The following is a 57671-nucleotide window of genomic DNA, read 5'->3' as shown; positions in this document are numbered from 1 at the left end:
GGAGGTTCTTGCCGACGTAGTCGGCGCGGATGGGCAGTTCGCGGTGGCCGCGGTCGACCAGGACCGCGAGCTGCACCGCGCGCGGGCGCCCGATGTCGTTCAGGGCGTCGAGGGCGGCGCGGATCGTCCGCCCCGAGAAGAGCACGTCGTCGACGAGGACGACCAGCCGGCCGTCGATGCCGTCACCGGGGATCTCGGTGCGGGCCAGCGCGCGCGGCGGGTGCATGCGCAGGTCGTCGCGGTACATGGTGATGTCGAGGGAGCCGACCGGGACCGCGCGGTCGGTGATCTGCTCCAGCTTGGCGGCGAGCCGCTGGGCGAGGAAGACACCCCGCGTCGGAATGCCGAGGAGCACCACGTCGTCGGCGCCCTTGGCGCGCTCGACGATCTCGTGGGCGATGCGGGTCAGTACCCGCGCGATGTCGGGGCCTTCGAGAACGGGCCGCGCATCGGACGCCTGCGGATGCGCAGACGTGGCGTTCTTGTCCATACGAAACGGACCTCCTTCTCCGCCTCACGGGACGGACCTTAAAGGACGTCGGAATTGCGCCATCCACCCTAGCAGCTCACCCGACCGGCCTCGACCACCCCCCTGTCACCCGCTTGGCCTAATCGACCGTCACTACCACGGAAGAGTCGGTGTGGACCATTCGGCTTGACGCACCAGAGTCACGCTGCGTAACCTCACAGTGAGTTACCAGCCGCGCGGCGGGAAAGCCTCCGGCCGCGTCGACACAGTGTCCGGGGAGCTATATGTCCAGCGAATACGCCAAACAGCTCGGGGCCAAGCTCCGGGCCATCCGCACCCAGCAGGGCCTTTCCCTCCACGGTGTCGAGGAGAAGTCCCAGGGTCGCTGGAAGGCCGTGGTCGTCGGTTCGTACGAGCGCGGCGACCGCGCCGTGACCGTACAGCGCCTGGCCGAGCTGGCCGATTTCTATGGCGTTCCGGTGCAGGAGCTCCTGCCGGGCACCACGCCGGGCGGCGCCGCCGAGCCGCCGCCGAAGCTGGTCCTGGACCTGGAGCGACTGGCCACCGTGCCGGCCGAGAAGGCGGGCCCCCTGCAGCGCTACGCGGCGACGATCCAGTCCCAGCGCGGTGACTACAACGGCAAGGTGCTCTCCATCCGCCAGGACGACCTGCGCACACTCGCCGTCATCTACGACCAGTCCCCCTCGGTCCTCACCGAGCAGCTGATCAGCTGGGGCGTTCTCGACGCGGACGCGCGCCGCGCGGTCGCCACGCACGAAGAGGCGTAGCCGCCCTCACACGCCTCAGCAGAAACGTGCCGCCGGGGTGGCCGGAACTCTATGGTTCCGGCCACCCCGGCGGCTTTTCGGCGACGGTGGGCACACGCCGGAGGGCCCGCAGCACAGACGTGCTGCGGGCCCTCCGGCGATGGCTGTCGGGCGTTACGCCTCGTCCCGGCGCAGGGACGGCTTGAGTTCCTTCAGGCGGCCCAGCAGGCCGTTGACGAACGACGGCGACTCGTCGGTCGAGAACTCCTTCGCCAGCTGCACCATCTCGTCCAGGACGACGGCGTCCGGGGTCTCGTCGACCCAGATCAGCTCGTACGCGCCCAGCCGCAGGATGTTGCGGTCCACGACCGGCATGCGGTCGAGCGTCCACCCCACCGCGTACTGGGCGATCAGCTCGTCGATCCGCTTCGCGTGCTCCGCGTAGCCCTCGACCAGCTGCATCGTGTACTCGCTGACCGGCGGCTGCCGGGTGTCGGCCCGGGAGAGCCGGATCCAGTCCGCGAGGACCGTCAGGACGTCGGCGCCGCGCTGGTCGCCCTCGAAGAGGATCTGGAAGGCGCGCTTGCGGGCCGTGTTGCGGGCAGCCACGGTTAGCTGTTCACCCGGCCGAGGTAGTCGCTGGTGCGGGTGTCGACCTTGATCTTCTCACCGGTGGTGATGAAGAGCGGGACCTGGATCTGGTGGCCGGTCTCCAGGGTGGCGGGCTTGGTGCCACCGGTGGAGCGGTCGCCCTGGACGCCCGGCTCGGTCTCCTGGATGGTGAGCTCGACGGCGGCGGGCAGCTCGACGAAGAGAACCTCGCCCTCGTGCTGCGCGACGGTGGCGGTGAAGCCCTCGACCAGGAAGTTCGCGGCGTCGCCGACGGCCTTCCGGTCGATGTGCAGCTGGTCGTAGGTCTCCATGTCCATGAAGACGAAGTACTCGCCGTCCATGTACGAGAACTGCATGTCGCGCTTGTCGACAGTGGCCGTCTCGACCTTGACACCGGCGTTGAAGGTCTTGTCGACGACCTTGCCGGAGAGCACGTTCTTGAGCTTGGTGCGCACGAAGGCCGGGCCCTTGCCGGGCTTGACGTGCTGGAACTCGACGACGGACCAGAGCTGGCCGCCTTCGAGCTTGAGCACCATGCCGTTCTTGAGGTCGTTCGTGGAAGCCACGGTTGCGGAATCTCCTGGACTGACGTACGACCCCGGGTCACGCGCTACAGCGCGAGCAGCTCCTTGGTCGTGATGGTGAGTAGCTCGGGTCCGCCGTCCGCCTCGGGGCGTACGACGAGCGTGTCATCGATCCGGACACCGCCCCGGCCCGGGAGGTGGACCCCCGGTTCGACGGTGACCGGCACGCAAGCGTCCAGTTTACCCATGGCCGAGGGAGCCAACTGCGGGTCCTCGTCGATTTCGAGTCCGACACCGTGTCCGGTCAGCGGTGGCAGGGCCTCCGCATAGCCCGCGGAGTCCAGTACCTGACGTGCGGCGCGGTCCACGTCGCGGTAGGCGGCACCGGGTGCCAGGAACTCACGTCCGGCCCGCTGGGCGGCGAAGACCAGGTCGTACAGCTCGATCTGCCAGTCCGCGGGCGAGGTGCCGATGACGAAGGTGCGGCCGATCTCGCACCGGTAGCCGCGGTAGGTGGCGCCGAGGCAGACGGAGAGGAAGTCACCCTCCTCCACCCGCCGGTCGGTGGGACGGTGGCCGCGGCGGCCGGCGTGCGGCCCGGTGGCCACGGAGGTGGGGAAGGCCGGGCCGTCGGCACCGTGATCGACCAGGCGCCGCTCCAGCTCCAGCGCGAGGTGCCGTTCGGTGCGGCCGACCAGGATCGACTCCAGCAGCTCGCCGAGGGCCTGGTCGGCGATCTCGGCGCCGATGCGGAGACAGGAGATCTCCTCCTCGTCCTTGACGACCCTGAGCTGTTCCACGGCCCCGCCCAGGTCGGTGAGGCGGAGCCTCGGGGCGACGGAGGCGATGGCCCGGTGCCGGGTGACGGTGAGGTGGTGTTCCTCGACCGCCACGGAGTCGGCACCCTGGTCGGCGGCGAGGCCGGCCGCCGTGACGGCGGCGTCGCCGTGGTGCGCCGGAAGGACGTGCAGGCGCAGGTTCTCGTCCGGCTGGCCTTCGTGGGGGCGGTCGTCCGGCGGGCCGGCGCACACCAGGACGTCCTCGCCTCTGCCGATCAGCAGCGCGGCGCCCTGCGGGGCCGCGGCGGCGAGGTAGCGGACGTTGGCCGGGCGGGTGACGAGCGCTGCCGCGGTGCCGGCCGCGTTGAAGTGTTCCCTCAGCCGGGATCGGCGGTTCGCGTACACCTCTGACATGAGATGAGCGTAGGAGGTTTGTCCGGATTATGCCGATCGGCGGGGGCCGAGTGGGGTTGCGGGGCAGGTGGGGGGTGGTGCGAGTGGGACCAGCCCTCCGCTCACCAGCTCGGTGGGCTCGCTATCGCTCTCGCCAGGACCTCGTCCAGGACCCTCGCCGTCCCGGGGACGTCCAGCGTGGAGTTGTCGATGATCGGGAGGCCCGAGCCGTACCAGCCGGCCATGCGGCCGTGGATGCGGGCCACCTCCTCGTCCGTGAGGCGGCGGTTGCCGGTGCGTTCGGCGTTGCGCTCCAGGACGACGTCGAGGCCCGGGAGCAGGACCACCGGGAGCAGGCCGGGGCCCACGTGCCGCTTCCAGCCGCCGAGGCCGACGACCGGGCGGTCCGGGAAGACGGCGTCGTCCAGGATGCAGGAGATGCCGTTGGCGAGGAAGTTGCGCGCGGCGAAACCGCAGGTCCGGCGCGCCAGGCGGTACTGGGCCTCCGAGTTGTCGTTCCAGCCGGACTGCGGATCGGCGAAGCCCGAGCGGACCCATTCGCGGACGTCGTCCAGGCTGATGTGGGCCGTGGGGACGCGGCGGTGGTCCGCCCAGTACTTGGCGACGCTGGTCTTGCCGGCGCCGGCCGGGCCGATGAGGAGGACGGCGAGGGTGGTCGCCGCCGGGTCCGGTGCCGTGGCCGCGGCGGACGGGGCCGCGAGGGCGCCGACCGGGCCGCCGGGTGGCAGCGGGACGTGTCCGGTGCTATCGGGGGCCTGCGGGCCGGCGGTGTGCTGCGGGGGCGGGGGCGGCGGCACCGGGCCGGAGCCGACCGGGGGCCGCTGCGGGGCCGGCGGCACCGGTCCGGGCGCAACCGGGAAGCCCGGCGGCGGAACGGGGGCGGGCCCCTGGGAGACTCCCGGGTGCGGGCCCGGGTGGTGTGCGGCCGACGCCCAGCCGGCGTGCGGGCCCTGCCCCGGCTGCTGGGGCGGCGGCAGCGGAGACCCCACTGCGTGCTGCATCCGTTGCCACTCCGTCTCGTACACACATCTGGCGCTGGCAGCAGGGGCGTGCCCCGCTTGCTACCGAACGGTACCGTCCCCGGCCGTCGTCTGGTGAAACGGCCGGGGGCGGTTCGAAGTGCCCGGCGGGCGAAGGAAATCGGACGCGGGGAGCGGTCCGGGGCCTACTGGCCGACCTCGCCGTAGGCGGCGAGGAGGACGGCCGGGTCCGGGCCTTCCAGGACGGTCGGCTTGGCCAGCCCGTCCAGGACGATGAAGCGCAGCAGGTCGCCGCGCGACTTCTTGTCGACCTTCATCGCCTCCAGCAGCTTGGGCCACTGGTCGTAGCGGTAGTGCAGCGGCAGGCCGACCGACTCCAGGACGCTGCGGTGGCGGTCGGCCGTCGCGTCGTCCAAGCGGCCCGCCAGGCGGCCCAGTTCGGCGGCGAAGTGCATGCCCACCGCGACCGCGGCCCCGTGCCGCCACTTGTACCGCTCGTTCTTCTCGATGGCGTGGCCGAGCGTGTGGCCGTAGTTGAGGATCTCCCGGCGGCCCGATTCCTTCAGGTCCGAGGAGACCACGTCGGCCTTGACCCGGATCGACCGCTCGATCAGCTCGGCCGTGTGCGGGCCCGCCGGGGTGCGGGCGGCCTCCGGGTCGGCCTCGATCAGGTCCAGGATCACCGGGTCGGCGATGAACCCCGCCTTGATGATCTCGGCCAGTCCGGAGACGTAGTCGTGCACCGGGAGGGAGTCCAGCGCGGCCAGGTCGCACAGGACACCGGCCGGCGGGTGGAAGGAGCCGACCAGGTTCTTGCCCTCGGCGGTGTTGATGCCGGTCTTCCCGCCGACCGCCGCGTCGACCATGGCCAGCACGGTCGTGGGGACGGCGATCCAGCGCACCCCGCGCAGCCAGGTCGCGGCGACGAACCCGGCCAGGTCGGTGGTGGCGCCGCCGCCGACACCGACGATCACATCGGTGCGGGTGAAGCCGCACTGGCCCAGCGCCTTCCAGCAGTAGGCGGCGACCTCGGCGGTCTTGGCCTCCTCCGCGTTGGGCACCTGGATCGCCACGGCCTCGTAGCCCTGCCCGGCCAGGTCGGCGCGCAGCGCCTCCCCGGTCTCGTCCAGCGCCTCCGGGTGGATCACGGCGACCCGCTTGGCCTTTGCCCCGATCAGCCCGGCCAGCTCGCCCAGCAGTTGCCGGCCCACCAGCACCTCGTAGGGGTCCGTGCCCGCGGTGCCGGCGACCGGGATCCGGGTGACTGCCTCGCTCATACCTGCTTCAACTCCAGTGCGTCCAGCGCCGCCTGCGCGACCTCTTCCGGAGTGCGGCCGTCCGTCGCGACGACGGCGGTGGCGACCTCCTCGTACAGGTGCCGGCGCGCCTCCATCAGCTCCCGCCACTGCTTGCGCGGGTTGACCGCGAGCAGCGGGCGGGCCACGTTCAGACCGGTGCGCTTGACCGCCTCCTCGACCTCCATCGAGAGGTAGAGGACCCGCTGTCCGGCCAACAGCGCGCGCGTGTCCGGGTCCAGGACCGCCCCGCCGCCCAGCGCGACGACGCCCCGGTGCTCGGTGAGCGCGGCCCGCACCGCGGATTTCTCCAGGGCGCGGAAGGCGGCCTCGCCCTCGTCCACGAAGATCTCGGCGATGGTGCGGCCCTCGGCCGCCTCGATGTCCTCGTCGGTGTCCCGGTAGCCGACGCCGAGGCGCTCGGCGAGCAGCCGGCCGACGGTGGACTTGCCCACGCCCATCGGCCCGACCAGGACGACCGCCGGTACGCCGCTCACCGGATCGCCAGGTTGTCGAGGTACGACCGGACGTTGCGCCGGGTCTCCGGGACGGAGTCGCCGCCGAACTTCTCGGCGACCGCGTCCGCGAGGACGAGCGCCACCATGGCCTCGGCGACGATGCCGGCCGCCGGGACGGCGGAGACGTCGGAGCGCTGGTGGTGGGCCTGGGCGGGCTCGCCGGTGGTGACGTCCACCGTCCTGAGCGCGCGCGGCACGGTGGCGATCGGCTTCATCGCGGCGCGCACCCGCAGCAGCTCACCCGTGCTGAGGCCGCCCTCGGTGCCGCCGGAGCGGCCGGAGACGCGCCGGATGCCCTCCGGCGTGCCCACGATCTCGTCGTGGGCCTGGGAGCCGGGCACGCGGGCCAGCTCGAAGCCGTCGCCGATCTCGACACCCTTGATCGCCTGGATGCCCATGAGCGCTCCGGCGAGGCGGGCGTCCAGCTTGCGGTCCCAGTGCACGTGCGAGCCGAGGCCGACCGGGACGTCGTAGGCCAGCACCTCGACGACGCCGCCCAGGGTGTCGCCGTCCTTGTGGGCCTGGTCGACCTCCGCGACCATCGCCTTGGAGGTGTCCGCGTCCAGGCAGCGCAGCGGGTCGGCGTCCAGCTTCTCGACGTCGGCCGGAGTGGGGTAGACGCCCCGCGGGGCCTTCACGGAGCACAGCTCGACCACGTGGGAGACGATCTCGATGCCGGTCGTCTCCTTCAGGTACGACCGGGCGACCGCGCCCAGCGCCACCCGGGCCGCCGTCTCACGGGCCGAGGCGCGCTCCAGGATCGGACGGGCCTCGTCGAAGCCGTACTTCTGCATGCCCGCCAGGTCGGCGTGGCCGGGGCGGGGGCGGGTCAGCGGCGCGTTGCGGGCCAGGCCCGCCAGCACCTCGGGGTCGACCGGGTCGGCCGCCATGACCTGCTCCCACTTCGGCCACTCGGTGTTGCCCACCATGACGGCCACCGGGGAGCCCAGGGTCAGCCCGTGCCGGACGCCGCCGAGGAACGTGACCTCGTCCCGCTCGAACTTCATCCGCGCACCACGGCCATAGCCGAGCCGCCGCCGCGCCAGGTGGTCCGCCACCATCTCGGTGGTGATCGGCACGCCGGCGGGAAGACCCTCCAGCGTCGCGACAAGTGCGGGACCGTGGGACTCCCCCGCGGTCAGCCAACGCAGCCTGCTCAACGGTGCTCCTCAGTGCTCGCGCCCGGTACTGCCCGGCGTACGCGCGTCCTCGCGTACGGCGACGGCGCTGCCGGGTGCGCGACCCCGGTACGCCACCTCCGATCCTCCCACGTCCGGGGGTGCGAACCGGCCGCCGGTCCAGCAGGCGGACGCGCGTGGGGCGTCAGCGGGCCGCGAGCGCCAGCTCGCCGGCGTGCCGCATGGCCTCCAGGGGGCCCGGGGTGCGCCCGGTCATCTGCTCGAACTGGAGCACGGCCTGGTGGACCAGCAGGTCGAGGCCGCTGACCACGGCACCGCCGAACATGGACCAGCGGGCCGCCAGCTCGGTGGGCCAGGGGTCGTAGAGCACGTCGAAGAGGGTGGCGGGGCGTTCGGGTACGGCGGCGGCGAGGGCGTCGGTCGTGCCGGCGGGGGTGGTGGCGATGACCAGCGGTGCGCGCAGGGCCTCGGCCGCGTCGGCCCAGTCCGCCGTGCGGACGTCCACGTCGAGCCGTTCGCCCCACTGCCGCATCTCGGCGGCGCGGGCCTCGCTGCGGACGTAGGCGACGACCTCCCCGGTGCAGATCCGGGCCAGGGCGGCGAGCGCGGAGGAGGCGGTGGCGCCGGCGCCGAGGACGGCGGCGGAGTCGACCTGTTCGATGCCGTGCTCGCGCAGGGCGGCCACCATGCCCGGGATGTCCGTGTTGTCACCGAGCCGGCGGCCGTCCTCGGTGAAGACGAGCGTGTTGACCGCGTCGACCGAGGCGGCCGTGTCGCTGATCTCGTCCAGCAGCGGTATGACCGCCCGCTTGAGCGGCATGGTCAGCGACAGCCCCGCCCACTCCGGCCCGAGCTTGTCCAGGAAGCCGGGCAGGGCGGCCTCGTCGACGTCGAAGCTGTCGTACGACCAGCCGGTGAGTCCGGCCGCGTCGTACGCGGCCCGGTGCAGCACCGGGGAGAGGGAGTGGGCGATCGGTGAACCCAGCACGGCGGCGCGGCGGCCGTCAGTTGCCCGCGTTGGCATTGAACTTGTCCCGGAGTTCCTGGAATTCGGTGAAGGTCTTGGCGAACTCGGTGTTGCTCCTCCCGTCGGTCGCCACGAAGTAGATCCACCCGTCGTGCGTCGGATTCAGGGTGGCCTTCAGCGCGTCCTCGCCGGGGTTGCCGATCGGGCCGGGAGTGAGCCCCTTGTGGGTGTACGTGTTGTACGGGTCCTGGTTGCTGGTGATCTCCCGCTCGGAGATGTGGATGTTGCTCGTGCCCTTGAGGTAGTTGTAGGTCGAGTCGAACTGCAGCAGCCGGTTCGTCTCGGTGTTGGTGGGCTTGAGGCGGTTGTAGACCACCTCGGCCATCTTGCGGAAGTCGTCGTGGGTCTTGCCCTCGGCCTGCACCAGGCTCGCCACCGTGACGAGTTCGAAGGCGTTGTCCAGGCCGAGCGCCTTGGCCTTCTCGGTCAGCCCGTAGGCGGCGTACTTCAGCTTGGCCTGGGTGACCATCTGCTTCAGGACGGCGTCGGGCTTCATGCCCTTGGCGGCCGGATAGGTGCCCGGGAAGAGGAAGCCCTCCAGCGGGTCCTTGATGTCGGCGTTGTTCTGGTTGAGCGCCCAGGCCGGCAGGCCGAGGCTCTTGTAACTCTTCCTGGCGACCTTCCTGGTGGTGCCCGCGGACAGTTCGAGTTTCTTGTCGATGGCCGCGTAGACACCGGCATTGCGCTCGCCCGGGGTGACGATCACATTGTTCTGGCTGCGCGGGTCCATCATCAGCCGGACGGCACTGGCGGCGGACATCTCCTTCTTCAGGAGATAGGCGCCCGCCTGGATTCCGTCGCCGCCCGGAGTCGTGGTCTGGGCGTGGACGAACGCCTCGGCGCTCTTGACGACCCCGGCCTCTTTCAGGCGGCGGCCGATCTCCCAGCCGCCCGCGCCCTTCGGGATCTCGACGGTCACCGTCTCGCTGGTGCCGTCGCCCGCGTAGTCCGGAGCCGTGCCGAAACGATTTTGGTAGAACTGGTAGCCGAAATACCCGACTCCGCCGAGGCCGCCGCCGAACACCAGGACGACCACCATGCAGGCGCAGCCGGTGCGCCGCTTCTTGCTCTTGACGGGCTTCTTGCCGCGCCGCTCACGCCGGCTCTGGAGCTCGTGCTCCTCCTCGTCGTCCTCGCCGCCGCCTCCCGCGAAGAAGGCGTGCTCCTCCTCGCCCGGCGCCTGCGGCTCGGGTTCGGGCTGCCGGCGGCCGGGCGGCTCCGGCGGCGGGTAGGCGTCCTCGGTGGGATAGAAGTCGGGCTGCTCCGCGCCGTAGGCCACGGGCTGCTGGCCGTACGGGTCGCCGGGGTCGGCGGCGTAGGGCACGTGGCCGTGGGTGCCGGTCGCGTCCCAGCCGCCCTGGTGGAACTGCTGCTGGGTCTGGTGGGCGAACCGCTGGTCGTACTCGTGCCGGGTCGATCCGTCGTAGTACTGGTGCTGCTGCTCGCCGTACCCGGGCTGCTGCGCCTGGCTCCAGTCGCCGTGCTGCGGCGCCTGCGGATAGTGCTGCGGCTGGCCGCCGTAGGGGGACTGCGGGCCCGCCTGGCCCTGCTGTCCTCCCCATCCGCCGTCCCCGTACAACGGGTCCTCCGGATGCCACGGTTCGGAGCCTTGGCCCCGGCCATACTCAGTCATCGATCCCCTAGAGCCGCGAGGCCGACGGTCACGCGGCCGGGGGCCGGCTTCCGCTCCGCCTCTTGCTGTGCCCCGGCTGTTCGAACACCGGCGCATCGCGCGGAACGTTACCGTATCGCGATCAGATGACCACTTCGACGCCTTCGCCGGGTGGTCTGCCTGACACCCGTTCGGATTCCAGGGCCTGCTGCAAAATGATGACGGCGGCGGCCTGGTCGATGACCGCGCGCCCCTTCTTCGACTTCACGCCCGAGGCACGCAGTCCCTGACTGGCCGTCACCGTCGTCATCCGCTCGTCCACCAGCCGCACCGGCACCGGCTTGATGCCCCCGGCCAGCTCCTGGGCGAAGGCGCGGACCTTGACCGCGGCCGGGCCCTCGCCCCCCTTGAGGGAGCGAGGGAGGCCGACGACGACCTCGATCGGTTCGTACTCCTCCACCAGCTGACGCAACCGGCGGTGGGCGGCGGGGATGTCCCGGCCGGGGACGGTCTCCACCGGGGTGGCGAGGATCCCGTCGGGGTCGCACGAGGCGACCCCGATCCGGGCGTCCCCGACGTCGATCGCGAGCCGACGTCCTCTGCGCATCTCTCGACCGCTTCTTACTTGGCGGTCTCGGCGACCAGGCGCTCGACGGCCTCGACCGCCTCGCCGACGGCGGCCGGGTTCTGGCCGCCGCCCTGGGCGACGTCCGGCTTGCCGCCACCGCCGCCGCCGAGCGTCTTGGCGGCCGTACGAACCAGGTCACCGGCCTTGAGGCCGCGCTCGCGGGCGGCCTCGTTGGTGGCGATGACCGTGAGCGGCTTGCCGTTGTTGACGGTGAACAGGGCCACGACCGCGGCCCGGCCGCCCTGGATCCGGCCGCGCACGTCCAGGACCAGCTTGCGCAGGTCGTCCGGCGTGGTGCCGTCCGGCACCTGACCGGTGACCAGGGCGACGCCCCGGACGTCCTTGGCGGACTCGGCGAGACCGGCGGCGGCCTGGAGCACCTTCTCGGCGCGGAACTTCTCGATCTCCTTCTCGGCGTCCTTCAGCTTGCCGAGCATGGCGGAGACCTTCTCCGGCAGCTCCTCCGGGCGGCCCTTGAGCAGCTCGGTCAGCTGGTTGACGACCGTGTGCTCGCGGGCGAGGAAGTTGTACGCGTCGACGCCGACCAGGGCCTCGATACGGCGCACGCCGGAGCCGATGGAGGACTCGCCGAGCAGCTTCACCAGGCCGAGCTGGGCGGTGTTGTGCACGTGCGTGCCGCCGCACAGCTCCTTGGAGAAGTCGCCGATGGTCACGACGCGGACCCGGTCGCCGTACTTCTCGCCGAACTCGGCGATGGCGCCCTGCTTCTTGGCCTCGTCGATGCCCATGATCTCGGCGCGCACGTCGAGGTCGCGGGCGAGCACCTCGTTGATCTTCTGCTCGACGTCGGTCATCACGGCCGTCGGCACGGCGGACGGGGAGCCGAAGTCGAAGCGGAAGCGGCCGGGCTGGTTCTCGGAACCGGCCTGGGCGGCCGTCGGGCCGAGGGCGTCGCGCAGCGCCTGGTGGGTGAGGTGGGTGGCCGAGTGGGCGCGGGCGATGGCCGTACGGCGGCGGGCGTCGATGGCGGCGTGGGCCTTGGCGCCGACGGTCACCTCGCCGACCTGGACGACGCCCTTGTGGACGTACACGCCCGGGACCGGCTTCTGGCAGTCGCGGACCTCGACGACGGCACCGGAGTCGACCTTGATCCGGCCGGTGTCGCCGATCTGGCCGCCGCCCTCGGCGTAGAACGGGGTGCGGTCCAGGACGATCTCGACCTCGTCGCCCTCGGTGGCGGCCGGGGAGGAGACGCCGTTCACGAGGATGCCCACGATCGTGGACTCGCCCTCGGTGTCGCTGTAGCCGATGAAGTCGGTCTCGCCGGCGGCGTCGGCGATCTCGCGGTAGGCACCGAGGTCGGCGTGGCCGGTCTTCTTGGCCTGGGCGTCGGCCTTGGCGCGCTCCCGCTGCTCCTTCATCAGGCGGCGGAAGCCCTCCTCGTCCACCGAGAGGCCCTGTTCGGCGGCCATCTCCAGGGTGAGGTCGATCGGGAAGCCCCAGGTGTCGTGGAGCAGGAAGGCTTTGTCGCCGGGCAGGACGCTGGAGCCCTGGGCCTTGGTCTCGGTCACGGCGGTGTCGAGGATGTTGGTGCCGGCCTTCAGCGTCTTGAGGAAGGCGTTCTCCTCGGCGACGGCGACCTTCTCGATGCGCTCGCGGTCGGTGATCAGCTCCGGGTACTGCTGGCCCATCATGCCGATGACGACGTCGATGAGGTCCTTGACGACCGGGCCGGTGGCGCCGAGCAGGCGCATGTTGCGGATGGCGCGGCGCATGATGCGGCGCAGCACGTAGCCACGGCCCTCGTTGCCGGGGGTGACGCCGTCGCCGATGAGCATGGTGGCGGTGCGCATGTGGTCGGTGACCACGCGGAGGGACACGTCCGAGGTGTGGGCGTCGCCGTAGCGGACGCCGGTCAGCTCGGTGGCCCGCTCGATGACGGCCATGGAGGTGTCGATCTCGTACATGTTCTGCACGCCCTGCAGAATCATGGCGAGCCGCTCCAGGCCGAGGCCCGTGTCGATGTTCTTGCTCGGCAGGTCCCCGAGGATCTCGAAGTTGTCCTTGCCGGTGCCCTCGCCGCGCTCGTACTGCATGAAGACGAGGTTCCAGATCTCCACGTACCGCTCGTCGTTGACGGCGGGGCCGCCCTCGACGCCGAACTCGGGGCCGCGGTCGTAGTTGATCTCGGAGCAGGGGCCGCAGGGGCCGGGGACGCCCATGGACCAGAAGTTGTCCTTCATGCCCAGGCGCTGGATGCGCTCCATCGGCACGCCGACGACCTCGTGCCAGATGCGCTCGGCCTCGTCGTCGTCCTTGTAGACGGTGATCCAGAGCTTCTCCGGCTCCAGGCCGTAACCACCCTTGTCCTGGGGGCTGGTGAGCAGCTCCCAGGCGAGCTTGATGGCGCCTTCCTTGAAGTAGTCGCCGAAGGAGAAGTTGCCGCACATCTGGAAGAAGGTGCCGTGGCGCGTGGTCTTGCCGACCTCTTCGATGTCGGGCGTGCGCACGCACTTCTGCACGCTGGTGGCGCGCGGGAACGGCGGCTTGACCTCACCCAGGAAGTAGGGCTTGAAGGGCACCATGCCGGCGGGGACGAGGAGCAGAGTCGGGTCGTCCGCGATGAGCGACGCCGAAGGGACGACGGTGTGCCCGCGCTCCTCGAAGAAGCTCAGCCAGCGGCGGCGAATCTCTGCCGACTCCATCAGTGGTCCTCATTCCGGTTGTACGAGTACGTCGTGTTCTCGATGTACTTCGGGTTGTTGCGGTGGTTCTCGATGGCGGCGTACCGCCCGGACGCCGTGAGTCCTGGGCTCTCCTGGATGCCGAGCGCCTCCTCCAGCTCGGCCTCCCGCTGGGCCATGTTGTCGCGGACGTCGAGCGCGAAGCCGACCGCGCGGTCCTTCAGCCGCTGACCGGTCTCCAGCGCCTTGTTCGCCGCGGTGGCGGCCAGGCTCTCCGGGGTCAGCTGCTTCAGCTTGCGGTTGACCTTGGTGGTGGCCCACACACCGGCGGCGACACCTGTGGTGAACCAGAACGTACGGCGGAACATCGCTCGGTCTCAGTCCTTACTTCCGCTTGCGTCGTGCGGCAGGGACCGTGCGGCCCACGATCACGGTACGCCGGGGCGACTTCCCAGGCACGTCCTCCTCCTTGCGGCCGCCGAGCGCCCGGCGGACGCCGTAGCCGAAGGCCGCGACCTTCACCAGCGGGCCGCCGAAGGTGGAGGCGACGGTGGAGGACAGCGCGGAGGCGTTCGACGTGACCTCCTGGACGTCGGAGGCGATCGCGTCGACCCGGTCGATCTGCGTCTGCGCGGAGCGAACCGCCTGGGAGGCGTCGGCGAGCAGGGGGACCGCCTGGTCGGTCACGTCCGCCACGAGCTTGGTGGTCGCCTTGAGCGTCTGGGCCAGCCTCGCCAGTGCGACCGCGAGGAAGGAGACCAGGATCGCCCAGAAGACGGCCACCAGGATCCCGGCCACCTCTCCACCGGACACTGTGCGCACCCGCTCCCTGAAACGTGCTCTGAACATCGGAACCATGAAAAAGCAGTGACCCGAGCCTATCGCGCCGGGGCGGAGGCTCCGTACCGGTTTACCGGGCGGAGCGGGCGGAGTTACGGGAAGCGATTGTACGGAGTGAACACGGTTCAGTACGCTCCGTGTCCCATGCGAGGTCCTCACAGCCCCGGCTCCTGGGCGGACGGCGATCCGCCCCTCGAACTCACCGCTTTCGTCGGGCGCTCGGCCGAGCTGGCCGAGCTGACGACGGCGCTCGGTCGGACACGGCTGGTGACCGTGACCGGGGTGGGCGGGGTCGGCAAGTCCCGGCTGGCCGCGCGGGTGGCGGCGCGCTGGGCGTCCGGTGCGCCGGCGGGCGCCCCGGGCTGGGGACGGGTGGAGCTGGCGGCGGTGCGGGATCCGCAGTTCGTGGAGTACGCGGTCGTGGAGGCGCTGGGACTGACCGACCACACCACGCGGCTGCCCCGGGAGACGCTGCTGGAGCATCTGGCGGGGCGGCGGGCGCTGTTGGTGCTGGACGGGTTCGAGCACCTGGTGGCTGCCTGTGCCGATCTGACGGCGGAGCTGCTGCGGAAGCTGCCGGAGCTGCGGGTGCTGGCGGTGGGCCGGCGTCCGCTGGGTCTCGCGGGCGAGCGGCTGTTCCCGCTGGCGCCGCTCGGCGAGGACGAGGCGGTGGAGCTGTTCACGGACCGGGCCCGCGCGCAGGGCGTGCCGGTGGCCGACGGCGCCGAGGTGCGGGAGCTGTGCCAGCGGCTGGAGGGGATCCCGCTGGCACTGGAGCTGGCGGCCGGGCGGCTGCGGGCGCTGTCCCCGGCGCAGTTGCTGCAGCGCCTCGACGACCGGTTCCGGCTGCTGACCGGTGGCGGCCGGGACGTCCTGCCCCGGCACCAGACGCTGCGCACGGCGATCGGCTGGAGCCACGAGCTGTGCTCACCGGCCGAACGGCTGCTGTGGGCACGGCTGTCGGTGTTCGCGCACTCCTTCGACCTGGAGGCGGCCGAGTACGTGTGCAGCGGGGAGGGACTGGCCGCCGAGGACGTGCTGGACGTGCTGTCGGAGCTGCTCGCCCAGTCGGTCGTCTCCCGCGAGGAGACCCCGGCGGGCCCGCGCTACCGGATGCTGGACACGGTCCGGGCCTACGGCGCCGAGTGGCTGGAGGCGACCGGGGACGCGGGCCGGCTGCGCAGACGGCACCGGGACTGGTACCTGGGCCTCGCCACCATGTGCGAGCTGGACTGGTTCTCGCCCCGGCAGCGGGAGGTGGCCGCGCGGGTCGAGGCGGAGCTGCCGAATCTGCGGACCGCGCTGGAGTTCTGCCTGACCGAGCCGGAGGAGGCGCATCTCGGCCAGCACCTGGCGGGTTCGCTGTGGTTCTGCTGGGTGGGGTGCGGCCGGCTCGCGGAGGGGCGGCGGTGGCTGGAGCGCGGCCTGGAGCTGGACTCGGAGTACGAGCGGTCCCGGCTCAAGGCGCTGTGGGTGCTCGGCTATGTGGCGATCCTGCAGGGCGACACCGTGCCGGCGCTCCAGGCGCTGCGGATGTGCCGGGAGCAGGCGGAGCGGTCGGCCGATCCGACGGCGATGGCGTACGCCGAGCACCGCACCGGCTGTCTGGCCCTGGTCACGGATGACATGGCCCGCGCAGAAACGCTGCTGCGGTCGGCACTGGACCGCTACCGGGAGATCGGCGAGCTCAACAGCAACGTCCTGATGGGCCAGGTGGAGCTGGCGATGACGCGGGCGTTCCAGGGGGATCTGCCGGACGCGGTGCGGCTGTGCGAGGACGTGCGCCGGGTGTGCGAGGACCACGGGGAGCGGTGGGCGCGGTCGTACGCCCTGTACGTGCTGGCGTACGCGACCTGGCAGGGCGGTGACGCGGCCCGTGCGCGGGAGCTGCTGGCGGACTGCCTGGACAACGCGCACGGCTTCCACGACCTGCTGGGCACGGTGCTGTCGATCGAGCTGCTGGCCCTGGTGACGGTGACGCAGGGCGATCCGGTGGAGGCGGCGGTGCTCCAGGGCGCCGCCGGGCGGATGTGGCCCTCGGTCGGGCTGCCGCTGTTCGGCTCGGCCCACTACAACGCCCCGCACGAGCAGTGCGAGGCCATGGCCCGGGAGGCGCTGGGCGACGAGCGGTACGAGGAGTGGGTGCGCCGGGGGGCGCGGCTGGACCGGGAGACGGCGGTGGCCCGGGCGCTGCGGAAGGACGGGCGGCCGCTGCCGGCGCTGCCCGCACCCCGGGGGCCGGTCCCGCGCACCCGCCCCGGACAGCGCGAACCCGCCGCCTCGCCCACCCGGAAGGGCGGGGAGACGGCGGGCTGAGGACTTACGCCGTGACGGGGGTCAGCGGGCGTAGTACTCGACGACGAGCTGCTCGTCGCAGATGACCGGAACTTCCTTGCGGTTCGGCTCGCGGTCCAGGCGGAACGCCAGGGCCTTGAGGTTCACCTGCAGGTAGCGCGGGGTCTCGCCGTCGGGGGCGAAGCCACCCTCACGGGCGATCTGGAAGAGCGTCTTGTCCTTGGAGCGGTCGCGGACCTGCACGACGTCGTCCGGGCGGACGCGGAAGGACGGCTTGTCGACCTTCTGGCCGTTGACCTGGATGTGGCCGTGGACGACCATCTGGCGGGCCTGGTAGATCGTGCGGGCGATGCCCGAACGCAGGACCAGCGCGTCGAGGCGGCGCTCCAGCTCCACGATCAGGGCCTCACCGGTCTTGCCCTGGACCTTGGACGCACGCTCGTAGGCGCGGACCAGCTGGCGCTCGGAGATGTCGTACTGAGCGCGCAGGCGCTGCTTCTCCAGCAGACGGACCTTGTAGTCCGAGTTCTGCTTGCGGCCGCGGCCGTGCTCACCCGGCGGGTAGGGGCGGGCCTCGAAGTACTTGACGGCCTTCGGGGTCAGCGCGATGCCGAGGGCACGCGACTTCTTGACCTTGGGGCGGGACTGGTTCGCCACTGTCTTTCGTCTCTTTCGTAGTGTTCGGCTCGTCAGTGTTGAGGGAGGTCGCATCCGCAGCCGGGAAAACCCGCCGGGTCCGCAGGGGACCTGCCGGGCAGCCGCTTCCCTGGTCTGGGCACATACGTGCAGCACGCGAGTGGCCCACCGACCGTCCCGGGAATCCGGGTGGTGGTGGGCTGCCCGCGACACCGTTCGACGGTGCGCGACGCTCCTGGAGCCGGTCCGCGCGGGACCGGTTCTCCGGCTGGTTGTCCCGCTCTGACGGCACGGGACTCAGCACTTCGGAGCAGTCTACAGGGTGCTCAGGACCGCTTGCGACCGAGGCGCTTGCGGGTCCATTCCACGGCGTCCGCGTATCTGGCCTCGGCGCCGTGCCGGCTCGGCGTGTAGTACTCGCGGTCCTTCAGGGCGTCCGGGGCGTACTGCTGCTCGGCGATGCCCTCGGGCAGGTCGTGCGGGTACACGTACCCCTGGGCGTGGCCGAGCTTGGCCGCGCCCTTGTAGTGCCCGTCGCGCAGGTGGGGCGGCACCGGGCCGGCCAGGCCCTTGCGTACGTCCTCCAGGGCGGCGCCGATCGCGGTGGTCGCGGCGTTGGACTTGGGGGCGAGGGCCAGGGCGATCGTGGCGTGGCTCAGGGTGAGCGCGGCCTCCGGGAAGCCGATCATGGCGACGGCCTGGGCGGCGGCCACGGCGATGGGCAGCGCGTTCGGGTCGGCGAGGCCGATGTCCTCGCTGGCGGAGATCATCAGGCGGCGGGCGATGAAGCGCGGGTCCTCGCCGGCCTCGATCATGCGGGCCAGGTAGTGCAGGGCCGCGTCGACGTCGGAGCCGCGGATGGACTTGATGAGGGCGCTGGCGACGTCGTAGTGCTGGTCGCCGTCGCGGTCGTACTTCACCGCGGCCCGGTCGACCGTCTGCTCCAGGGTCCGCAGCCCGATCTCGCTCTCGCCCTGGTCCAGGGCGGCCCCGGCGGCGGCCTCCAGGGCGGTCAGGGCGCGGCGGGCGTCGCCGCCGGCGATGCGGAGCAGGTGCTCCTCGGTGTCCTCGGGGAGGGCGACGGCGTCCTTGAGGCCGCGTTCGTCGCTCAGCGCGCGGCGGAGCAGTGCGCGGATGTCGTCGTCGGTGAGCGGTTCGAGGGTGAGCAGGAGGGAGCGGGAGAGCAGCGGGGAGATCACCGAGAAGTACGGGTTCTCCGTGGTGGCCGCGATCAGGGTCACCCAGCGGTTCTCCACGGCCGGGAGCAGGGAGTCCTGCTGGGCCTTGCTGAAGCGGTGGATCTCGTCCAGGAAGAGGACGGTCTCCTTGCCGAAGGCGCCGGTGGCGCGGCGGGCGCCGTCGATGACCGCGCGGACCTCCTTGACGCCCGCGGTGATCGCGGACAGCTCCACGAACCGCTTGTTCGTCGCCTTCGAGACGACGTAGGCCAGGGTGGTCTTGCCGGTGCCGGGCGGGCCCCACAGGATCACCGAGGACGGGCCGGCCGGGCCGCCGTTGCCCTCCCCGACCAATCGGCGCAGCGGGGAACCGGGCCCGAGCAGGTGCTGCTGGCCCACGACCTCGTCGAGCGTGCGCGGGCGCATGCGTACCGCCAGGGGGCTGGCCGCCGGATCCTTCTCCTGGCGTTCTTCTGCTGCTGCGGTGAAGAGGTCGGGTTCCACGCTGAAACCCTAGAACACCGCACTGACAATCCGGCCGGGACCGTCAGCTGGTCCAGAAGTCCCACCAGCGGGTGAGGACCAGCATGCCGATGATGCCGATGTGCAGGACCGGCAGCACCCAGGTGAACTCGCCGAAGAAGGACTTCAGCCAGCGCGGGGACGGCAGGAAGTCGTTGCGGATGTTGAACGAGGTCACGTACCAGAACATCGTGATCGTGGCGACCCAGGCCAGCGAGCACCACAGGCACAGCGCGTTGATCCGGTACAGGGACTGGAACTGCAGCCACGTGCAGAAGGCCACGCCGAAGAGCGTGCCGAAGTTGAAGGTCAGCCAGTACCAGCGCGGGAACCGGGCGCGGGCCAGCAGGCTCATGCCGACGCAGACGACGATGCCGTAGGCGACCAGGCCGAGCATCGGGTTGGGGAAACCGAAGGCGGCGGCCTGCTTGCTCTCCATGACGCTGCCGCAGGAGACGACCGGGTTGAGGCTGCACCCGGGGGTGAACGTCTTGCCGGCGACCTTGGCTTCCAGCAGCTTGAACTTGTCGATCGTGATGACCCAGGCGGCCAGCAGTCCGGCCGCGCCGGTGATCACCAGCAGGATGGCGAAGGCGCGGCTGCCGCCCACCGCGCGCGGGGCGTCGGCGGCGCGCTCCGGGCCGGGCTCCGTGGAGACGTCTTTGACTGTCGTCTTGCTCATCACGCCGATTCCGTCACTCGAGACTCGGACCATCTTCGGGCACGGGTCATTGTGCCGCACACACGTGTGTGCGCACCGTTCGCTCCGCATAAGGATGTACGTACGACGGGTACCGCCTGCTCGGTTCCGGACAGCGTCGTCGGGGCCGGGAAAAGACGCCGGAGCCCCCTCGGGGGGAGCGTCCGGCGCCCACGTGCGCGCGTGCTGCCGCTAGCCGAGCCGCGCTTCCAGCTCCGCCACGATCTCGTTGACGCCGACCGCCGTCTGCTCGCCGGACTCCATGTCCTTGAGCTGGACGACGCCCTCGGCGAGGTCGCGCTCACCGGCGACGATCGCGTAGCGGGCGCCCGAGCGGTTGGCGTTCTTCATGGCGCCCTTCAGGCCCTTGCCGCCGTACGCGAAGTCCGCCGCGATGCCCACCTTGCGCAACTCGGTGACCTTGGCGAACAGCACCCGGCGGGCCTCCTCGCCGAGCGGGACGGCGTAGACGCTGGTCGATGCCGGGACGTCCGGTTCGACGCCCTCGGCCTCCAGCGCGAGGACCGTGCGGTCGACGCCCAGGGCCCAGCCGACGGAGGGCAGCGCGGGGCCGCCGATCATCTCGGACAGGCCGTCGTACCGGCCGCCGCCGCCCACCGCGGACTGCGAGCCGAGACCGTCGTGCACGAACTCGAAGGTGGTGCGGGTGTAGTAGTCCAGACCGCGCACCAGCTTCGGGTCGTCCTCGAAGGAGACGCCCGCGGCGGTGATCAGCTCACGGACCTCCTCGTGGTACGCCTTGCACGCGTCGCACAGGTAGTCGCGCAGCAGCGGCGCGCCGGTGAGCTGCTTCTGGACCGACTCGCGCTTGTCGTCGAGGACCCGGAGCGGGTTGATGTCGACGCGACGGCGTGTGTCCTCGTCCAGGTCCAGGCCGCGCAGGAACTCCTGCAGCGCCGTCCGGTAGACCGGGCGGCACTCCTTGTCGCCGAGGCTGTTCAGCAGGATGCGGAAGTTCCTGAGGCCCAGCGAGCGGTACGCCTGGTCGGCCAGGATGATCAGCTCGGCGTCCAGTGCCGGGTCCTCGGCGCCGATCGCCTCGGCGCCGACCTGGGAGAAGTGCCGGTAACGGCCCTTCTGGGGGCGCTCGTAGCGGTAGTAGGAACCCGAGTACCACAGCTTGACCGGGAGGTTGCCCGACTTGTGCAGGTTGGCCTCCAGGGCCGCGCGCAGCACGGACGCCGTGCCCTCGGGGCGCAGGGCGAGCTTGTCGCCGCCCTTGGTCTCGAAGGCGTACATCTCCTTGGTCACGATGTCGGTGGACTCGCCGACACCGCGCGCGAAGAGTTCGACGTTCTCGAAGCCGGGGGTCTCGATGTAGCCGTAGCCGGAGTTGCGCAGCGGAGCGGCGATCGCCTCGCGGACCGCCAGGTACTTCGCCGAGTCCGGCGGGATCAGGTCGTAGGTGCCCTTGGGGGCCTTGAAAGTGCTCACGGAAGGTTCTCTCGTCACATTCCTCGTCGGGGAGCCTCGGCGGCTCCCTGGCCGGCCGCGACCTGCCGCAAATAGGGGTTGCCGGCGCGCTCCTGGCCGATGGTCGTCTGGGGGCCATGACCGGACAGCACCACGGTGGAGTCGTCGAGCGGCAGGCACACACGGGCCAGCGACCGCAACATGTCCTCCATGGACCCGCCCGGCAGATCGGTGCGTCCGATGGAGCCGGCGAACAGCAGATCCCCGGAGAAGAACACCGACGGGATGTCGGCGGTCTCGGGCATCCGGAAGGTCACCGACCCCTTGGTATGGCCCGGCGCGTGCGCGACGGAGAACTCCAGGCCCGCCAGTTCGAGGGTGGTGCCGTTCGTCAGCTCCTTGACGTCGTCCGGCTCCCCCACGGTCAGCTCCCCCATCAGCGGCATGCCGATGGAGCGGCCGAGCGCCTTCTCGGGGTCGCTCAGCATGTACCGGTCCTCGGGGTGGATCCACGCCGGGACGTCGTGCGCCCCGCAGACGGGGACGACCGAGGCGACATGGTCGATGTGTCCGTGGGTGAGGACGACGGCGACGGGCTTGAGCCGATGCTTCTTCAGTGCTTCCTCGACGCCTTCGGCGGCCTGGTGGCCGGGGTCGATGATCACGCACTCCTCACCGGCGGCGGGGGCGACGAGATAACAGTTCGTCCCCCAGGCCCCGGCGGGGAACCCGGCAATGAGCACGATCGTCCTTCGTTGTGTCGATTACAGGCGGCTTCCGCCGCAGTCAGAGCCTACCGGCGCTGCCGTTTCCTCAGCGAACCCATATACGGTACGGGGCTACACGCAGCGGTCGGATCACGAGGACGCACGCGTACCGCCCGACACACGACACGCATGAGGAGAGAACCCGGTGGTCAGCCAGGAGCAGCGGCGGCGTCAGCTCGCCCGGGAGAAGTTCTTGCGGCAGCAGCAGCGGCGCACCGAGGCGCGGCGCAAGGCCCGCCTGCGCAACTCCGTGATCGCGTCGGTACTGGGCGTGGTCGTGATCGGCAGCGTCGCCCTGTACACGACCGGAGTGCTGAAGGACGACGGCGACAAGAAGGAGAACGCCAGCGCCCAGGTCACCCCGAGCGCTTCGCCGACCAGCAAGGCACCGGACCCGTGCGCGAAGCCGGCGGCCGGCTCGGCGGAGAAGCTGAGCTGGAAGAAGGAGCCGGCGATGACGATCGACACGTCGGCGAAGTACACGCTGAAGCTCGCGACGACGTGCGGTGACATCGGCATCGCGCTGAAGACGTCGGCGGCCCCGCACACGGTGAACTCGTTCGACTTCCTCGCGGGCAAGGGCTACTTCGACCACACCAAGTGCCACCGCCTGACCACCCAGGGCATCTACGTCCTGCAGTGCGGCGACCCGCAGGGCACCGGCATGGGCGGTCCGGGCTACACGCTCCCGGACGAGAACCTCAAGGACAAGAGCCTGAAGAACAACACCTACCCGGCGGGCACGGTGGCGATGGCCAACACCGGCCAGAAGCACACCGGCGGCAGCCAGTTCTTCCTCGTCTACAAGGACAGCCCGCTGCCGCCGAGCTACACCCCGTTCGGCACGATCGACGCGGCGGGGATGAAGGTGCTGAACAAGATCGCCGCGGCCGGCGAGAACACGGGTGCCGGTGACGGTGCGCCGAACGCGACGGTCGTCATCAACAAGGCGACCGTCACCAAGTCCTGAGGCCGGCCGTCACCAAGTCCTGAGGTCAACGGGGGCGGGGAACAGCCGACTGCCGAATTTCGGTCGCGCTGGATGCGGACAGGTAACCCGCTGGTCGCCTATGTTGGCCGTGACGAAACTGTGGACGATGCCCGGGGGCGCTGAGGCCCCTCGCAGGCATCATGTGGAGGAGGCGCTGTGAGCAGCGACCCGTGGGGCCGCGTCGACGAGACGGGGACCGTGTACGTGCGTACGGCCGACGGCGAGAAGGTCGTCGGTTCCTGGCAGGCAGGCTCCCCCGAGGAGGCGCTGGCCTACTTCGAGCGCAAGTACGAGGGCCTGGTTGTCGAGATCGGCCTCCTCGAAAAGCGAGTGCGGACCACCGACCTGTCGGCGAAGGACGCCCAGGCCGCCATCGACCACCTGCGCGAGCAGGTGGACGCGCACCACGCGGTCGGCGACCTGGACGCGCTGCGGGTGCGGCTGGACAAGCTCGTCGCGACCGTCGAGGCGCGCCGCGAGGAGCGCAAGCAGCAGCGGGCCCGGCAGTCCGACGAGGCCCGCAAGGCCAAGGAGGACCTGGTCGCCGAGGCCGAGCAGCTGGCGCAGTCCGACCAGTGGCGGGCCGCCGGGGAGCGGCTGCGGGCGCTGGTGGACACGTGGAAGGGGCTGCCGCGCCTGGACCGCAAGTCCGACGACGAGCTGTGGCACCGCTTCTCGCACGCCCGGTCGGCGTTCTCCAAGCGTCGCAAGGCGCACTTCGCGCAGCTCGACGCGCAGCGCGAGGAGGCCCGCCGGACCAAGGAGCGGCTGGTCGCCGAGGCCGAGGCGCTGTCGGACTCGACGGACTGGGGGCCCACGGCCGCCCGTTACCGCGAGCTGATGGCGGAGTGGAAGGCCGCGGGTCGCGCCCAGCGCGAGCACGAGGACGACCTGTGGAACCGCTTCCGCGGCGCCCAGGACGTCTTCTTCGCCGCCCGCAGCTCGGTCTTCGCCGAGCGGGACGCGGAGCAGTCGGAGAACCTGAAGCTGAAGGAGGAGCTGGCCGAGGAGGCCGAGAAGCTCCTGCCGATCACCGACCTGAAGGGCGCGCGGGCCGCCTTCCGCTCGATCAACGAGCGCTGGGAGGCCATCGGTCACGTCCCGCGGGACGCGCGGCCGAAGGTCGAGGGCCGGATGCACGCCGTCGAGCGGGCGATCCAGGAGGCCGAGGAGGCCGAGTGGCGCCGGACGAACCCGGAGGCACGCGCGCGTGCCGAGGGCCTGACCGGTCAGCTCCAGGCCGCCGTGGACAAGCTGAAGGCGCAGATCGAGCAGGCGCGCGCCCAGGGCAACAACGCCAAGGCCGACAAGCTGGAGCGGGAGCTGGAGGGCCGTCAGGCGCTGCTGGACCAGGCCCTGAAGGGCCTGCAGGAGTTCGGCGGCTAAAGTCCTCCGACGCACGCAGGAAGGGCCCCGTACGCGCGTACGGGGCCCTTCCTGCGGTGTGCGTGCCTACGACCGGGTGCGGCCCGACGTCACGCGGTAGACGTCGTACACGCCCTCCACGCCCCGGACGGCCTTCAGGACGTGGCCGAGGTGCTTCGGGTCGCCCATCTCGAAGGTGAAGCGCGAGGTGGCCACGCGGTCCCGGGACGTCTGGACGGCCGCCGACAGGATGTTGACGTGCTGGTCGGACAGGACCCGGGTGACGTCCGAGAGCAGGCGGGAGCGGTCCAGCGCCTCGACCTGGATGGCGACAAGGAAGACCGAGGACTGGGTGGGCGCCCACTCGACGTCCAGGATGCGCTCGGGCTCCCGAGACAGGGACTCCACGTTGACGCAGTCGCTGCGGTGAACCGATACGCCGCTGCCGCGCGTGACGAACCCGATGATCGGGTCGCCGGGGACGGGCGTGCAACAGCGGGCCAGCTTGACCCACACGTCCTCGACGCCCTTGACGACGACGCCCGGGTCGGCGCTGGAGCGGCGCTTGCGGCCCCGGGTGCGCGACGGCGGGACCGTCTCGTCGATCTCCTCGGTGGCGGCCTCCTCACCGCCGAGGGCCTGGACGAGCTTCTGCACGATGTTCTGCGCGGAGACATGGCCCTCGCCGATCGCCGCGTAGAGCGCGGAGATGTCCGAGTAGCGCATCTCGTGGGCGAGCGTGACGAGCGAGTCGCCGGTCAGGATGCGCTGGATCGGCAGGTTCTGCTTGCGCATGGCCCGCACGATGGCGTCCTTGCCCTGCTCGATCGCCTCGTCCCGGCGCTCCTTGGAGAACCAGGCACGGATCTTGTTGCGCGCCCGGGGCGACTTGACGAAGCCGAGCCAGTCCCGGGAAGGGCCCGCGCCGGCCGCCTTGGAGGTGAAGACCTCCACCAGGTCGCCGTTGTCCAGGGTGGATTCGAGCGGTACGAGACGGCCGTTGACCCGCGCCCCTATGGTGCGGTGGCCGACCTCGGTGTGAACGGCGTACGCGAAGTCCACCGGGGTGGCACCCGCCGGCAGCGCGATGACGTCGCCCTTCGGGGTGAAGACGAAGACCTCGTTGCGGGACAGGTCGAAGCGCAGGGACTCCAGGAACTCGCCCGGGTCCTCGGTCTCCTTCTGCCAGTCGAGGAGCTGGCGCAGCCACGCCATGTCGTTGAGGTGGTCGTCCTTCTTGCCGGCCTTGGGCACGTCGGTACGCACCTTGGAGGCGCCGGCGACGGCCTCCTGCTTGTACTTCCAGTGCGCGGCGATGCCGTACTCGGCGCGGCGGTGCATGTCGAAGGTGCGGATCTGCAGCTCGACCGGCTTGCCGTTGGGGCCGATGACCGTCGTGTGCAGCGACTGGTACATGTTGAACTTGGGCATCGCGATGTAGTCCTTGAACCGGCCGGGGACCGGGTTCCATCGCGCGTGCACCGTGCCGAGGGCGGCGTAGCAGTCGCGGACCGTGTCGACGAGGACGCGGATGCCCACCAGGTCGTAGATCTCCGCGAAGTCTCGGCCTCGCACGATCATCTTCTGGTAGACGCTGTAGTAGTGCTTCGGGCGGCCCGTGACGGTCGCCTTGATGCGGGCGGCACGGAGGTCGGCCTGGACCTCGTCGGTCACTATGGCCAGGTACTCGTCACGCTTCGGCGCCCGCTCGGCCACCAGCCGTACGATCTCGTCGTACATCTTGGGGTAGAGGATCGCGAACGCGAGGTCCTCCAGCTCCCACTTGATGGTGTTCATGCCCAGGCGGTGGGCGAGCGGCGCGTAGATCTCCAGCGTCTCGCGCGCCTTCTTCTCCTGCTTCTCCCGCTTGAGGTAGCGCATGGTGCGCATGTTGTGCAGGCGGTCGGCGAGCTTGATGACCAGGACGCGCGGGTCCTTGGCCATGGCGACGACCATCTTGCGCACGGTCTCGGCCTGCGCGGCCTCGCCGAACTTGACCTTGTCCAGCTTGGTGACGCCGTCGACGAGCAGGGCCACCACGTCGCCGAAGTCTCGGCGCAGGTCCTCCAGGCCGTACTCGGTGTCCTCGACGGTGTCGTGCAGCAGCCCGGCCATCAGGGTTGCCGGGTCCATGCCCAGTTCGGCGAGGATCGTGGTGACGGCGAGCGGGTGCGTGATGTACGGGTCGCCGCTCTTGCGCTTCTGGCCGCGGTGCCAGCGCTCGGCGACCTGGTAGGCGCGCTCGATCTGGCGCAGCGTGGAGTTCTCGATCTTGGGGTCGTTGCTGCGCACTATCCGCAGCAGCGGCTCCAGGACCGGGTTGTACGGGTTCGCGCGCTGGACGCCGAGGCGGGCGAGGCGGGCCCGGACGCGGTTGGAGGAGCCGGTGCGGGTGGGCGGCGTGGCCGGCTGGCGGACCACGGGCGGCTGCGCGGGGCGCTCGGGAGGGGCGGGCTTGGGGCGCGAGGACTCGGCGCTCTTCTCGACGGGCGCGGACTGGGCGTGCTCGACCGTCCCGCGGGTGTCGTTCTTCACGTGGGAAGCGTTCGGCGCGGGCTTCGCCGCGGGGGCCGAGGCGGGCTCGGGCTTGGCGGCGGTCAGTGGCTGGGCCTCGTCTGGCAAGAGGGCTCCTCGTGCGCGATCCGGGTCCCCCGGTCAGGCTCCGGAAACCCCATGGTAGCGATCCTGAGCCCGGTCATCGCCTGGAGGCGGTTGTGAGGACCGTCTACCTGTGCAACGCGGGGGGCCGCCGGGGGATTCCGGGAGGTGTCCCCGGGGGGTCCTCCGGGTGTGCGGTGCGTGTCCGTACGGCGACGGCCGCCGCGGTGGGCGCATGGCCATACGACGACGGCCGCCCCGGTGTCCCGGGGCGGCCGTCGCGCTGTGCGGATCGGTCAGACCTGGAGGAGGGCCGTCAGCGGAGCCGCGCCGAGGGCCGGTTCCAGCCGGGAGCGGCCGTCCAGGAAGCCCAGCTCCATCAGGACCGCGAGTCCGCAGACCTCGGCGCCCGCGCGGTGGATGAGCTGGATCGCGGCCTCGGCGGTGCCGCCGGTCGCGAGCACGTCGTCCACGATCAGGACGCGGTCGCCGGTGACCAGGTCCTCCGCGTGCACCTCGATCTCCGCCGAGCCGTACTCCAGGTCGTACGCCTGGCGCAGGGTGGCCCCCGGCAGCTTGCCCGCCTTGCGGACGGGGATGAAGCCGAGGCCGGCGCGGACGGCGACCGGGGCGCCGAGGATGAAGCCCCGGGCCTCCAGGCCGACGACCTTGGTCGCGCCGGTGGTGGCGGCGATCTCGGCCAGCTCGTCGGTGAGCGCGGTGAAGGCCGCCGGGTCGGCCAGGAGCGGGGTGATGTCCTTGAACATCACCCCGGGCTCCGGGTAGTCGGCGACGTCACGGATGCGGCTGAGCAGCAGCTCCTTGATGTCGGTCATCGGCGCTTCCCCGAGGTCCGGCCGCGGCCCCGGCCACGGGACGCGGGCTGGTTGCGCGGGCCCACCACGGCGGGAGCGGCGTCGTCGGTGTCGTCACCGGCGCCTGCCTGGGCCTCCGCGGGGAGGTCCCCCTCCGCGCCGGCCTGGGCCCGCTTGGCCAGGACCCGCTTGGTGAGCGCCCGCATCGCGGGCTCGCGCTCCTTGAGGTCGGCGACGAGCGGCGTGGCGATGAAGATCGACGAGTAGGCACCGGCCGCGAGGCCGACGAACAGCGACAGGGAGATGTCGTTGAGGGTGCCCGCGCCCAGGAAGCCGCCGCCGATGAAGAGCAGACCGGCGACCGGCAGCAGGGCGACGACCGTGGTGTTGATGGAGCGCACCAGGGTGCCGTTGATCGACCGGTTGGCGATCTCGCTGTAGGTGAACCGGGTCTGCTTGGTGATGTCCTTCGTCTGCTCCTTGAGGCTGTCGAAGACGACGACCGTGTCGTAGAGCGAGTAACCGAGGATGGTCAGCAGACCGATGACCGTGCCGGGCGTGACCTCGAAGCCGACCAGGGCGTAGATACCGGTCGTGATGGTGATGTCGTGGATCAGGGCGACGAGCGCCGCGACGGCCATGCGCCACTCGAAGGCGATCGCCAGGTAGATCACGACGAGGACCATGAAGATCGCCAGGCCCTCCCAGGCCTTGTTGGCGATCTGCTCGCCCCAGCTCGGGCCGACCAGGTCGGCGGCGAGCTTCTCGGGGTCGAGGTTCAGGTCCTTGGCCAGCTCCTGCTTGATCCTGTCGGACTGGCCGGTGTCGATGCCGGCGATCTGGATGCGCAGGCTGCCGTTGCCGAGCTTCTGCACGATCGCCTCGTGGCCGGAGGCCTCCTTGGCGTACTCCTCCGCCTTCGCCACCGACGTGCTCATGCTCGTGGGCGTCGTGAAGACCGCGCCGCCCTGGAACTCGATGCCCAGGTTCAGGCCGCGCACCGCCAGGCCGAGGATGGCCGTGATGGTGATCAGGATCGAGACGCCGTACCAGATCTTCCGCTTGCCGACGAAGTCGTAGGAGATCTCGCCGCGGTGCAGTCGAGCGCCGAGGTTGCCGAGTTTCGACATCGCTCACGCCTCCTTCGGGTCGACAGGGCCGGCGACGGGACCGGCGGGACGGCGGGTGCGGCGCAGCGGCGGCTTGGCCCCGAGGCTCTTCGGGTCGAGACCGGACCACTTGTGGCCGCTCGCGAAGAACTTGCGGCGGGCCAGGAGCGTCATCAGCGGCTTGGTGAAGAGGAAGACGACGACCACGTCGAGCAGCGTGGTGAGGCCCAGGGTGAAGGCGAAGCCCTGCACCTTGCCGACCGTGACGATGAACAGCACCGCGGCGGCGAGGAACGACACGAAGTCGGAGACCAGGATGGTGCGCCGGGCGCGCGGCCAGGCCCGCTCGACGGCGGGACGCAGCGTGCGGCCCTCGCGGATCTCGTCCCGGATGCGTTCGAAGTACACGATGAACGAGTCCGCGGTGATACCGATGGCGACGATGGCGCCGCAGACGGCGGGCAGGTTCAGCGCGAAGCCGATGGCCGGGCCGAGCAGCGACATGATCACGTAGGTGAGGATCGCGGAGACCATCAGGGACGCCATGGCCACGAGGGACAGGCCGCGGTAGTAGACCACCAGGTAGATCACGACCAGCGCGAGACCGATCGCGCCGGCGAGCAGACCGGCGTGCAGCTGCTCACCGCCGAGCGCGGCGGTGACGGTGGTGACGGACTGCTCCTGGAAGGACAGCGGCAGGGCGCCGTACGACAGCATGTTGGCGAGGCTCTGCGCCTCCTCCTGCTTGAAGCTGCCGGAGATCTCCGCCTGGCCGCCGGTGATGGCCGAGCTGACGTACGGGCTGGAGACGACCTCGCCGTCGAGGACGATGCCGAACTCGTTCTGCGGGGGCTGGTTCTTGGCCAGCTCGCCGGTGATGTCGGCGAACTTCTTGGCACCGCTGCCCGTGAAGGTCATCTGGACCTGCCAGCCGGCGGCGCCCTGGGTGTCGAAGACGGCCTGGGCCTTCTTCACCTCGGTGCCGTCCACGGCGGCGGGGCCGAGCACGTACTTGTACCAGGCCTTGTCGATCTGGCCGCAGGCCACGGTCGACTCACCGGGCTTGGCGTTCTTGCCGGCGTTGGCGCGGTCGGTGGCCTTGCTGCAGTCCAGGGCCGCGTACTGGGCCTGGAGCTTGGAGTCCTGGTTCGTGCCGCCGCTGGGGGTGGCCGAGGGGGTGGCCGACGGCTTGCCGCTGCCGGAGGCGGAAACGCTCGGCGAGGGGGTGGAGTCGGCCTTCAGCGCGTCGGTGACGGCGCGGCCCTGGGAGGTCGCCGTGGCCGTGGGGGACTCGGAGCCGGACGAGGAGGCCTTCTGCGGCGAGGAGGCGCTGGAGGACGGGCTCGTGCTCGGCTTCGTCGAGGAGCCGCCGCTGGGGGACGCGCTCGGCGAGGGGCTCTGCGCGGCGCCGCCGCTGGGCTCACTGGCCAGGACCGGCCGGAAGTACAGCTTGGCGGTGGTGCCGACCTGCTCCTGGGCCTCCTTGGAGTTGGTGCCCTTGGGGATGTTGACGATGATGTTGTCGTTCCCCTGGGTCTGCACCTCCGCCTCGGAGACGCCGAGGCCGTTGACACGGCGGTTCATGATGTCGACCGCGGTGTCCATGTTGGCCTTGTTGATCGCGGACCCCTGGTCGGCCTTCGCCTTGAGCGTGATGCTCGTGCCACCGGCGAGGTCGATACCGAGACGCGGAGTGGTGTGCCCGGAGAGGAACATCCCTCCGGTGAGCGCCACGATGGCGATCAGGATGAGGGCCAGCGAGCGCCCTGGCTTGCTCTGGGCGCTCGCGCTTCGGCCCCTCTTAGGTGCTGCCACCTTCTCGTACTCCCTCTCGGGCCGCCCCGCGCCCGGTCGGCGCGGTCGGCCATGACATGGTGTCGGGTTCCCGTGCGGGAAACAGACGCGCCCGGGACGCGCGGGGCGCCATCATGCCGCCGCCGCACCTCCCGGGGCGTGACTACTTCGCGTCGGAGTCGCCGTCGGTCTTCTTCGGCTCGTCCTCCGCCTTGGCCTCGGCGGCACCGGCCGCGTCGGCGTCCTCGGCGGCGTCCTTCTTACCGAGATCGACCTTGTCGTCGGACGCGGCGGCAGCGGCGGCGGATCCGTCGGTCTCGTCGGTCTCGGTGAGGGAGGAGGCGTCGTCCGGGACGAGGTCGGACTTCAGGTCGTGCTCGATGCCGTGGACGATGCGGTTGTACTCGTCGTCGGTGAGGACGGCGCCGATGGCGTTCTTGGCGAAGAGGAGGTCGACGCCCGGTCCGGCGTCGAGGAGGACCGTGTCCTCGTTGACCTCCTTGACCGTCGCGTACATACCCCCGATCGTGCGGACACCGGAGCCGGGCTGCATCTCGTTCCGCATCTGGGCGGCCTGCTGCTGCTTCTTCTTGGCCGAACGCGTCATCAGGAACATCGCCGCGATGAGCACGATGAACGGGAGAAGGGTATAGGCATTCACGGGACGGAATTTCCTTCGCGCGACCGCGCGGGTGAGCGGCCTGTTGATGGGGGTGTGGTCGGCGCCGCCCACAAGGGCGGCATCGGCGGAGTCTAAGCGAGTCCGCTCTCATGGAACAACGCTCAGCATGGCACTCGGGTTCCTCCCCGGGCCACCACCCTCGCCGGGCTGTGGCCATCCCGTGGCCGTCACGCCCCGAACAGGTCCTGTTGTCCGTTTCCCGCCCCGGAGGAGCGCGGTGGCGTGAGGCCGAGATGCGACCATGCCGCGGGTGTGGCGACCCGGCCGCGCGGGGTGCGGGCGAGCAGGCCCTCGCGGACCAGGAACGGTTCGGCGACCTCCTCGACGGTCTCCCGCTCCTCCCCCACCGCGACGGCGAGGGTCGACAGACCGACCGGTCCGCCGCCGAACAGCTTCAGCAGGGCCTCCAGGACCGCGCGGTCGAGCCGGTCGAGGCCGCGCGCGTCGACCTCGTACACGGCGAGGGCCGCGGCGGCGATGTCGCGGGTGATCAAGCCGTCGGCCTTGACCTGCGCGTAGTCGCGGACCCGGCGCAGCAGGCGGTTGGCGATGCGGGGCGTGCCCCGGGAGCGGCCGGCGATCTCGGCGGCGCCGTCCGGCTCGATCTCGACGTCCAGCAGGTGCGCCGAGCGGTGGACGACGCGCTCCAGCTCGTGCGGCTCGTAGAACTCCATGTGCGCGGTGAAGCCGAAGCGGTCGCGCAGCGGCGGCGGCAGCAGGCCCGCGCGCGTGGTGGCGCCGACCAGGGTGAACGGCGGCAGCTCCAGCGGGATCGCGGTGGCGCCGGGGCCCTTGCCGACGATGACGTCGACGCGGAAGTCCTCCATCGCCATGTACAGCATCTCCTCGGCGGGCCGGGACATGCGGTGGATCTCGTCCAGGAAGAGGACCTCGCCCTCCTGGAGGGAGGAGAGGATCGCGGCGAGGTCGCCGGCGTGCTGGATGGCGGGGCCTGAGGTGATCCGGATCGGGGCGCCCATCTCCGCCGCGATGATCATCGACAGGGTGGTCTTGCCGAGGCCCGGCGCCCCGGAGAGCAGCACGTGGTCGGCGGTGGCACCCCGCGCGCGTGCGGCGCGCAGGACGAGGTCGAGCTGTTCGCGGACCTTCTCCTGGCCGATGAACTCGCCGAGGTCCTTGGGGCGCAGGGCGGCCTCGACGGCCTGGTCCTCGCGGTCGGCGACAGAGCCCACCAGCCGCTCCGCGGCGGGCCCGGCGAGCCCCTCCTCGGCGGCGCTGTCGGTCGTGTCGTCCCAGTTCACGAAGTTCTCCTAGCGGTGGCGCAGGTCAGCGGGCGCGGTTCAGGGTCTGCAGGGCGGCCTTGAGCAACTGCCCGACCTGGGGCGTGCCGCCCGCGGCCTCGGCCTGCGGGGCGACGGCGGCGACGGCCTCGTCGGCCTCGCGGGTGGCGTAGCCCAGGCCGATCAGGGCCGCGTGCAGCTGGTCGCGCCAGCCCTGGCTGACGGGCGCGCCGACCGCGGGAGCGCCGACGGGCGCGCCGAGCCGGTCCTTCAGCTCCAGCAGCAGCTTCTGGGCGCCCTTCTTGCCGATGCCGGGGACGGCGGTGAGGGCCTTCTCGTCACCGGTGGCGACCGCGCGGCGCAGCGCGTCCGGGGTGTGCACGGCGAGCATCGCCTGGGCCAGGCGCGGGCCGACGCCGCTCGCGGTCTGGAGCAGTTCGAAGACCTGGCGCTCGTCGTCGTCGGCGAAGCCGTACAGGGTGAGCGAGTCCTCGCGGACGACGAGGGAGGTGTGCAGCTTGGCCGGCTGGCCGATCCGGAGCGTCGACAGCGTGTCGGGTGTGCACTGGACGGCCATGCCGACGCCGCCGACCTCGACGACCGCTGCGTCGGGGGCGAGCGCGGCGACCGTGCCGCTGACGAAGGCGATCATGCCGTACGGCCTTTCGTTGCGTGGACTGCCTGGCGGGCGACCGCCTGCTGGAGCCGGTTCTGGGCGGGGGCTCGCCAGATGTGGCAGATGGCGAGCGCGAGGGCGTCGGCGGCGTCGGCCGGCTTGGGCGGCGCGGCGAGCCGGAGCAGCCGGGTCACCATGGCGCCTACCTGTGCCTTGTCGGCGCGGCCGGTGCCGGTGACGGCGGCCTTGACCTCGCTGGGGGTGTGCAGGGCGACGGGGATGCCGCGCCTGGCCGCGCACAGCATGGCGACGGCGCTGGCCTGGGCGGTGCCCATGACCGTGCGCACGTTGTGCTGGCTGAAGACGCGCTCCACGGCGACGAACTCGGGGCGGTGCTCGTCCATCCACTGCTCGATGCCCTGCTCGACGGCGAGCAGCCGGTGGCTGAGGTCGGCGTCCGCGGGGGTCCGGACGACCCCGACGCCGAGCATGGTGAGCGGGCGGCCCGCGACCCCTTCGACGACACCGACCCCGCACCGGGTCAGCCCGGGGTCCACCCCCAGTACGCGCACGCGCGCCCCTCCCTCCGGTCACCCGATCGCTTGTTTGTGCAGGCTATCGGGTGCCACTGACAACGCCGTACAACGCGACGGGCCGACGGGTGTGTCCCGTCGGCCCGGTCAGCCAGCCGCTAGGCGTTACGCGTCGACCTTCTCCATGATCTCGTCGCTCACGTCGAAGTTGGCGAAGACGTTCTGCACGTCGTCGCTGTCCTCCAGGGCGTCGATCAGCTTGAAGATCTTCTTCGCGCCCTCCTCGTCCAGTTCGACCTGCATGGTCGGGACGAAGTTGGCCTCGGCGGAGTCGTAGTCGATGCCGGCCTCCTGGAGGGCGGTGCGGACCGCGACCAGGTCGGTGGCCTCGCTGATGACCTCGAAGGTCTCGCCGAGGTCGTTGACCTCCTCGGCGCCCGCGTCCAGGACGGCCATGAGGACCTCGTCCTCGCTCAGCTCGCCCTTGGGGACGATGATGACGCCCTTGCGGTTGAACAGGTACGACACCGAGCCCGGGTCGGCCATGGAGCCGCCGTTGCGGGTCATGGCGACGCGGACCTCGGAGGCGGCGCGGTTGCGGTTGTCGGTGAGGCACTCGATGAGTACCGCGACGCCGTTCGGGCCGTAGCCCTCGTACATGATCGTCTCGTAGTCGGCGCCGCCGGCCTCCAGGCCCGCGCCGCGCTTGACCGCGGAGTCGATGTTCTTGTTCGGGACCGACGACTTCTTCGCCTTCTGGATGGCGTCGTACAGCGTCGGGTTGCCCTCGGGGTCCGCGCCGCCCATCCGCGCCGCGACCTCGATGTTCTTGATGAGCTTCGCGAAGAGCTTGCCGCGCTTGGCGTCGATCACGGCCTTCTTGTGCTTCGTCGTGGCCCATTTAGAGTGGCCGGACATCTGCCTGTCTCCTTCGCGTAACCCATCCAGATACGAACGCCAGAGATCCTACAAGGACTCTCGTCCTACTCCGGTGTCCGGTGCGCGCGCACCATGTCGACGAACAGGGAGTGCACGCGGTGGTCGCCCGTCAGTTCCGGGTGGAACGACGTGGCGAGCGCGTTGCCCTGGCGTACGGCGACGATGTGGCCGTCGTGCTCGGCGAGCACCTCGGTCCCGGCGCCCACCGACTCCACCCAGGGGGCGCGGATGAAGACGCCCTCCACAGGATCGCCCGGGACGCCCTTGACGTCGACCGCTGCCTCGAACGACTCGTTCTGCCGTCCGAAGGCGTTGCGGCGCACGATCATGTCGATGCCGCCGATGGTCTCCTGGCCCGAGCGCGGGTCGAGGATCTTGTCGGCGAGCATGATCATGCCCGCGCAGGTGCCGTAGACCGGCATGCCGGCGCGCACGCGCGCGCGGAGGGGCTCCATCACGCCGAACAGGATGGCCAGCTTGGAGATGGTGGTGGACTCGCCGCCGGGCAGGACGAGTCCGTCGACCTCGGCGAGTTCCTCGGGGCGCCGCACCGGCCTGGCCACGGCGTCGGCCGCGGCCAGGGCGATGAGGTGCTCCCGTACGTCGCCCTGGAGGGCCAGGACGCCTATGACGGGGGTGTTCATGGGTTCCAGTGCCTTACCAGCCGCGGTTCGCGTAGCGCTCGGCCTCGGGGAGGGTGTCGCAGTTGATGCCGACCATGGCCTCGCCGAGGTTGCGGGAGGCGTCCGCGATGATCTTCGGGTCGTCGTAGAAGGTGGTGGCCTTGACGATGGCGGCGGCGCGCTTGGCCGGGTCGCCGGACTTGAAGATGCCGGAGCCGACGAAGACGCCCTCGGCGCCGAGCTGACGCATCAGGGCGGCGTCGGCCGGGGTGGCCACGCCACCGGCGGAGAACAGCACCACCGGGAGCTTGCCCAGCTCGGCGACCTCCTTGACCAGCTCGTACGGGGCGCGCAGCTCCTTGGCGGCGGCGTACAGCTCGTGGTTGTCGAAGCCGCGCAGGCGGGCGATCTCGTTCTTGATCTGGCGCAGGTGGCGGACGGCCTCGACGACGTTCCCGGTGCCGGCCTCGCCCTTGGAGCGGATCATCGCGGCGCCCTCGGCGATGCGGCGCAGGGCCTCGCCCAGGTTGGTGGCGCCGCAGACGAAGGGGGTGGTGAAGGCCCACTTGTCGGAGTGGTTGACCTCGTCGGCCGGGGTGAGCACCTCGGACTCGTCGATGTAGTCGACGCCGAGGGACTGCAGGACCTGGGCCTCGACGAAGTGGCCGATGCGGGACTTGGCCATGACCGGGATCGAGACGGCGTCGATGATGCCCTCGATCATGTCCGGGTCGGACATGCGGGCCACGCCGCCGTCCTTGCGGATGTCGGCCGGGACCCGCTCCAGGGCCATGACGGCGACGGCGCCCGCGTCCTCGGCGATCTTCGCCTGCTCCGGCGTGACGACGTCCATGATCACGCCGCCCTTGAGCTGCTCGGCCATGCCGCGCTTCACACGGGCGGTGCCGGTCTCGGGAGCCTGGTTCTCGATGGTGGACACGGGTGACCTCACTGAAGGGAAGAGGGTTTTCTGCACCGCCGAGGAAACGTGAATGGACCAGGCCACAGCAAGGGCCAATGGCAAGCCGGTGGATCCTTTTTGGTCCACCCGGCGTTCAGGAGACCCTCTCGACCAGGGCAGCGGGCGGCTCGTCGTCCATCTCGACGGCCAGCGGGAAGGGGGCGTGGCCGGCCAGCCGGAACCAGCGGACCTTGCGGTGCTCACGGAGTCTGCGGGCGGCGCCCACGGCGTCGTTGTGGAAGCGGCGGGCCATCGGCACCCGGCGGACGGCCTCGGCCAGCTCACGGGCCGCCTCCTCGCCACCGGGGGCCTCCCGTACGGCCTCCACCTGCGCCGGGTCCGCGAAGACCGCCCGCAGCGCCTGGCTCAGCTCGCTCTCGGCCACCTCCCGCTGCTCCTCCTCGGCCTGCCGGGCCGCGTGCGCGGCCTCGTACAGCACGATCGAGGCGGCCGGATCCAGCACGCCCGAGGTCGCCAGTTCCTGCGCCACGGAGGCCCGCCGCAGCAACTGGGCGTCGAGCGCGGCCCGGGCCGCGTCCATCCGCACGTGCAGCCGGTCCAGCCGCCCGGCCGTCCAGCTGAGGTACACGCCGATGGCGAGGAGCGCGACGAGGATCCAGATGAGGGTTGCGGTCACGACGGAAGGCTATCGGCTGCGCAGACGGCCCCCAGGGGCCGGTTCACGCCTCCCGGAGCGCCGGCGCGACTGCTCCCGCCCCGCTCCGTACGGCCCCGCCTCAGTCCCGTGCCAGCCCGAACCGCGCCCTCAGGCCCGTGGTCCGTTCGTCCGCGCCCACCGCTGCCGCGCCCGCCGTCACCGTCTCGTAGACGGACAGGATGTCGGCGCCGACCGTGGACCAGTCGAACCGCCGTACGTGGGCGCTGCCACGCTCGCGCAGTTCGGCTCGGCGGGCCGGGTCCTCCAGCAGCCGTACGGCCGCCTCGGCCAGCGCGTCGGCGTCCTCGTTGGTGAAGACCTCGCCGGCCTCGCCCTGGTCGAGGACCTGCACGAACGCGTCCAGGTCGGAGGCGAGCACGGGGGCGCCCGCGGACATCGCCTCGACCAGGATGATGCCGAAGCTCTCCCCGCCGGTGTTGGGGGCGACGTACAGGTCGACGCTGCGCAGCAGCCGGGCCTTGTCCTCGTCGCTGATCATGCCGAGGAACTCCACGCTGGAGCGCAGTTCCCTCGGCAGGTCCTCGACGGCCGCCTCCTCGTCGCCGCGGCCGGCGACCAGCAGCCGGGTCCCGGGGCGGGCGGCCAGGATCCGCGGGAGGGCCCGCATCAGGACCGGCAGGCCCTTGCGGGGCTCGTCGATGCGGCCGATGAAGCCGATGGTGCCGCCCTGCCACTGCGGCTTGGGCTCGGCCTCGGCGAAGAAGTCCACGTCGACGCCGTTGGGGATGACCACCGCGTCCCCGCCGAGGTGCTCGACCAGGGTGCGGCGGGCGTACTCGCTGACCGCGATCCGCGCGCTGATCTTCTCCAGCGCGGCCTGGAGGATCGCGTACGCGGCGATCATCGCGCGCGAGCGCGGGTTGGAGGTGTGGAAGGTGGCCACGATCGGGCCGGACGCCGCCCAGCAGGTCAGCAGGCCGAGCGAGGGTGAGGTCGGCTCGTGGATGTGCACCACGTCGAAGGCGCCCTCGTGCAGCCAGCGCCGTACCCGCGCGGCCGACAGGAACCCGAAGTTCAGCCGGGCCACCGAGCCGTTGTACGGCACCGGGACCGCCCGGCCGGCCGAGACGACGTAGGGCGGCAGCGGGGTGTCGTCGTCCGCCGGGGCGAGGACGGACACCTCGTGGCCGAGCCGGAGGAAGTACTCGGCGAGGTCGCGGATGTGGAACTGGACGCCACCGGGCACGTCCCAGGAGTACGGGCAGACGATCCCGATTCTCACGCGGGTCCCTTCGCGGGGTCGAGGTCGGCGAGCCACAGCCGCTGGAGCATGTGCCAGTCCTCCGGGTGGTCGGCGATCCCGGTGGCGAAGGCGTCGGCCAGCGCCTGTGTCATGACAGACGTCTTCTCGGCCCGGGTACCTGATTCGGGGACCTCGATCGCCGGATGCACACGGCCCTTCATGACGGGCGATTCGTCGTACCAGAGGGTGACGGGCAGCAGCAGCGCGCCGGTCTGCTGGGCCAGCAGGGCCGGTCCGGCCGGCATCCGCGCCGTCTCGCCGAAGAAGTCGACCTCGACGCCGGAGGCGGACAGGTCGCGGTCGGCGACCAGGCAGACCAGGCCGCCGTCGCGCAGCCTGCGGGCCAGGGTGCCGAAGGCAGCGCCGCCGCTGTGCGGCAGGACCTCCATGCCGAGGCCCTCCCGGTAGGCGACGAACCGGTCGTACAGCGTCTCGGGCCTCAGACGCTCGGCGACCGTCGTGAACGGCGTCTTCAGCTCGGTGGTGACCCAGGCGCCGGCCAGGTCCCAGTTGGCCAGGTGGGGCAGGGCGAGTATCACGCCCCGGCCGGCGGCGAGGCCGTCGGTCAGGTGGTGCACGTCCTTGGGGTCGAAGCCCGTCCGCACGCGCTCGGCGCTCCAGGCCGGCAGCCGGAAGGACTCCATCCAGTAGCGCAGGTACGAGCGCATGCCCGCGCGGGACAGCTCGGCCAGCCGCTCCGCGGTGGCGCCCGGCACCACGCGCGCGTAGTTGGACTCCAGCCGCTGGACGCCCTTGCCGCGCTGCTTCCAGGCGAGGTCGGCGATGGTCCGGCCGAGGCGCACCGCGACGGGCTCCGGGAGCTTCTTGACGGTGCTCCAGCCGAGCCCGTAGAGCGCGTCGGTGAGCCGGTCGGCGGCGCTCACTGCGTCGCCTCGCTCGTGCTCTGCCGGGCCGCCGCCTCCGCCTCGGCGGACTCGCGGCGGACGGTGACGACCCGCTGGATCAGCGTGACCAGGCTGCCGGCGGCGACGATCCACAGGGCGATGGGCAGCAGCCACTGGATGCCCGGCACGCCGAACTTGTGCAGGCCCGCGAAACCGGCCGCGACCAGCGAGATCACCAGCCGCTCGGCGCGCTCGACGAGCCCGTTGACGGCGACCGGCAGCCCGATCGACTCGCCGCGCGCCTTGGTGTACGACACCACCTGGCCGCTCGCCAGGCAGAAGATCGAGACCGCGCACAGCACGTTGTCGTCGCCCCGGCCCGCGTACCAGAGCGCGAAGCCGCCGAAGATCGCGCCGTCGGCGACCCGGTCCAGGGTGGAGTCCAGGAAGGCGCCCCAGCGGCTGGAGCGGCCGAGCTGACGGGCCATGTTGCCGTCGACCAGGTCGGAGAAGACGAACAGGGTGATGACGACCGTGCCCCAGAAGAACTCGCCCCTGGGGTAGAAGACCAGCGCGCCCGCGACCACCCCGGCCGTGCCGATGAGCGTGACCGTGTCGGGGCTCACGCCCCGGCGGATGAGAAACGCGGCGAACGGTGTGAGGACACGCGTGAAAAATGCACGCGCGTACTTGTTCAGCATGGCCTTCCCGACGGTCGGTGTCGCCGCGGCCCCTGGTGGCCGCCGGCTGGCCCATCGTAGCCACGCGCGCGTGTGCGTGACGGGCGGGCACCCACAGCCGCGCCGGGAACCGGCGCGTGCCGCTGCGCGCGGGGTGTGCGTGACGCGATCGGTGCCGCGTACTCACCCTGCGCGCCCTTCGCGGTCCTTCGTATGGACGCGACGTGACGGGAGTGGAAAGCTCGAATAACCGCGGGCGTCGCCGGAGCCGCCGCACACGCGGATCCCGCGTGTCCGCGCCCACAGTGACCTCACCGTGCACGGGAGGCAGGATCATGGGCGACAAGGCACAGACACACCACCCCGGGGCCGCCGGCAGGGCTCTGGCGGCCGACCGACCCGCGTCCGTACGGAATGTGGTGCTGGTCGGCCACTCCGGCTCGGGAAAGACGACCCTCGTGGAGGCCCTCGCGCTGACCGCGGGGGCGGTGAACCGGGCAGGGCGCGTCGAGGACGGCGGCACCGTCTCCGACTACGACGACATCGAGCACCGGCAGCAGCGCTCGGTGCAGCTCTCCCTGGTGCCGGTCGAGTGGGACGGCATCAAGATCAACCTCCTGGACACCCCGGGCTACGCCGACTTCGTCGGTGAGCTGAGGGCCGGTCTGCGGGCGGCGGACGCGGCCCTCTTCGTCGTCTCGGCCTCCGACGGCGTGGACGGCTCGACCAGGATGGTGTGGGAGGAGTGCGCGGCGGTCGGCATGCCCCGCGCAATCGTGATCACGCACCTGGAGGCCGCGCGCGCGGACTTCGAGGAGATGACCCGGACCTGCGCGGAGGCATTCGGCGGTGACGACCCGGACGCCGTCCTGCCCCTGTACCTGCCGCTGCGCGGCCCCGAGGGCCCCGACGGGCACGCGCCCGTGACCGGGCTCATCGGACTGCTGTCGCAGAAGCTGTTCGACTACTCGACCGGGGAGGGCAAGGAGTCCGAGCCTGGCGAGGACCAGCTGCCGGACATCGAGGAGGCCCGCAACCGGCTCATCGAGGGGATCATCGCGGAGAGCGAGGACGAGACCCTCATGGACCGCTATCTGGGCGGCGAGCAGGTCGAGGTCAAGACGCTGATCGAGGACCTGGAGCGGGCCGTGGCACGCGGTTCGTTCTTCCCCGTGCTGGCCGCGGCCCCCGCCGCCGAGGGCGCCAGGCAGGGCCTCGGCACGCTGGAGCTGCTGGAACTGATCACGCGCGGCTTCCCGACCCCGTTCGAGCACCCGCTGCCCGGGGTCACCACCATCGGCGGCGAGCCGCGCGAGCTGAAGCCGTGCGACACGGACGGCCCGCTGGTCGCCGAGGTCGTCAAGACCTCCTCCGACCCGTACGTCGGCCGGCTCTCGCTGGTCCGCGTCTTCTCCGGCACCCTGCGCCCGGACCAGACCGTGCACGTCTCCGGGCACGGCCTCGCCGACCGCGGGCACGAGGACCACGACGTGGACGAGAAGGTCGGCGCCCTGTCCATGCCCTTCGGCAAACAGCAGCGCCCGGTCACCCACGCCGTCGCCGGCGACCTGGTCTGCGTGGCCAAGCTCGGCCGCGCCGAGACCGGCGACACCCTGTCCGCCAAGGACGACCCGCTCCTGATGGAGCCCTGGCAGATGCCCGACCCGCTGCTGCCGCTCGCCATCCACGCGCACAGCAAGGCCGACGAGGACAAGCTCTCCCAGGGCCTGGCCCGGCTGGTCGCCGAGGACCCGACCATGCGCCTGGAACAGAACCAGGACACCCACCAGGTCGTCCTGTGGTGCCTGGGCGAGGCCCACGCCGACGTCGCCCTGGAACGGCTGCGCAACCGCTACGGCGTGCAGGTCGACGTCGTCCCGCACAGGGTCTCCCTCCGGGAGACGTTCGGGACCCGGGCCGCCGGGCGCGGCCGGCACGTCAAGCAGTCCGGCGGCCACGGCCAGTACGCCATCTGCGAGATCGAGGTCGAACCGCTGCCGGGCGGCTCGGGCATCGAGTTCGTCGACAAGGTGGTCGGCGGCGCGGTGCCCCGCCAGTTCATCCCGTCCGTCGAGAAGGGCGTACGCGCCCAGGCCGCCAAGGGCGTCGCCGCCGGCTACCCCCTGGTCGACGTGCGGGTCACGCTGGTGGACGGCAAGGCCCACTCGGTGGACTCCTCCGACGCCGCCTTCCAGACGGCGGGCGCGCTCGCGCTGCGCGAGGCCGCGGCGGACGCGAAGATCCATCTGCTGGAGCCGGTCGCGGAGGTGACCGTCCTGGTCGGCGACGACTACGTGGGCGCCGTGATGAGCGACCTCTCCGGCCGTCGCGGCCGGCTGCTCGGCACCGAACAGGTGGGTACCGGGCGGACGTTGATCCGCGCCGAGGTGCCCGAGTTCGAGATCGGGCGGTACGCCGTGGACCTGCGCTCGCTCTCGCACGGCACGGCCCGCTTCGACCGGAGCTACGCCCGGCACGAGCCGATGCCGCCGCAGATCGCCGAACGCATCCGCGAACAGGCCGGGGACGAGGGATAGTCCGCCGGCGCACGACCGGCGCACGGGCGGGCGGCTTCGGCCGTCCGCCCACGCGTTGTCGGTGCCGGCGGATACGCTGATCACCTGATGTCGTCGTGCCGCAACCGACCGGCAGCCGACCGGTGTCGGCACGGCGACCGGTCCAACAGGTGTGCGGAGCAGGGAAGTCGGGAAGGCCGCAGGAACGGCACCGGCGGCGATGGGGGCGGGAATGTCGTTTGGAACGGAGTGGGACGGGCCCCAGGTACCCGTCTCGGGCGACGAGGGGCAGGCGGCGACCTCCGCGCTGGCCTCCGCGGCGTACCGGGACAGCCCGGTCGAGGAGATCAAGAAGGCCGACAACGAGTGGCACCAGTCGACCGTCAAGCCCGGCCGGATCAAGCTGTTCCGGCCCAACCTCGGCGAGGCGTTCTCCCGGGCCCTGGTCGACCGGATGCTGGCCCCCGGCCGCAAGCCGCTCATCCAGTCCTTCGGCTCCGAACCGCAGTTCGTCGTTGAACACGCCCTGGCCGCCAACAACATCCGCCGGGAGCGCGACAACCGCCTGACCGCCATCACCGTCGTCTGCGGCCTGCTCTTCCTGCCCGGGATGATCGGCTGGCTGCTCGTCTTCCAGCTGCGCACCTTCGTCGCCAAGCGCGACGACAAGCGGGCCGGGGCACTGGGCACCGCGCTCCTGCTGGGCGTCGGCGTGCTCGCCGCGCTGTTCCTGCTCAAGATGCCGTTCTCCGGCTTCTGGGCGTGGTACGCCCGCGCGTCCGTGGTCGTCCCCGTGCTCGGCTGGCTCTGGGCCAAGCAGATCTGCGAGCGCACCGCCAAGGACCTGCGGGCCCGCTGGGACGGCCTGCTCTCGGGCACCAGCGTCGGCGCCAAGGTCCCGGAGGCCGTGCCCCGCGGCCCCGGCCAGACCGCCGCGGAGGCACTGCGGCAGTCACTGGCCCGGCTGAGCGCCGAGCAGCAGTCCAACTCGGTCTTCTACGCCGGCCCCAAGGGCATACTCGGCATGGGCACCCGCTGGGGCGCCTGGCAGCTCGCCGAGGACCTCGTGCCCGCCGACCCCGGCCGGGAGATCCACCCCTTCCGCAGCTGGGACGTCATCCGCGCGATCCACGACCAGCTCACCCTCCTGGAGCGCGGCCCCCTGAACACCGGCGGCTTCCCCAAGCCGTCGATACGGCACTGGATCGTCACCCCGATCGGCGAGAAGGCCACGGCGGTGTCCCGGCCCGAGGGCACCGACGTCGAGGCCTTCCAGGTCAAGCCGCACGCCATACAGGAGATCTGCAACAAGCAGCAGTTCGGCAGCGGCGACCGGCACTACCTGGGCGTGCAGTGGACCCTCTGGGACGGACAGCTGGTCATCACCATGCTGATCACCGTGACCGTGCTGCACGAGACCCTGCGCATCGAGGTCACCGGGCACGCGCTGGGACCGGTGAACCCGCTGTTCACCAGCAAGCCGGAGGCGCCGACCAAGGAGGTCGCCAAGTCCCTCAAACCCTGGGAGAACCGCACGATCAAGCTGCCGCTGGTCACCACCGACGAGGTCGTACGGCTCGCCGTGCGCGCCCCGCTGACCTGGTACCCGCCGCTGCTGAACTGGCTCGGCGGCTCGCTCGGCCTGCCCGAGCCGTTCGGCCTGCGGCACGCCTGGGCCGACCAGCCGTGGCGCCACCGCTTCATGGCCGACGACGCGTTGCGCGCGGCGACACCGGTGCTGCGCGTGGTCCACTCCGCCGCGATCAAGCTGCTGGAGGAGAACGGCGTGAACACGGAGAAGTTCGGCGCCCGCTCGGCCTTCCTCAGCGGCAACGTCCAGGACCCGACACCGAAGAAGGCCGACCTCTACGACGCGTAGGCCCGCGGCGGTTCGGCCGGTGCGGGGGCGTGGGGCCGCGGCCCCGGACCTCCGCATCGCCCGTGACCGGCAGACGGTCTCGTCCTCGCACGCGGGGCAGGCGGGTCAGGCCGCCGTCGGCCACGCCTCCGCCAGCATCTTCCGGGTGTCCGCCAGCAACTGCGGCAGCACCCTGGTGTGGCCCACGACCGGCATGAAGTTCGTGTCGCCGCCCCAGCGCGGGACGATGTGCTGGTGCAGATGCGCGGCGATGCCTGCCCCCGCGACCGTGCCCTGGTTCATGCCGATGTTGAAGCCCTGTGCGCCGGACGCGGTCCGCAGGGCGGTCATCGCCTGCTTGGTCAGCTCCCCCAGCTCGGCGGTCTCCGGCCCGGTCAGATCCGTGTAGTCGGCCACATGACGGTACGGCACGGTCATCAGATGGCCGCCGTTGTACGGGTACAGGTTGAGTACGGCGTACACATGCTCACCGCGCCGGACGATCAGCCCGTCCTCGTCCGACTTGGCCGGAATCGAGCAGAAGGGGCAGCCGTCGCCGGCCCCCGGGCCGGTCGGCTTGTTCTCGCCCTGGATGTAGGCCATCCGGTGGGGCGTCCACAGGCGCTGGAACGCGTCCTGCGTCCCCACTCCGATCTGCTGCTCCGGCTCACTCGTCATGCTAGGCAGCATATGGCTTCACCCCTTCCCGGCGTGTCGCCGGGGCGGCCGGTGGACGGTCTCCGGCCAAGCTTGGCCGGTGGACGACGACGGCCGTACGCGTCGCTGGGAACGCTGGGAGGGGCGCGCCGCGCTGCCTCTCGGCGTCGCGTCGCTGCTCTACCTCGCCGGCTACGCGGCGCACGTGCTGGTGCCGGGCCTGCCCCCGATCGCACACGACCTCCTGCGGGCGGTCATCGGGGCCGCCTGGGCGGTGTTCGTCGTCGACTACGCGGTGCACTGGCGGCTGAGCGGCCGCGGGCTCGGCTTCCTGACCCGTCACTGGCTGGACACTCTGGTCATGCTGCTGCCGCTGCTGTGGCCGCTGCGGATCGTGCGGCTGTACGACGTGGTCCGGCGCAGGAGTGGCCGCGCCCGGCTCACGCTGCACGCGCGCGTGGTGCTCTACGCCGGCCTGTCCGCGCTGCTCCTGGGCTTCTCCGGCGCGCTCGCCGTGTACCAGCAGGAACGCGGGGCCCCGCACGCCACGATCCGCACGTTCGGCGACTCGGTGTGGTGGACCTGCTCCACCCTGGCGACCGTCGGCTACGGCGACGTCACCCCCGTCACCCCCTGGGGCCGCACGATCGCCGTGGGCCTCATGGCCTGCGGCCTCGCCCTGCTGGGCGCGGTGACGGGGTCCGTCTCGTCGCTGCTGCTCCAGCGGTTCTCCCAGGAGGGGGACGAGGACAGGGAAGGGCCCCCGGGACCGTGATCCCGGGGGCCCTCGAGGCTCAGGCCGTTCAGACCTGGGACCGCTCCTCGACCACCTTCGCGATCTTCGCGATGGCCTCGTCGAACGGGATGCCGTTCTCCTGCGAGCCGTCGCGGTAGCGGAAGGACACCGAGCCGTTCGACATGTCCTCGTCGCCCGCGATGACCATGAAGGGCACCTTCTGCTTCTGGGCGTTGCGGATCTTCTTCTGCATGCGGTCGGAGGAGGAGTCCACCTCGACGCGCAGGCCCTGCTTCTTGGCCGCGGTCGCGAACTTCTGCAGGTACTCCACGTGCGCGTCACCGATCGGGATGCCGATCGCCTGGACCGGGGCCAGCCACGCCGGGAAGGCACCCGCGTAGTGCTCCAGGAGGACGGCGAAGAAGCGCTCGATGGAGCCGAACAGCGCGCGGTGGATCATGACCGGGCGCTGCTTGGAGCCGTCCGGACCGGTGTACTCCAGGTTGAACCGCTCGGGCAGGTTGAAGTCGAGCTGGATGGTCGACATCTGCCAGGTCCGGCCGATGGCGTCCTTGGCCTGCACCGAGATCTTCGGGCCGTAGAAGGCGGCACCGCCCGGGTCGGGGACGAGGGGCAGGCCCTGCTTCTCGGCGACCTGGCGCAGGGTCTCGGTCGCCTCCTCCCAGACCTCGTCGGAACCGACGAACTTCTCCGGGTCCTTGGTGGACAGCTCCAGGTAGAAGTCGGTCAGACCGTAGTCGCGCAGCAGGCCGAGGACGAAGGTGAGCGTCCTGTCCAGCTCCTCGGACATCTGCTCACGGGTGCAGTAGATGTGCGCGTCGTCCTGCGTGAAGCCCCGCGCGCGGGTCAGGCCGTGCACGACGCCCGACTTCTCGTACCGGTACACGGTCCCGAACTCGAAGAGGCGCAGGGGCAGTTCGCGGTAGGAACGGCCACGCGCGTCGAAGATCAGGTTGTGCATCGGGCAGTTCATGGGCTTGAGGTAGTAGTCCACGCCCTCGTCGAGCTGCATGGGCGGGTACATGCCCTCGGCGTACCAGTCCAGGTGCCCGGACGTCTCGAAGAGCTTCCCCTTCGTCGCGTGCGGGGTGTAGACGAACTCGTAGCCCTCTTCCTCGTGGCGGCGGCGCGAGTAGTCCTCCATGACCCGGCGGACGATGCCGCCCTTGGGGTGGAAGACCGCGAGGCCGGAGCCGATCTGCTCGGGGATGGAGAAGAGGTCCAGCTCGGAGCCGAGCTTGCGGTGGTCGCGCTTCTCGGCCTCGGCGAGGAAGTCCAGGTGCGCCTTCAGCTCGTCCTTGGACGGCCAGGCGGTGCCGTAGATGCGCTGGAGCATCGGGTTCTTCTCGCTGCCGCGCCAGTAGGCGGCCGCGTTGCGCATCAGCTTGAACGCCGGGATCAGGCGGGTCGACGGCAGGTGCGGACCGCGGCACAGGTCCTTCCAGCACAGCTCACCGGTCTTGGCGTCCAGGTTGTCGTAGATCGTCAGCTCGCCGGCGCCGACCTCGACGTCCGCGCCGTCGTCGTGCGACGCCGAGCCCTTGAGGCCGATCAGCTCCAGCTTGTACGGCTCGTCCGCCAGTTCCTCGCGGGCCGCCTCGTCGGTGACGACACGGCGGGAGAAGCGCTGCCCGCGCTTCTGGATCTCCTGCATCTTCTTCTCGATGGCCTTGAGATCCTCGGGCGTGAACGGCTTCTCGACGTCGAAGTCGTAGTAGAAGCCGTCCTTGACGGGCGGGCCGATGCCCAGCTTGGCCTCGGGGAAGAGTTCCTGCACGGCCTGCGCCATGACGTGCGCGGTGGAGTGGCGCAGGATGTTCAGGCCGTCCTCGGACGAGATCTCGACGCCCTCGACCTCGTCGCCGTCGGACAGTTCGTACGCCAGGTCCTTCAGCTCGCCGCCCACGCGCGCGGCGATGATCGAGCGCTCGCCCGCGAAGAGGTCGGCGGCCGTAGTGCCCGTCGTCACCACGCGTTCTTCCCGCTCGGAATCGCGTTGGATGATCACACGGACGTCTGACACCGGTCTCTCCTGACTGAAGGTGGGGTGCGGCGCCATACCAGGAGCGCGCGCACAGGCGATCGTACCGACCCGACGGCACCGACCGCGAAACGGTCACCTTCGGTCACCCGCCCGTCACGCCTCCCCGCACGCCTCCTCGAAGAAGTCGAGGTTCTCCTGGAGGGACTTCAGCAGCCGGTCCCGCTCGGCCTCGTCCACCTGCACGGGGACGACCCCCGAGGCGCCGGTGAGCCTGCGGAAGCCGCCACGGCGCTCCAGCCGGCCGTGCACGCGGACGGGGAGGCCGACGAGGTGGGCGTGGCCGGCGATGCGGTAGTCCTCCTCGTCCAGGGTGACCCGGACGTGCGGGACGTCGGCGCCGGCGAGGACGCGCAGGCGTACGGTGCCCTCGCCGCCGGGCCCGGAGCGGCGCATGCGGACGACGGCGCCGGTGACGCTGACCGGGACGGAGGGTTCGGCGCGCAGGTAGCGGGCGGCGGCCTCGCGGAGCGCGGGCAGGTCGCCGGGTGAGAACTCGACGGGTTCGGCGGAGGGGGCGCAGCCTTCCGGGACGCCGGCGCCGGGTGCCCAGGCGACGGCGACGCGCGCGCCCTCGGTGCCGCGGACGAGGGTGGCGAGCGCCTCGGTGAGTTCCCGGCTGACACCGGCCTCGACGGCGCCGTCGAAGGCGTCCATCCCGCCGGTGGCCCGCCGGTAGTCGATGGCCTCGCGGGCGGCGTGGAGGGCCTGGTGGAGGCGGACGGCGAGGGGGCGGCCGGTGGGCACGGGGACGAAGGCGGTGAGGGTGCGGCCCTCGGTGGCGGGGCCGACGAGGACGTCGTCGAGGAGGGCGGCGGCGGAGCGGCGGTGGCGGGCGCCGTAGTAGCCGGCACACGCGCGCGCGGCGAGCGCGGCGGCGAGCAGCGTCTGCCGGGCGGCGCCGCGCAGGTCGGCGTCGGCCGTCCAGGGGGCGGCGCCGGCCGGCCCGCTGGGGGTGTCACGCCACCAGCGGATCTCGTCGCTGGGTACGGCGAGGGAGATCAGGACCTCGCGCGCCGAGGGGGTGTGGCTGCGGGCGAGGGCGTCGAGGGCCTCGCCGAGCAGGTCGTCGCTGTCGGGGAAGGCGCGGCTCTCGGGGACGAGCAGACTGGTTCCGCCGCCACCGCCCGGGCCGGGCGGGGTCCAGCGGCCGTACCGGCCGGGTGCTCCGCCGCGCCGCTGCCAGCCGTGCCGGTGCAGCAGGGCGCCGAGTACGGCGGGGTCGACGTCGGCGGGCTGGGGAGGCCGGTTCCAGGGGAGGTCGTCGGGGTGCGGCCGGAGCTGCCGTACCGGCTCGTCGAAGGGACGGTTCCTCATGGTCTGCCTCCCGTCCCGACGCGCGTCATGATCTCGCAGAGCGCCCGGTCGTCGAAGATGCGCGAGGTCGGTATCCGCACGGTGGTCCGGTTCCGGCCGGTGATGGGATGGCCCGCGAGGTTGATCCAGTAGCAGCAGTGCCTCAGGTCGAGGCGGTCGTGGCTGGCGCGCAACCAGTCGTCCTGGGAGCGCGGCACGAGCATGACGACCAGGATCTTGTGGACCGAGACGGGGGTGCGGGCGAGCTTGCGCAGGTGGTCGTTGTCGAGGGTGAAGGAGAAGGTGCGCCCGGGTGGGCTCGGCGGGACCTGGTAGGTGGCCTTCAGCTGCACCTTGATCGTGACCTCGTCGTCGACGGTGTGGCCGGGTGCGCTGTGGCTGACGTGCCAGTCGATGCCGTTGTCCGGAAAGGGCTGGGACAGCGAGCAGCCGGCCGCGGCGGCGACCGCGTGCAGATAGCCGACCTGCAGTGTCTCCATGCAGGCGGTGGTGGCGAGCGAGCCGCGAAGGTGACCCGGACGTTCGGGCAGCAGCCCGCCCCGCTCGGGCTGCGCTATGGCCATGACCAACAGCCTTCCAAGGCAAGGGTTTCCCCAGTGCGGGCCGCTGAACTGCAAAGACCCGTACTCCTGTTGTCTCCTCCCGGCGTACGGCGCAAACGGCCCGGGTATCACCAAACGGGCAGAAGACGGAACGTCACCTGCCGTCGGTGAACGAGGAGTTGGGTTGGGATGACGACCTGGTACGAGGGGCCGCTGGCCGCCTTCGACACGGAGACGACGGGCGTGGACGTCGAGACCGACCGGATCGTGTCGGCCGCCGTCGTCGTCCAGGATGCGCCGGGGACCCGGCCCCGGATCACCCGGTGGCTGGTGAACCCGGGTGTGCCGGTGCCAGAGGCGGCGACGGCGGTGCACGGGCTGACGGAGGAGCACCTCCAGCACAACGGGCGCTGGCCGGCTCCGGTGATGTACGAGATAGCCGAGCAGCTGGCCGAGCACGCGGCGCTGGGCCGGCCGTTGGTGGTGATGAACGCGCCGTTCGATCTGACGCTGCTGGACCGGGAGTTGCGCCGGCACCGGGCGTCGCCGCTGGACCGCTGGTTCGAGTCGGTGCCGCTCAGGGTGCTGGACCCACGGGTGCTGGACAAGCATCTGGACCGGTACCGCAAGGGCCGGCGCACGCTGACGGACCTGTGCGCGCACTACGAGGTGACGCTGCAGGACGCGCATGACGCGGCGGCGGACGCGCTGGCCGCGATGGACGTCGTACGGGCGCTGGGCCGCCGGTTCGCGGCCCGGCTGGAGCGGCTGTCCCCCGCCGACCTGCACACGCTGCAGGCGAACTGGCACGCGGCGCAGGCACGGGGCTTGCAGGCGTGGTTCGCCCGCAGCGGCTCGGAGGAGGTCGTCAGCACGGAGTGGCCGCTCAGGCCGGAGCTGCCGGCGGCGGCGTGAGGGGCCCGGCGGCATGAAGAAGGCCGGTCCGCTGCGGCGGACCGGCCTTTCCCGGTGGGCGATACTGGGTTCGAACCAGTGACCTCTTCGGTGTGAACGAAGCGCTCTCCCACTGAGCTAATCGCCCGGGAACGCACTGAACAATACAGGTCCCGGCGGGGTTCCTTCAAACCGCTCGCAGGTGCCGCAGCAGTCCGCGCCGCCCGGCCCGCATCATCAGCCGGTGGTTGAGGCGGAAGAGCGGCCGTCCCGGTACGGCGAGCCGCCTGAGCAGGGGCTTGCGGACACGGACCTCCTGGTCGTACCGGGCAAGGGTGCCGGGGCCGGCGGGGGTGACCGTCCAGCGGGCCCAGCCGTCGATGTCGCCGCACAGGGTGACCTCCAGGACGCCGGCGGCCGGGTCCCGGCGGGTCTCCCGCACGGTGGACGTGAGGGCGTACGGCAGCGCGGACCGGATGGTGATCACGCCGGTGCCGTCGTCCAGCCGGGTCACCGCCCGCACCTGGGGCCACCAGCGGGGATAGTCCTCGGCCCGCTCCAGTGCCGCGTACACGGTCGCCGGCGGGGCGGGCAGGGCCCACACGCTGCGGAAGCGGTAGTGGTTCCAGTCCATGGGTCGAGTGTGGCGCGCGCACACGTGGAGAACACACGCGCACGTCTGAGTACGGGTACTCATGCGCCGGGCCGTGGCCGGCGTCACACTGGGGGCGCGAGCGCCGCCGCCCGTGCAGCGGCGCTCCCCCAGTCCCGGCCCAGGCAGTCCCGGTCAGGCCGGCATCTTGTCGCCGAGCAGCGCCAGGTTCTCGATGGCGGCGAGGCCGTAGAGGACGGTGTCGTTGGTGGACACCCAGGCCGCCTCGCTCCCCGCGACCAGGGTGGCCGGCCCGGTCAGCTTCTCGGTCCTCCAGGGGGAGGACTCGGTGTAGCCGTCGGAGCCGTAGAACTTGGCCCAGGCCCGCCTGGCGAGGGCCGCGTCGCCGGTCCGGACGGCGGCGTAGGCGTCGAGGCGCGAATGCCCCTGGAAGAGCAGCAGGCTGCCGAAGTCGGAGCCGTAGCGGGCCTTCTGCTCGGCCTTGGTGGCGTTGAAGTAGCGGCAGTAGTCCAGGTAGGCCTCCGTGAACTCCGGCATGTCGACGAGGTGGATCAGCTCGGCGCACAGCTCGTTCAGCCCGAAGACGGCCGACAGGTGGGAGACGGAGACCACCGGCTTGTCGGCGACGGCGAACTCACCCGTGTCGAGGTCGTACAGCCCGCTGCCCTGGACGAAACCGTTGGGCTGGGCGGCGATGCCCTCCATGGTGGACAGGACGCGCGCCTTGGCCTTCTCCCACTTGGGTCCCTTGCGTTCCCACTCCGTCAGCCAGGCCGACACCAGGCCGCTCCAGTCGGTGCCGAAGCCGATCGAGAGGGCGTGCCGGTCGGGGGTGTAGGGGTCGGTGCGGACCTTGCGCTGCGGGTCGAGGACGAGGAAGGTCTCGTCGGAGTCGACGTTGGCGTGCATGAGGTCGCCGACGCGTTCGTCGGCAGTTAGGAAGTAGTAGAAGCGCCGGTACGTCGTGTTGGCGATGCGCTGCTGCTTGGCACTGTCGGCGAAGTGCTGGACACCGTGCCGGGTGCCGAGGCCGGCCCATTTCCCGAGGTGGTAGACGTCGACCTCGCCGGTGTGCCGGGTCATCGCCTCGGCGAAGCGGAAGATGTCGGACCGGCCGGAACGCAGGTACGCGTACCAGAGCCACAGGTCGGGCGAGAGTTCGGAGTTGTCCCAGGCGTAGCCGCCGATGTCGTACCGCCACACGTGCCGGGCGGAGTCGTAGGTGTGCATGATGTCGCCGTAGTCCCAGAAGCCGTACCAGCGGCGCATCTCCACCTGGTCCTTGTAGTAGGTGAAGAGGAAGTCCAGGTGGTCCTCGATCTTCGCCTTGGCCGGGGTGGAGCGGTCCGGCTCGGCGAACAGGCCGGGCCCGAAGACCTTGGCCTTGATGAGCTGCCGGGGCGGGGCGGCGAGCTGGGGCAGCACCCGGACGGCCTCGGCCTGCCGAGCGAGGGTCTCGGCGGCAGGGGTGGAGTCGTTGGCCCAGAAGAGAAGTTCGGAGGTCCGGGCGATGCCGTAGGGGGTGCCGAACCCGGGCTCGTAGTCCTCGTAGGTGATGTTGAGGCCTTCGAGCTGTTCGGCGTAGGTGTCCTGGCCCCTGCCGTCGTGGTAGAAGCGCAGGTCCATGGGCTGGGCCTCGGGCGACCAGAGCCAGAGGGTGACGGTGGCCGCGTCGGTGTGGGCGTCGCGGATGTCGAGCTGGGCGGGGAACTTCTCCCAGAAGTCCCGCAGGCCGAAGGAGAGGCCGCCGCTCGCGCCGCCGACGTAGCCGAAGCCGGAGGCGCGCCGGCCGCCGCCGGCGGTGATCCAGCCGTGGCCCTTCTTGGTGCGCTTGCGGACGGTGAAGCCGTCGGCGGAGAGCTGGGCGAGGGTGTGGTCGCCCCAGTGCGGGACGTACTGCAGGCGGGTCGTCACCCGCTGGTCCCAGGTGGCCGGGTCGGGCAGCTTCTTCCCCTCGTACTGCGCGGCCTGCACGGCGGCGCCGGGGTCGCGGCGCAGTCCGGTGATGCCCTGGACGGCCTCGCGGAACAGACCGGTGCCCTCGCCGCCGAGGCGGATGTGGCGGTCGTAGGCGGCGTCGCGCATCGGCACGGTGAAGCGGACGCCGAGGCCGCGGATGAAGTCGCCCGAGGCCTTGCCGGGTTCCTGGGTGCCGTCGTAGGTGATGGTGTGCACCATGCGGAAGGAGTCGGAGCCGGCGTAGAAGTAGAGGCGGAGGGAGAACGGCAGCCAGCCGCGGTCGCCCTTGCGGTGCTTGCCGTCGACGCGGACGACGGCCCGGACGGGGCCGTCCTGTTCGACGGTGACCTCGGAGATCGCGCCGTCGAACCGCTCGGTCCTGACCGTGCCCTGGTCCTCGTCCTCGATCTCGGGCTGCCGGATCAGGACGAGCCTGCCGTTCCTGGCGATCTCCGTGGACCCGCGGGTGACGGACTTGACGATCGTGGACCCGTTCCTGCCGATCTTCGCGGTGATGACGCCGGTGGAGACGTCGATGGTGCCGCCGCTTGTGCCGACGGTCACCTCCTTCACTGGTGCGGTGGGGGTGCCCGCGGTGAGCGTGAGCTTCCCGCTGCCCGAACTGACGGCGTGGGCCGTCCACTTGAGGGAGCCGTCGGGCCAGTAGGCGAGCGGCCAGGTCTGGACGGGGACGGCCTCGCCGCCGGCGTCCGTGACGGCGAAGGTCTGGTCCTCCCCTTGGGCGCCCATGGGCCAGGGCACGCCGACGGTGGCGCCGGGTGCCGCGCCGAGGCCGCCGTCCTCCAGCCAGTCCAGGGTCACCGGGTCGGCGCCGTCGCCGGCGGCTCCGGGCGCGGCCTCGGCGTTCCTGGCCCCCAGGGCCCAGCTGAACTGGGCGGCGGCTCCGGCGACGGCGGCGGCCTTGAGGAGGGACCTGCGGGGGATGGGAGACATGAGCCTTCCTTCCGTACGGTTCTGGTCAGGGGCATGACAGGAGGAGGTACGGCGCTCAGGGCACCGACCTTGCGTGACGGGCACCGCGGGCTTCAGCGGCGCCGGGTACCACCGGCGGGCTCAGCGGCGCCGGTACCGCTTCTCGACGGCGACGGCCGCCGCGGCGACGGCCCCCAGTACGGGAACCGCCAGCGGGGCGATGAGCAGGGCGGACGTGCAGGTCAGAACGGCTCCGCCGACGAGCAGGAAGGAGCCGGCGGGATCCCGGACGGTACGCCGCCCGGCGTCGGCGAGCAGCACCCGCCAGCGCTCCCCCGGCGCCCAGACCGCCGCCGCCCGCAGCCCGGCCACGGCCAGCCCGAGCAGCGCGAACAGTCCTACGGCCCCGACCAGCGGCCCGCCGGGCAGCCCGGCCCGCACGGCCTGGACGTCCACCCAGGCGAGCAGCGCGGCGACCCATCCGGCGACGCCGACCACCCACCCCCCGCGCAGCGCGGACCGGAAGTCGGCGATGAACTCCCGCCACCCGCCGCCCTCTTGAGCCGTACGGCGGCGCAGGTGGCGGGCGCCGGCGGCGAACGCGGCCGGGTAGGTGACGATCCCGAGGCAGGCCACCGCGATCCACACCCCGGTCAGCAGGCATTCGGCGAAGACGCCGAAGCCCTCCGCGAACGCGGATTCCCTGCGCGGCTTCACCCGTGCTGAGGACATGCGCTCAGCCCTTCAGTCCGGAGGTCGCCATGCCGTCGATGAGGTAGCGCTGGAAGGCGAGGAAGAACAGCAGCACGGGCAGCAGCGCGACCAGGGACATGGCGATCATGCCGCCGTAGTTCGCGGCCACACCGTCGGAGTCGCGGAACATCATCAGGCCCAGGGAGACGGTGTACTTGCCGGGCTCGTTGAGGTAGATCAGCGGGCCCATGAAGTCGTTCCAGGCGTTGATGAAGGTGAAGATCGCGCTGGTGATGAGCGCGGGCCGGCACAGCGGCAGCACGACCGACCAGTAGATGCGCAGGTGCCCGCAGCCGTCCAGGCGGGCGGCCTCGTCCAGCTCACGGGGCAGGTTCCGCATGAACTGCACCATGAGGAAGACGAAGAAGGCCTCGGTGGCGAGGTACTTGCCGATCAGCAGCGGCACATAGGTGTTGACCAGCTCCAGCTTCTGGAACATCACGTACTGCGGGATCAGCAGCACGTGGTACGGCAGCAGGAGCGTGCCGATCATGAGGGAGAACAGCAGGTTGCGCCCGGCGAACCTGATCCGCGCGAAGGCGTACGCGGTCAGCGAGCAGGAGATCAGGACGCCGACGACCGCTCCGCCCGCGTAGAAGAGGGAGTTCTGGAAGAACGTCCAGATCGAGATGTCTGCGATGCCGTCGGCGAGGCCCTTGAAGTTGGACAGGACCGGCCGGGACGGGAACAGCGTGAGGCTGTTGATGATGTCCTTGCTCGGCTTGAAGGAGGCGCCGATCACCCAGACGACCGGGTAGAGGATGACGGCCAGGATCAGCAGGGCGCCGAGGTGCCAGGCGAGGGAGCCGGTGCGCCGGCGGGTCGGCGCGGACTGCTTGGTCGTGATGGTCGCACTCACCGGGCGCCCTCCTCGTAGTGCACCCACTTCTTCTGCGACCAGAAGAGGACGGCCGTCACCAGGGCCACGGCGAGCAGCAGCATCCAGGCCATGGCGGAGGCGAAGCCCATCTGGGAGTTCTTGAAGCCCTGCTGGTAGAGGTAGCAGGTGTAGACGAGCGTGGCGTCGGCCGGTCCGCAGTAGGTGTTGGACACGACGTAGGCCGAGCCGAAGATCTGGAAGGAGTGGATGGTCTCCAGCAGCACGTTGAAGAAGAGCACCGGGGAGATCATCGGCAGGGTGATGTTCCAGAACTTCCTGAAGGGGCCGGCGCCGTCCATCTCGGCCGCCTCGTACAGCTCCCTGGGCACCTGCTTGAGCCCGGCCAGGAAGATGACCATGGGCGCCCCGAACTGCCACACGGTCAGCGCGACCAGGCAGTACAGCACCCAGTCGGCGTTGCCGACCCAGCCGCCGACGTGGAAGCCGAGGAAGCTCTGCGTACGGTCCACGACGGCGTCGTCGGAGAACAGCGACCGCCAGACGAAGCCGACCGAGACGCTCGCGCCGATGAGCGAGGGGGCGTAGAAGGCGGCCCGGTAGAAGGCCTGGCCGCGCCGGCTCTGGGCGAGGAGCAGGGCGACGCCGAGGGCGAGCAGCAGCTTCAGCGGGGTGCCGATGACGACGTACTTGGCCGTCACCTCCACCGACTTCTGCCATCGCGGGTCGTCGAACATCTTGGTGAAGTTGTCGAACCCGACCCACTTCGGGGTGGTGAAGAGGTTGTAGTCGGTGAACGCGAAGTACAGCGAGGCGGTCATCGGGCCCGCGGTCAGCAGCAGGAAGCCGGCGATCCACGGGGACATGAAGAGGTAGCCGGCGAGGTTCTCCCGCCGCCGGCCCGGCCGCCCCGCCTTCGCGGTGGCGGCCGAGCGTGCCGCGCGGGTCGCGGGCACCGAGTCCTTGACGAGCGTCACGGCGGTTCCCCTCAGGCCTGGAAGGCGGCCTCGGCCTCGGTGAAGAACTGCTTCACCGAGTCCACGACCTTCGCCTTGCCCTGTCCGAGGTCGCCACCGATGCGCAGGAAGGCGGCCTCGATGGTGTCGGCTCCGGAGGGGTGCGGGGTGATCGTGCCGAGGACGCCGGACTTGGCGGTGTCCTCCTCGTACTGCGCGATCTCCTTGTTGACCGCGTCGGCCGGCTGGTAGGCCTCGTACTGCTCGGTGCTCGCGAGGATGCCCCGGTCGTAGCCCATGATCTTGCCGACCCTGGGGTCGTGGACCATGAAGTCGATGAACTGCGCCACCTCCTTGGGGTGGGAGGTGTGGGCGGAGGCGCTGAGCATCAGGGAGGCGAGGTACTGGCCGGTGTGCTGGCCGTCCGTGGTGGGGATGGGGGCGAGGCCGTACTCGCTGTCGCCCTCCGCGGAGTAGCGGACGGTGAAGTTGTCCCAGGTGAACTCCGAGGCGCCGTGACCGGCGGAGAGGGAGGACTTGGGCTGGTCCTGGGAGACGACCTTCGGATCGGTGACGTGGCCGGCCTTGACCCGGTTGTAGCCGTCGGTCCACCACTCCGTCAGGTCGGCCTTGTCGAAGCCGAGTCCGTCGTCGGTGAAGAACGCCTTGCCGTTCTGACGGAGGTAGAGGTCGTACAGGTACATGATGGTGAAGTAGCCGGTGTCCCCGGGGATCTTCGTCTTGTCGTGGATGGTCTTCAGGGCCTTGAAGTACTCGTCCCAGGTCCAGCCCGGCCGCGGCTCGACGCCCGCCTTCCGGAAGACCTTCTTGTCGATGACGAGCGCCATGGTGTTGGAGCCCACGGGAACGCCGAGCTGCTTGCCGTCGACCTCGCCGACCTTCGTGACGCCCTCGCGGAAGTGATCCAGGCTCAGATTTCTGGCCTGCACCTGTGACTTCAGATCGAGGAGAATTCCTCGCTTGTCGTATTTCCTAAGGAATGTGACGGCGTTTTGGAAAACGTCCGGGGGATTTCCTCCGGCGGCCTGCGTCTGGAACTTCTCCCAGAAGGACTGGTACGTCTGGAAGTCCGTCTTGACCTTGATCTTCGGGTACTTCTCCTCGAAGAGCGCGATGCTCTGGTTGATCTTCTTGGCCCGCTCCTCGGCACCCCACCAGGAGTAACGGATCGTCACCGTCCCGTTCCCGGAACCGCTGTCGCCTCCGCACCCGGTCGCCGCGGCGAGCCCCAGCGTGGCCGCCGACGTCCCGGCCGCCTTCAGGATCGTACGCCTGTCAAGATTCCTGGTTCCCACAGTCGGGCCCTCCCCGCAGCATCGTCGCCGCGCGCCTCATGAATCGTTTCAAGTAAGCGCTTGCTGGCACAAGTTACGGAGGGGTCCGGGGTGCGTCAATGATTCGGACAGGATTTTCTTGCGGGCGGCGGGAGCGGCGGATCGGCCTGCCGGCCGTTCCCGCTGGTGAGGGGGGAGGCTGGGGGGAGGTGACCGGCGGGCCGAACGTGGGGGGGGCGGGCAGGGG

General features: G+C 71.0%; 52 protein-coding genes and 1 tRNA gene (1 of these 53 running past the window's edge). 8 read left to right on the top strand and 45 right to left on the bottom strand.

Annotation, left to right across the window (positions count from 1 at the left end):
* On the bottom strand, window positions 1-490 hold the 5' portion of the coding sequence (gene pyrR / locus OO52_RS16340; RefSeq protein ID WP_030644730.1) for a bifunctional pyr operon transcriptional regulator/uracil phosphoribosyltransferase PyrR. The gene continues 92 nt to the left of window position 1, outside the view; the window shows 490 of its 582 coding nt (coding positions 1-490); it begins with the start codon at window positions 488-490; its stop codon lies off the left edge, out of view.
* A 263-nt stretch (window positions 491-753) separates the two neighbouring features.
* Here pyrR and bldD point away from each other — a divergent pair, with 263 nt between their 5' ends.
* Window positions 754-1257 (top strand): transcriptional regulator BldD, encoded by a 504-nt coding sequence (gene bldD, locus OO52_RS16335; RefSeq protein WP_014671524.1) that lies wholly within the window; start codon window positions 754-756, stop codon window positions 1255-1257.
* A 153-nt stretch (window positions 1258-1410) separates the two neighbouring features.
* On the opposite strand, the gene nusB is transcribed toward bldD, so the two are convergent.
* The 13 genes from nusB to OO52_RS16270 form a co-directional block, all read right to left on the bottom strand.
* On the bottom strand, window positions 1411-1845 hold the full coding sequence (nusB, locus tag OO52_RS16330; protein WP_030644728.1) for a transcription antitermination factor NusB: 435 nt from the start codon (window positions 1843-1845) through the stop codon (window positions 1411-1413).
* Window positions 1846-1847: 2 nt separating this feature from the next.
* Entirely contained in the window at window positions 1848-2414 is a 567-nt protein-coding gene (gene efp / locus OO52_RS16325) for an elongation factor P (protein WP_030644726.1), read from the bottom strand.
* A gap of 44 nt (window positions 2415-2458) precedes the next feature.
* The gene (locus OO52_RS16320) at window positions 2459-3565 is read right to left on the bottom strand and encodes an aminopeptidase P family protein (protein ID WP_030644725.1); all 1107 of its coding nucleotides are present in this window, start codon (window positions 3563-3565) and stop codon (window positions 2459-2461) included.
* Between the two features lie 101 nt (window positions 3566-3666).
* On the bottom strand, window positions 3667-4566 hold the full coding sequence (locus tag OO52_RS16315) for a Pro-rich N-terminal domain-containing protein (RefSeq protein ID WP_030644723.1): 900 nt from the start codon (window positions 4564-4566) through the stop codon (window positions 3667-3669).
* Between the two features lie 164 nt (window positions 4567-4730).
* Entirely contained in the window at window positions 4731-5822 is a 1092-nt protein-coding gene (gene aroB, locus OO52_RS16310; RefSeq protein ID WP_030644721.1) for a 3-dehydroquinate synthase, read from the bottom strand.
* The gene (locus tag OO52_RS16305) at window positions 5819-6301 is read right to left on the bottom strand and encodes a shikimate kinase (protein ID WP_196946440.1); all 483 of its coding nucleotides are present in this window, start codon (window positions 6299-6301) and stop codon (window positions 5819-5821) included. The genes aroB and OO52_RS16305 overlap by 4 nt, the downstream gene beginning before the upstream one ends.
* A gap of 32 nt (window positions 6302-6333) precedes the next feature.
* Window positions 6334-7518 (bottom strand): chorismate synthase, encoded by a 1185-nt coding sequence (gene aroC, locus OO52_RS16300; RefSeq protein WP_030644717.1) that lies wholly within the window; start codon window positions 7516-7518, stop codon window positions 6334-6336.
* A 163-nt stretch (window positions 7519-7681) separates the two neighbouring features.
* Window positions 7682-8521: a shikimate dehydrogenase gene (locus OO52_RS16295; protein WP_030644715.1), complete on the bottom strand. Its 840-nt coding sequence runs from the start codon at window positions 8519-8521 to the stop codon at window positions 7682-7684.
* On the bottom strand, window positions 8502-10157 hold the full coding sequence (mltG, locus tag OO52_RS16290) for an endolytic transglycosylase MltG (protein WP_234339585.1): 1656 nt from the start codon (window positions 10155-10157) through the stop codon (window positions 8502-8504). The genes OO52_RS16295 and mltG overlap by 20 nt, the downstream gene beginning before the upstream one ends.
* A gap of 121 nt (window positions 10158-10278) precedes the next feature.
* The gene (gene ruvX / locus OO52_RS16285) at window positions 10279-10743 is read right to left on the bottom strand and encodes a Holliday junction resolvase RuvX (protein ID WP_030644711.1); all 465 of its coding nucleotides are present in this window, start codon (window positions 10741-10743) and stop codon (window positions 10279-10281) included.
* Window positions 10744-10757: 14 nt separating this feature from the next.
* Window positions 10758-13430, bottom strand: coding sequence for an alanine--tRNA ligase (gene alaS / locus OO52_RS16280; RefSeq protein ID WP_030644709.1), 2673 nt, complete (start codon window positions 13428-13430; stop codon window positions 10758-10760).
* Complete coding sequence (locus OO52_RS16275; RefSeq protein ID WP_030644707.1) at window positions 13430-13777, bottom strand: hypothetical protein; 348 nt, start codon at window positions 13775-13777, stop codon at window positions 13430-13432. Before OO52_RS16275 ends, alaS begins: the two co-directional genes overlap by 1 nt.
* A 16-nt stretch (window positions 13778-13793) precedes the next feature.
* Complete coding sequence (locus OO52_RS16270) at window positions 13794-14258, bottom strand: DUF948 domain-containing protein (protein WP_234339579.1); 465 nt, start codon at window positions 14256-14258, stop codon at window positions 13794-13796.
* 135 nt (window positions 14259-14393) lie between these two features.
* Between OO52_RS16270 and OO52_RS16265 the strand changes: the two genes are divergently transcribed.
* Window positions 14394-16565, top strand: coding sequence for an ATP-binding protein (locus OO52_RS16265; RefSeq protein WP_030644703.1), 2172 nt, complete (start codon window positions 14394-14396; stop codon window positions 16563-16565).
* A gap of 21 nt (window positions 16566-16586) precedes the next feature.
* Here OO52_RS16265 and rpsD read toward each other — a convergent pair whose 3' ends face one another.
* The 5 genes from rpsD to OO52_RS16240 form a co-directional block, all read right to left on the bottom strand.
* Entirely contained in the window at window positions 16587-17201 is a 615-nt protein-coding gene (gene rpsD / locus OO52_RS16260) for a 30S ribosomal protein S4 (protein WP_014671539.1), read from the bottom strand.
* A 305-nt stretch (window positions 17202-17506) separates the two neighbouring features.
* On the bottom strand, window positions 17507-18862 hold the full coding sequence (locus tag OO52_RS16255; protein WP_030644701.1) for a replication-associated recombination protein A: 1356 nt from the start codon (window positions 18860-18862) through the stop codon (window positions 17507-17509).
* A gap of 43 nt (window positions 18863-18905) precedes the next feature.
* Window positions 18906-19562, bottom strand: coding sequence for a vitamin K epoxide reductase family protein (locus OO52_RS16250; RefSeq protein WP_030644700.1), 657 nt, complete (start codon window positions 19560-19562; stop codon window positions 18906-18908).
* A 210-nt stretch (window positions 19563-19772) separates the two neighbouring features.
* Window positions 19773-21035, bottom strand: a complete 1263-nt coding sequence (hisS, locus tag OO52_RS16245) for a histidine--tRNA ligase (protein ID WP_030644698.1) — start codon at window positions 21033-21035, stop codon at window positions 19773-19775.
* A gap of 14 nt (window positions 21036-21049) precedes the next feature.
* On the bottom strand, window positions 21050-21757 hold the full coding sequence (locus OO52_RS16240; protein ID WP_030644696.1) for an MBL fold metallo-hydrolase: 708 nt from the start codon (window positions 21755-21757) through the stop codon (window positions 21050-21052).
* Window positions 21758-21926: 169 nt separating this feature from the next.
* Between OO52_RS16240 and OO52_RS16235 the strand changes: the two genes are divergently transcribed.
* Window positions 21927-22751: a peptidylprolyl isomerase gene (locus OO52_RS16235; RefSeq protein ID WP_030644694.1), complete on the top strand. Its 825-nt coding sequence runs from the start codon at window positions 21927-21929 to the stop codon at window positions 22749-22751.
* A 177-nt stretch (window positions 22752-22928) separates the two neighbouring features.
* Complete coding sequence (locus OO52_RS16230; protein WP_030644693.1) at window positions 22929-24158, top strand: DUF349 domain-containing protein; 1230 nt, start codon at window positions 22929-22931, stop codon at window positions 24156-24158.
* A 66-nt stretch (window positions 24159-24224) separates the two neighbouring features.
* Here OO52_RS16230 and relA read toward each other — a convergent pair whose 3' ends face one another.
* The 15 genes from relA to pgsA form a co-directional block, all read right to left on the bottom strand.
* Entirely contained in the window at window positions 24225-26759 is a 2535-nt protein-coding gene (relA, locus tag OO52_RS16225) for a GTP pyrophosphokinase (RefSeq protein WP_030644691.1), read from the bottom strand.
* A 272-nt stretch (window positions 26760-27031) separates the two neighbouring features.
* Complete coding sequence (locus OO52_RS16220; protein WP_030644689.1) at window positions 27032-27571, bottom strand: adenine phosphoribosyltransferase; 540 nt, start codon at window positions 27569-27571, stop codon at window positions 27032-27034.
* Entirely contained in the window at window positions 27568-28680 is a 1113-nt protein-coding gene (secF, locus tag OO52_RS16215) for a protein translocase subunit SecF (protein WP_030644687.1), read from the bottom strand. The genes OO52_RS16220 and secF overlap by 4 nt, the downstream gene beginning before the upstream one ends.
* 3 nt (window positions 28681-28683) lie before the next feature.
* Window positions 28684-30474 (bottom strand): protein translocase subunit SecD, encoded by a 1791-nt coding sequence (gene secD / locus OO52_RS16210; RefSeq protein WP_030644685.1) that lies wholly within the window; start codon window positions 30472-30474, stop codon window positions 28684-28686.
* Between the two features lie 142 nt (window positions 30475-30616).
* Entirely contained in the window at window positions 30617-31114 is a 498-nt protein-coding gene (yajC, locus tag OO52_RS16205) for a preprotein translocase subunit YajC (RefSeq protein WP_030644683.1), read from the bottom strand.
* 188 nt (window positions 31115-31302) lie between these two features.
* A complete protein-coding gene (ruvB, locus tag OO52_RS16200) occupies window positions 31303-32397 on the bottom strand; it encodes a Holliday junction branch migration DNA helicase RuvB (RefSeq protein ID WP_030644681.1) in 1095 nt (364 codons plus the stop codon).
* A gap of 25 nt (window positions 32398-32422) precedes the next feature.
* Complete coding sequence (gene ruvA / locus OO52_RS16195) at window positions 32423-33028, bottom strand: Holliday junction branch migration protein RuvA (RefSeq protein ID WP_030644679.1); 606 nt, start codon at window positions 33026-33028, stop codon at window positions 32423-32425.
* Window positions 33025-33564, bottom strand: a complete 540-nt coding sequence (ruvC, locus tag OO52_RS16190) for a crossover junction endodeoxyribonuclease RuvC (protein WP_030644677.1) — start codon at window positions 33562-33564, stop codon at window positions 33025-33027. The genes ruvA and ruvC overlap by 4 nt, the downstream gene beginning before the upstream one ends.
* A gap of 126 nt (window positions 33565-33690) precedes the next feature.
* Window positions 33691-34443: a YebC/PmpR family DNA-binding transcriptional regulator gene (locus OO52_RS16185; RefSeq protein WP_030644675.1), complete on the bottom strand. Its 753-nt coding sequence runs from the start codon at window positions 34441-34443 to the stop codon at window positions 33691-33693.
* Between the two features lie 65 nt (window positions 34444-34508).
* Complete coding sequence (pdxT, locus tag OO52_RS16180; RefSeq protein ID WP_030644672.1) at window positions 34509-35108, bottom strand: pyridoxal 5'-phosphate synthase glutaminase subunit PdxT; 600 nt, start codon at window positions 35106-35108, stop codon at window positions 34509-34511.
* A gap of 13 nt (window positions 35109-35121) precedes the next feature.
* Window positions 35122-36027, bottom strand: coding sequence for a pyridoxal 5'-phosphate synthase lyase subunit PdxS (gene pdxS, locus OO52_RS16175; RefSeq protein WP_030644670.1), 906 nt, complete (start codon window positions 36025-36027; stop codon window positions 35122-35124).
* A 115-nt stretch (window positions 36028-36142) separates the two neighbouring features.
* A complete protein-coding gene (locus tag OO52_RS16170) occupies window positions 36143-36685 on the bottom strand; it encodes a membrane protein (RefSeq protein WP_030644668.1) in 543 nt (180 codons plus the stop codon).
* Between the two features lie 100 nt (window positions 36686-36785).
* Window positions 36786-37949 carry a glycosyltransferase family 4 protein gene (locus OO52_RS16165; RefSeq protein WP_030644666.1) on the bottom strand — a complete coding sequence of 388 codons (1164 nt, stop codon included), beginning with the start codon at window positions 37947-37949 and terminating at the stop codon, window positions 36786-36788.
* Entirely contained in the window at window positions 37946-38854 is a 909-nt protein-coding gene (locus tag OO52_RS16160) for a phosphatidylinositol mannoside acyltransferase (RefSeq protein ID WP_030644664.1), read from the bottom strand. Before OO52_RS16160 ends, OO52_RS16165 begins: the two co-directional genes overlap by 4 nt.
* Window positions 38851-39516, bottom strand: a complete 666-nt coding sequence (gene pgsA / locus OO52_RS16155; RefSeq protein ID WP_030644662.1) for a phosphatidylinositol phosphate synthase — start codon at window positions 39514-39516, stop codon at window positions 38851-38853. Before pgsA ends, OO52_RS16160 begins: the two co-directional genes overlap by 4 nt.
* A gap of 314 nt (window positions 39517-39830) precedes the next feature.
* Between pgsA and OO52_RS16150 the strand changes: the two genes are divergently transcribed.
* Both OO52_RS16150 and OO52_RS16145 read left to right on the top strand, forming a co-directional pair.
* Entirely contained in the window at window positions 39831-42032 is a 2202-nt protein-coding gene (locus OO52_RS16150; protein WP_030644660.1) for an elongation factor G-like protein EF-G2, read from the top strand.
* Window positions 42033-42243: 211 nt separating this feature from the next.
* Window positions 42244-43890, top strand: coding sequence for a hypothetical protein (locus OO52_RS16145; RefSeq protein ID WP_030644658.1), 1647 nt, complete (start codon window positions 42244-42246; stop codon window positions 43888-43890).
* Between the two features lie 105 nt (window positions 43891-43995).
* Here the strand turns inward: OO52_RS16145 and OO52_RS16140 are convergent, their stop codons facing one another.
* Window positions 43996-44559, bottom strand: coding sequence for an HIT family protein (locus tag OO52_RS16140; RefSeq protein ID WP_030644656.1), 564 nt, complete (start codon window positions 44557-44559; stop codon window positions 43996-43998).
* Between the two features lie 67 nt (window positions 44560-44626).
* On the opposite strand from OO52_RS16140, the gene OO52_RS16135 reads away from it, so the two are divergent.
* Complete coding sequence (locus OO52_RS16135; protein ID WP_030644654.1) at window positions 44627-45301, top strand: potassium channel family protein; 675 nt, start codon at window positions 44627-44629, stop codon at window positions 45299-45301.
* A 28-nt stretch (window positions 45302-45329) separates the two neighbouring features.
* Here OO52_RS16135 and thrS read toward each other — a convergent pair whose 3' ends face one another.
* The 3 genes from thrS to OO52_RS16120 form a co-directional block, all read right to left on the bottom strand.
* The gene (thrS, locus tag OO52_RS16130) at window positions 45330-47306 is read right to left on the bottom strand and encodes a threonine--tRNA ligase (protein WP_030644652.1); all 1977 of its coding nucleotides are present in this window, start codon (window positions 47304-47306) and stop codon (window positions 45330-45332) included.
* 114 nt (window positions 47307-47420) lie between these two features.
* Window positions 47421-48641 carry a hypothetical protein gene (locus tag OO52_RS16125; protein WP_030644650.1) on the bottom strand — a complete coding sequence of 407 codons (1221 nt, stop codon included), beginning with the start codon at window positions 48639-48641 and terminating at the stop codon, window positions 47421-47423.
* Complete coding sequence (locus OO52_RS16120; RefSeq protein WP_030644648.1) at window positions 48638-49204, bottom strand: DUF4365 domain-containing protein; 567 nt, start codon at window positions 49202-49204, stop codon at window positions 48638-48640. The genes OO52_RS16125 and OO52_RS16120 overlap by 4 nt, the downstream gene beginning before the upstream one ends.
* A 168-nt stretch (window positions 49205-49372) precedes the next feature.
* On the opposite strand from OO52_RS16120, the gene OO52_RS16115 reads away from it, so the two are divergent.
* Complete coding sequence (locus OO52_RS16115) at window positions 49373-50098, top strand: 3'-5' exonuclease (RefSeq protein WP_030644646.1); 726 nt, start codon at window positions 49373-49375, stop codon at window positions 50096-50098.
* Between the two features lie 55 nt (window positions 50099-50153).
* Here OO52_RS16115 and OO52_RS16110 read toward each other — a convergent pair.
* The 7 genes from OO52_RS16110 to OO52_RS16080 form a co-directional block, all read right to left on the bottom strand.
* Window positions 50154-50225, bottom strand: a tRNA-Val gene (locus tag OO52_RS16110).
* A 39-nt stretch (window positions 50226-50264) separates the two neighbouring features.
* Complete coding sequence (locus OO52_RS16105) at window positions 50265-50711, bottom strand: SRPBCC family protein (RefSeq protein WP_030644644.1); 447 nt, start codon at window positions 50709-50711, stop codon at window positions 50265-50267.
* A gap of 153 nt (window positions 50712-50864) precedes the next feature.
* On the bottom strand, window positions 50865-53603 hold the full coding sequence (locus OO52_RS16100) for a hypothetical protein (RefSeq protein WP_030644642.1): 2739 nt from the start codon (window positions 53601-53603) through the stop codon (window positions 50865-50867).
* 120 nt (window positions 53604-53723) lie between these two features.
* A complete protein-coding gene (locus OO52_RS16095) occupies window positions 53724-54314 on the bottom strand; it encodes a hypothetical protein (RefSeq protein ID WP_030644639.1) in 591 nt (196 codons plus the stop codon).
* 4 nt (window positions 54315-54318) lie between these two features.
* On the bottom strand, window positions 54319-55194 hold the full coding sequence (locus tag OO52_RS16090; RefSeq protein WP_030644637.1) for a carbohydrate ABC transporter permease: 876 nt from the start codon (window positions 55192-55194) through the stop codon (window positions 54319-54321).
* A complete protein-coding gene (locus OO52_RS16085; RefSeq protein WP_030644635.1) occupies window positions 55191-56150 on the bottom strand; it encodes a carbohydrate ABC transporter permease in 960 nt (319 codons plus the stop codon). Before OO52_RS16085 ends, OO52_RS16090 begins: the two co-directional genes overlap by 4 nt.
* 11 nt (window positions 56151-56161) lie before the next feature.
* The gene (locus OO52_RS16080; RefSeq protein WP_030644633.1) at window positions 56162-57445 is read right to left on the bottom strand and encodes an ABC transporter substrate-binding protein; all 1284 of its coding nucleotides are present in this window, start codon (window positions 57443-57445) and stop codon (window positions 56162-56164) included.
* Window positions 57446-57671: the final 226 nt, after the last annotated feature.

This window comes from Streptomyces flaveolus (genome assembly GCF_000716535.1).
GTDB lineage: Bacteria > Actinomycetota > Actinomycetes > Streptomycetales > Streptomycetaceae > Streptomyces > Streptomyces flaveolus_A.
The sequence above is the reverse complement of the archived record's forward strand: the minus strand, read 5'-3'. Positions and strand labels throughout refer to the sequence as shown.

Coding starts and splice junctions, on each gene's coding strand:
- bldD (WP_014671524.1), top strand. CDS start 754: ATGTCCAGCGAATACGCCAAACAGCTCGGGGCCAAGCTCCGGGCCATC.
- OO52_RS16320 (WP_030644725.1), bottom strand. CDS start 3,565: ATGTCAGAGGTGTACGCGAACCGCCGATCCCGGCTGAGGGAACACTTC.
- OO52_RS16315 (WP_030644723.1), bottom strand. CDS start 4,566: ATGCAGCACGCAGTGGGGTCTCCGCTGCCGCCGCCCCAGCAGCCGGGG.
- aroB (WP_030644721.1), bottom strand. CDS start 5,822: ATGAGCGAGGCAGTCACCCGGATCCCGGTCGCCGGCACCGCGGGCACG.
- OO52_RS16305 (WP_196946440.1), bottom strand. CDS start 6,301: ATGGGCGTGGGCAAGTCCACCGTCGGCCGGCTGCTCGCCGAGCGCCTC.
- OO52_RS16295 (WP_030644715.1), bottom strand. CDS start 8,521: ATGCCAACGCGGGCAACTGACGGCCGCCGCGCCGCCGTGCTGGGTTCA.
- mltG (WP_234339585.1), bottom strand. CDS start 10,157: ATGACTGAGTATGGCCGGGGCCAAGGCTCCGAACCGTGGCATCCGGAG.
- ruvX (WP_030644711.1), bottom strand. CDS start 10,743: ATGCGCAGAGGACGTCGGCTCGCGATCGACGTCGGGGACGCCCGGATC.
- alaS (WP_030644709.1), bottom strand. CDS start 13,430: ATGGAGTCGGCAGAGATTCGCCGCCGCTGGCTGAGCTTCTTCGAGGAG.
- OO52_RS16275 (WP_030644707.1), bottom strand. CDS start 13,777: ATGTTCCGCCGTACGTTCTGGTTCACCACAGGTGTCGCCGCCGGTGTG.
- OO52_RS16270 (WP_234339579.1), bottom strand. CDS start 14,258: ATGTTCAGAGCACGTTTCAGGGAGCGGGTGCGCACAGTGTCCGGTGGA.
- OO52_RS16265 (WP_030644703.1), top strand. CDS start 14,394: ATGCGAGGTCCTCACAGCCCCGGCTCCTGGGCGGACGGCGATCCGCCC.
- OO52_RS16250 (WP_030644700.1), bottom strand. CDS start 19,562: ATGAGCAAGACGACAGTCAAAGACGTCTCCACGGAGCCCGGCCCGGAG.
- OO52_RS16220 (WP_030644689.1), bottom strand. CDS start 27,571: ATGACCGACATCAAGGAGCTGCTGCTCAGCCGCATCCGTGACGTCGCC.
- secF (WP_030644687.1), bottom strand. CDS start 28,680: ATGTCGAAACTCGGCAACCTCGGCGCTCGACTGCACCGCGGCGAGATC.
- ruvA (WP_030644679.1), bottom strand. CDS start 33,028: ATGATCGCCTTCGTCAGCGGCACGGTCGCCGCGCTCGCCCCCGACGCA.
- OO52_RS16185 (WP_030644675.1), bottom strand. CDS start 34,443: ATGTCCGGCCACTCTAAATGGGCCACGACGAAGCACAAGAAGGCCGTG.
- pdxT (WP_030644672.1), bottom strand. CDS start 35,108: ATGAACACCCCCGTCATAGGCGTCCTGGCCCTCCAGGGCGACGTACGG.
- pgsA (WP_030644662.1), bottom strand. CDS start 39,516: ATGCTGAACAAGTACGCGCGTGCATTTTTCACGCGTGTCCTCACACCG.
- OO52_RS16150 (WP_030644660.1), top strand. CDS start 39,831: ATGGGCGACAAGGCACAGACACACCACCCCGGGGCCGCCGGCAGGGCT.
- OO52_RS16145 (WP_030644658.1), top strand. CDS start 42,244: ATGTCGTTTGGAACGGAGTGGGACGGGCCCCAGGTACCCGTCTCGGGC.
- OO52_RS16140 (WP_030644656.1), bottom strand. CDS start 44,559: ATGCTGCCTAGCATGACGAGTGAGCCGGAGCAGCAGATCGGAGTGGGG.
- OO52_RS16125 (WP_030644650.1), bottom strand. CDS start 48,641: ATGAGGAACCGTCCCTTCGACGAGCCGGTACGGCAGCTCCGGCCGCAC.
- OO52_RS16120 (WP_030644648.1), bottom strand. CDS start 49,204: ATGGCCATAGCGCAGCCCGAGCGGGGCGGGCTGCTGCCCGAACGTCCG.
- OO52_RS16115 (WP_030644646.1), top strand. CDS start 49,373: ATGACGACCTGGTACGAGGGGCCGCTGGCCGCCTTCGACACGGAGACG.
- OO52_RS16105 (WP_030644644.1), bottom strand. CDS start 50,711: ATGGACTGGAACCACTACCGCTTCCGCAGCGTGTGGGCCCTGCCCGCC.
- OO52_RS16100 (WP_030644642.1), bottom strand. CDS start 53,603: ATGTCTCCCATCCCCCGCAGGTCCCTCCTCAAGGCCGCCGCCGTCGCC.
- OO52_RS16095 (WP_030644639.1), bottom strand. CDS start 54,314: ATGTCCTCAGCACGGGTGAAGCCGCGCAGGGAATCCGCGTTCGCGGAG.